Genomic DNA, 55218 nt, shown 5'->3' on the forward strand with positions numbered 1-55218 from the left:
GCCGGACGCGAACGGCCGCGCGTGCCAGCCGGCGCAGCGGGCGGACGATCGTGCGCGCCAGAAACAGCGACAGTAGGACCGATGCGATCACGACCATCGCGATGACGATCGCGAGGCGGAAGCGCTCGGCTCGCACCGTGCGTGTGATGTCGCGCGCGTTGAGCGTCATCAGCATCACCTCGGGCGTCTCCAGATCGACGACGCGGGTGGCACTGAGCAGCGGGGTGCGTTCGGGGGCATAGCGGAATCGCGCCTGCGCTTCGCCGCTGCGCAATGTCGCTTCGGCCTCGGGCCAGGCAGCGAGCGTGTCGTGCGCCGGTTCGGTATATTCGGGGTAGCTCGGCGCGCCGACGATCCAGTCGATGCCGCGGTCCATCGCGCGCGCCGCATCGCGCTGCCACGCCTGCAAATCGGGATCGCGCAGCGTATAGGTCGGCGGCCCATGATCGAAACTGTCGGACAGCTTGCGGCCATCGGCAGCATAGAAGCGCAGCCGCGATTCGGTTGTGCGCGTAAATTCGCCGATCAGCCGCGCACGCTGGTCGGGGCGCGCCGCCTCGAGCGCGCTGTCGAGCAGGCCGAGCTGGTCCTGCATTTCGGAAATGCGCGTATCGACGAGACGGGTGCGATAGGTATCGAGATAGAAGAATCCGCCCGCCAGCAGCGCGATCGCTAGGATGTTGACGGCCAGGATGCGCGTCGTGAGCGACCAGCGCGCCGACCAGACGAGCGGCGCTTCTTCCTGTTCGGCAATCGACGCGTCAGCCATCATCGGAGAAGCGATACCCCGCGCCATAGAGCGTCTCGATCGCGTCGAAGTCCGAATCGACCTCGCGGAACTTGCGGCGCAGGCGCTTGATGTGGCTGTCGATGGTGCGATCGTCGATATAGACATCATCCTGATAGGCCGCGTCGAGAAGCTGGTTGCGGCTGCGCACGATGCCCGGGCGGCTGGCGAGCGTCTCCAGAATCAGGAATTCGGTGACGGTCAGCGTCACATCCTTGCCGCCCCAGCTCACCTTGTGCCGGGCCGGGTCCATCGCGAGCCGGCCCCGCACGATCGGTTCGGCCGCAGGCTCGTCGTCCGCCGCCGCCGCATTGCGGTTGAGGTCGACGCGGCGCAGGATCGCGCGGATGCGGGCGATCAGCAGCCGCTGCGAAAAGGGTTTGGAGATATAGTCGTCGGCACCCATCGCGAGCCCCAGCGCCTCGTCGATCTCGTCGTCCTTGCTGGTCAGGAAGATCACCGGAAGCTGGCTTTTCTCGCGCAGGCGGCGCAGGAGCTCGAGCCCGTCCATGCGCGGCATCTTGACGTCGAAGACGGCCAGATCGGGCGGATTGTCGATGAGCGGCTTCAGCGCGGCTTCGCCGTCCGAATAGACGCGCGTGACGAAGCCTTCGGCCTGAAGCGCGATCGACAAGGATTGCAGGATGTTGCGGTCGTCGTCGACCAGCGCGATGGTTGCCGTCATGCTCTTTCCATTGGGCGGACCCGGCGCCGGACTAGCCGATCTGCCGGCCAGCGACAACTGCGCACGTCCCGCCCACGATTCACCTTTTAATCTTTTGACCTCGGCCTCGGCTATCGCTAACGCGGCCGGGATTTCGGAATCGGCGTGACGTCGGCACCCCATGTTCATGCGGGCCCATCGCTTTCGCATGGCATGTCCTGCATACCTATGCAAAGGTGCGCGCGGCGCAGAGGAAAGGCGAAGCAAATGACCAAGGTTGTGATCGGCACCGACACCGTCGAAACCAAAGCGAATGTGGCCGAAAACTGGGGCACCGCGCAGCTCGTCGAGGATGCCGTACGCAATGGCGAGGGCCTGCTCGCCAAGGACGGCCCGCTCGTCGTCGCAACCGGCAAGCACACCGGGCGCAGCGCCAAGGACAAGTTCATCGTCCAGGACGCCGAAACGGCAGACACCATTTGGTGGGGCAAGACCAATGTGCCGATGACGCCCGATCATTTCGCTGCCCTCAAGGCCGATTTCTTTGCCCATCTCGCGTCGCGCGACCGCGTCTATCGCCAGCAGCTGTTCGGCGGCTCGCAGCCCGAATATCGCGTCGGGGTGCAGGTCATCACCGAATTCGCCTGGCACAGCCAGTTTATCCGCACGCTGCTCTGCCGTCCGACGGCCGAGGAGTTGGCGTCCTTCGCGACCGAATACACTATCATCGACCTGCCGAGCTTCCGCGCCGATCCGGCGAAGCATGGTTCGCGCACTGAAACGGTGATCGCGGTCAATTTCTCCGAAAAGCTGATCCTGATCGGCGGCACGCAATATGCCGGCGAGATGAAAAAGTCGGTGTTCGGCATCCTCAACTATCTCCTCCCGGTGCAGGGTGTGATGCCGATGCATTGCTCGGCGAACATCGGCGCCGACGGCGATACGGCGGTTTTCTTCGGCCTGTCGGGCACCGGCAAGACGACGCTGTCGGCCGACGCCTCGCGCACGCTGATCGGCGACGATGAACATGGCTGGTCGGACACCGCGGTCTTCAACTTCGAAGGCGGCTGCTACGCCAAGATGATCCGCCTGTCGGCGGAGGCCGAACCCGAAATCTACGCGACGACGAAGCGTTTCGGCACGGTGCTCGAAAATGTGGTGATCGACCCCGCGACGCGCGAACTCGACCTCGACGACAACAGCCTCGCCGAAAACAGCCGCGGCTCCTATCCGATCGACTTCATCCCGAATGCGTCGGAAAAGAATATGGGCCCGGTGCCCAAGAATATCATCATGCTCACCGCAGATGCCTATGGCGTGCTGCCGCCGATCGCGAAGCTTACCCCCGATCAGGCGATGTATCACTTCCTGTCGGGCTATACCGCGCGCGTTGCGGGCACCGAAATCGGCGTGACCGAGCCCGAGGCGACCTTCTCGACCTGCTTCGGCGCGCCCTTCATGCCGCGTCATCCGTCGGTCTACGGCAATCTCCTCAAGGAGCGCATCGCCAAGGGCGGCGTCGAATGCTGGCTCGTCAACACCGGCTGGACCGGCGGCATGGCGACGATGGACGGGATCAGCCGCATGCCGATCAAGGCGACCCGCGCACTGCTCAACGCGGCGCTCGACGGCAGCCTGAACAATGCGGAATTCCGCAAGGATCCGAATTTCGGCTTCATGGTTCCGGTTGCGGTGCCCGGCGTCGATTCGGGCCTGCTCGATCCGCGCGAAGCCTGGGCCGACAAGGCGGCTTATGACCGCACGGCGCAAACGCTGGTGCAGCAATTCATCGACAATTTCGCGCAATTTGCGGACCATGTCGACGAGGGCGTCCGTAACGCCGCACCGCAGGCCGCCGTCGCGGCCTGATTGACCCGGAAACTTCCGGGTGCTCATTCACCCGGAAGGACTGGACCCATGGCCACCGACTTTACCCCGCGCCTGTTCGAGCGCGATGCCGATATTCGCGCGATCGGTGCAGGCCTGCTCGCCTGCACCCTGCCGCGCGAGGCGTGGACGCACGAGGCGCATCTGGCGGCGTGCCTCTGGTTGCTGAGCGAGCGCCCCGACATCGACGTCGATGCCGAAATTGCGCCGATCATCCGCCGCTTCAACGAAAGCGTGGGCGGCGTGAACGACGACACGCAGGGCTATCACGACAGCATCACCCGCGCCTATGTCGCGGGGGTGCGGCTGTTCCTCGCTGAAACGGCGGAGACGGGCCTGACCAGCCGCGTCAATGCGTTGCTGCGATCGCCCATGGGCGCGCGCGACTGGCCGCTGCGCTTCTACAGCCGCGACCTGCTCTTTTCGGTGCCGGCGCGGCGCGGGTTCGTCCCGCCGGACCTCGCGCCGCTGCCTGCGCCGTGATAGCGTCGGTTCCGACTCGAAGCGAAGGAGCGCAGCCATGAGCATCTTGGACAATATTCTCGGACAGATTTCCGGAAACGACACGGTGGCCAACCTTGCCGCCAAGGTCGGTCTGTCGCCCGAGCATGTCGAATCGGCGATTGCCGCGCTCGCCAAGCATCACCCGATGCAGGGTGACACCGCCGAAGGCGCTGCCGCGACCACCGGCCTGCCGCTCGACAAGTTGCAGGAGATCATCGGCCAGATCGGCGGCGAAGGCTCGCTCGGTCGTTTTGCGCAGATGGTCCAGCAGGACGGCGGCGCGGGCATTCTCGGTGCGCTCGACCGCGACGGCGACGGCAACCCGCTCAACGACCTGGGCGGCATCGCGGGCTCGCTGTTCGGGAAGAACTAGGCAAACCCGTCAGGCCCGCCTACCGTCGGCCATAGCGTCAGCGAAGGATCGCCTTGCCTTTTTCCGGGCACTATCCCTTCGTTTCCGCGATATATTCGTCGACATTTTTCGCGAGAACGTCGAGCGGCACATTGCCGCCGAGTACGACGGTGTCGTCGAAATCGCGCAGGTCATATTTTGCACCGAGCGCGGTCTGCGCGCGTCCGCGCTGGCGGACGATCTCGCTGTGGCCGACCTTGTAGCCGCAGGCCTGCCCGACCCAGCTGCAATAACGATCGACTTCGCTCGCGACCTCCAGCGGGTTCGATCCGTTGCGTTCGACGAAGAAGCGCACGCCCTCTTCGCGCGTCCAGCGCTTTGCGTGAATCCCGGTATCGACGACGAGGCGGCAGGCGCGAAACGCGATCGACTGGAGGTAGCCGAGCCGCCCGACCTCGAAATCGTCGTAAAGCCCCAACTCGTCGGCAAGCTGCTCGGCATAAAGCGCCCAGCCCTCGGAATAGGCGTTGAAGGCGAGCATCGAACGGATCAGCGGCATCTTGTTGGCATATTCGCCCTGCCAGGCATGGCCCGGGATCGCCTCGTGCATCGCAAGGTCGGGGAGCGAATATTTGCTGTGCAGATCGGTCGTGCGCAGGTTGATCCAGAAACGGCCGGGGATTGATCCGTCGATCGATCCGGCACCGCCATAGGCCGCAGGCGCGCCGGGTTCTTCGGCGAGCGGCAGCCGCTTCACCTCGACATTGCCCTTCATCATTGTACGGAAGGCGCGCGGCAACTGGGCGCGAATCTTGTTCAGCCAGCTCTGGATATAGGCGACGATCTCGGCCCGGCCCTGATCATTGTCGGGGAATTTGAAGCGCGGGTCTTTCGCCAGCGCGTTCATCCGGTCGCCGACGGACCCTTGCGTATAGCCGAGCTTCTGAAGGATCGGGTCCATCCGGCCGTGCAACTCTTCGAGCTGTTCCAGACCCATTTTGTGAACCTCGTCGGGGGTCATCCGCGTCGTGGTCGATGCGCGCAGTGCCCAGGCATAGAATTCGTCGCCGTGCGGCCGTGCCCACATGCCCGCGTCCATCGTCGCCTTCGGCCGCTGCGCCTTGAGTTCGGCAAACTGGCGTTCGAGCGCCGGCACCACCGTCTCGCGGGTGATCGCCTCGGCGCGCGGGCCCCAGTTGCCGGCAATATTCTGTTCGCGCGTCCGTGAGGCGAGGCTTTCGACCAGCCCGCCGCCTTCGCGAGCGTCGGCAAGGCTCGCTTCCATCTGCTTGACCGCCTTGTCGATCAGAAAGGCCGGGGCGATGAGGCCTTGGGCGGCGGCGGCCTTGAGCCGTTCGGTTTCGCCGTCGAGTGCGGCGGGATAGGCGGCGAGGCGCGCAAGATAGGCCTCGGCGTCGGCGCTCGTCTTGACCGGATGATCGCTGTCGAGAAATTTCGGCACGTCGAGATAGGCGCCGACATTCTGGATGACGACATAGGGCGTGTTGCGCCAGCCGCCCACCGCGACATCGCCATAGGGCTGCGCAAAGCCGGCGAGCGCGACGTCATAGGCGCTGTCGACGACCGCAAGGCTGGTTCGCGTCGCATGGTCGAGCCCCGCCGTGTCGAAGGCACGGACGCGCGCCAGATCGGCCTTCAGCGTCGCCGCCAGTGCCTGCTGCCCCGCCGCCGACCGATCGCCGAGCTGCGCCCGCATCGCGGCGCGCGCGCCGGTATCGATGCCGAGCGAGGTCGCGCCCTCGGGCGAATGGGCAAGCAGATTGTCGGCGATCGAGGTCAGCAGCGCGTCGGCGCCCGCCGCGCCGTCGCCGCTGGTCGCGGGCGCGAAGGCGCGGGCCGGCGCGGTCAAGGCCAGCCCCGCGACTCCGGCACCGAGGGTGGCGATCGTCTGACGGCGGCTGACGGGCGTGGCAAAGGCTTCGGGCATTCGGCGGCTCCCCTAGATATTATCGTTTCTGAGGAAATCATTTGGAGCCGCTGCTGGCGCGGGTCAATCGAAAGGGGCCGGAAACGCACCCCGTGCGCCCGGCCCCGGTCGAAAATTATCGGCGCTTTGTCAGTCGGTCAGGTCGGCTGGAACCTTGCCGCCGTTCGCCGCAAGTTCGCGCATCACGGCCTTGTGCAACCAGATATTCATTTCGGCGCTGCCGTTGAGTTCGCCGGTATAGCCCAGTTCCTGCGCCAGCTCCTTGCGATTGGCGAGGCTCGAATCGATGTCGAGCAGCTTCATCAGGTCGACGATCGAAGTGCGCCAGTTGAGCGGCTGTGCCACTTTGGCGGCTTCGGTGGCGAGGATCGCCTCGACATCGACTTCGCTGATCGGGGCAGTGGGCGCCGCGGCCGCGGCCGGGCCAGCGGGTACCTCGGCGGGGGCTGCCGGTGTCGCTGGAGCGGGGGTAGCGACTTCGGCCTTCTTTCCGAAGATCGCGTCTTTTATCTTGCTGAAAATGCTCATGTTCATGCTCCCACTTTGGTCCGGCGCTTCGGACGAAGCGCGCCAGACTCATTTATGCGGCGGGTGGATGACAGGAGAATGAACCGCTCCCCCTCGGTGCCCGCGCTGCTATACCAACCCCCATCGGCTGAGTTCGATCCCGCGCCGCGGTGGGAGAATTTGCATGAATCTCACCGACATTCTGCAGCCGGTCGGCGGCATCAAATGGCGATGGTACGCGTGCTGGGGCTAGCGCCGGAACGCCGGGGTCAGAGCCCGGACGGCCCTGACCCGACGTTGCCTGTCGCCTCAGCTATAGGGCGGAGCGTCCTCGAACTCCCCGAACGCCGGATAGTCGTTGGCGACGCTGGCGGTGAAGTTGGGCGCGCGCTTTTCGAGGAAGCTGGTCACGCCTTCGGCCGCGTCGGGGCTGCGTCCGCGGGCGAAGATCACGCGGCTGTCCCAGCGGTGGGCGCTCATCGGGTGCGGGGCGCCGAGCATCCGCCACATCATGTGCCGCGTCAGCGCGACCGATACCGGAGCGCTGTCGCCGGTCAGCTCGCGCGCCTTGGCGATCGCAGCGTCGACCAGCTCGCCTTGCGTATGGACCGACTGGACCAGCCCCTTTTCATGCGCTTCGGCGGCGGGGATCAGCCGGCCCGAATAGCACCAGTCGAGCGCGGTCTGGATGCCGACCAGCCGCGGCAGGAACCAGCTCGATGCCGCTTCGGGGACGATCCCGCGGCGCGCGAAGACGAAGCCGTAGCGGGCGTTGTCGCTCGCCAGCCGGGCATCCATCGACAGCGTCATCGTCGCGCCGATGCCGACCGCGGCGCCATTGATGGCGCCGAGGACGGGCTTTTTCGCCTCGAAGATGCGCATCGACACGCGGCCGCCGCCATCGCGGATCAGCGGGTGCGACCAGTTGATCGTGCCGTCTTCGCCGATCGGGCTGGCCGGCGTGCCGTCGGGCAGCAGCGCCTGCTTGTCGGCGCGCTTGTCATAATCGAAGGTCGCGGCGCCCGCGCCCAGATCGGCGCCCGCGCAATAGGCCTTTTCGCCATGACCGGTGAAGATCACCGCGCGAACGCCATCGTCGGCATCGCATTCGTCGAGCGCGGTAATGATTTCCTGCATCATCTCGCCGGTGAAGGCGTTCATGCGGTCGGGGCGATTGAGGGTCAGCAGTGCGATGCCTTCGTGGCGGTCGAGGCGAATCTGGTCGAAGCTCATCTTCTCTCTCCTTGGCTTTGGTAGCAGCGTTGCAAGCGACGGCGTCGAGTGCAAGCACTTTACGTAAACGTAAAGAAAGATCCTCCCTGTCGCGCAGCGATGGGGAGGGGGACCATCCGCAGGATGGTGGAGGGGCAGCGGCGTTGCAAAAAGGCCCCTCCGTCAGCGGCTGCGCCGCTGCCACCTCCCCATCGCTGCGCGACAGGAAGGGTCGCTTTCAACCCGGGGATGACGCGCCCTCGCTTTGTCGCTATAGGCGCCCCGACCGCCCCGGCGTCGCGCTCACATTTGAGTCGCTTTGCCGGGGCCATTCATTTGGTTCCGACAGAAAGTTGACCGCCATGGCCCGTCGCCGCCAGATCTACGAAGGCAAAGCGAAGATCCTCTACGAAGGCCCCGAACCGGGCACGCTGATCCAGTATTTCAAGGATGATGCGACCGCGTTCAACGCGCAGAAGCGCGGCACGATCAACGGCAAGGGCGTGCTCAACAACCGGATTTCGGAGCATGTCTTCACGCTGCTCGGCAATATCGGCGTGCCGACGCACTTCATCCGCCGCCTCAACATGCGCGAACAGCTGATCCGTCAGGTCGAGATCGTGCCGATCGAGGTGATCGTGCGCAATGTCGCGGCGGGCACGCTGTCGAAGCGCCTCGGGCTGGAGGAAGGCACGCCGCTGCCGCGCACGCTGATCGAATATTGCTACAAGGACGATGCGCTTGGCGATCCGCTGGTTGCCGAAGAACATATCGCCTGCTTCAACTGGTGCAGCCAGGACGAACTGCACGACATTCAGGACATGGCAATCCGCATCAATGATTTCATGAGCGGCATGTTCGCGGCGGTCGGCATCCGCCTCGTCGACTTCAAGCTCGAATTCGGACGGCTCTACGACGGCGATTACAGCCGCATCATCCTGGCCGACGAAATCAGCCCCGACGGCTGCCGCCTGTGGGACATGAACACCAATGAAAAGCTCGACAAGGATCGCTTCCGCCGCGACCTCGGCGGCGAAGTCGAAGCCTATCAGGAAGTTGCGCGGCGCCTTGGCCTGATGCCCGAAGGCGGCGACAATGCGGTGCTCGACCTCGAAACGCACCGCAAGAAGAAGGGCAGCTAAGGCCGCCCCGATCCCGCAAGCGCCTGAGCGTTTACAGCGGCGTCATAGCGAGAAGCCGAAGTCGACGCGGCAATCCACAGCTCGCGTAAACCGCCCTGCATTGCTGCCCCCGGCCTTGCCGGGCTCGCAATGACGAAGTTTTGTCGCTGGCGCTGCCTCAGATATTGATGCTCGTCGGAATCAGGCTGGGCTGCAGATAGGGATAGGGCTGCCGCCGCTGCGCGTTGCGCGCGGCGATCGTGCTTTCGACATTGGCCAGCGCCCCCTTGAACCACGCGAGCGGCCCCTCGGGCGCGGTGACGCGCGGGTCCTGGAACCAGGGCGGGTAGGGGAAGCTGTTGCTGCGATAGTCGCCGAGCGGGCGGTAATGCACCGAACCCAGGAGTTCGAGCACGTTGAGCTGTTCGAGCGCCAGCGCCATCGGTGGCATCATCGCGAGCCAGCCCGGCTTGTCCTGTCCGCGCTCGCGGTCGGGTGCCGCCTGCCACGCCGCACCGGTGACGGCGGGCGCAAAGGCCATGATGTCCTTTTGCGGGAAATTCACCGCGGCATGCTGCGCGCTCGCGGTGAACATCACCATCGTGCAGACATCGGCAAGCTGGTCGCGCGTTGCGATCGGGCCGAAGCCGCTGATCCGCGCTTCGCCGGCCAGGCTGTCGGCCCAGGCGGCGAGTTCGGTGTCGCCGACAACCGCGTTATCGTCGGTATAATAGAGCCAGACATATTGGCGCGCCCATTCGCGGATCGCATTCCACACCAGCAGCGCGTCGTCGCGATAAGGATAGTCGGCGAGCGTCGATCCGGTCCCGACGCCGCGTGCGGCCAGATCGGCTGGCAGCATCTTGCCGTAAAAGTCGAAGGCCAGTCGGTCGTCGGCCGCCGCGGCCTGGCTCGATGCGATGGTGCCTGCGAAAATATGGTCGATCGGCCCGTTCGCGGCGATCAGCGAGGTCGCGGCCTGATCGTTGATGAACAGCGTCCCTTCGAAATGCGGAGCGAGCAGCGCCCATAGCGGATGCGCCTGGGCCAGATGGCGGTGCGTGGCGACCGCGAAAGCCTCGATCACCAGATGAGTGCGCGCCAGATGCGTGAAGAGTTCGTGATAATTGCCGTCGGCGACCTGAACGACCAGCTTCGCCATCTCCCAGCCCCATTGCGCATCGGCGGCGGCCGAGGGCGTGAAGATCGGATGCAGCGCGGGATCCTGCCCGCACTGGATCGCGACCGGAACGAGTGCCGATCCGCCCGGCGGCACCGCGAACAGCGCAATCGGCTGCCAGACATATTTGGCAAGGCTGCCGTAGGTGCCCGGCGTCAGCACTGCGAGTTCGGCATAGTCGAGCAGGAACAGCCGGCGCTCGGCAAGCGCGGCGTCCAGCGTGTCGCCATTGACCACCGCGGCATAGCGCGCGGGGCTGAGCGGGAAATTGGTCGGGAGCGCGTCGCCCGCCGCGGCGATCAGCATATTGTTCGGTCCCTGAACGCGCAGCCGCGCGAAACAGGCATCGTCCTGAAAATCATAGGCGACACCGGGAACGGGCAGCGTCCGGAACAGGGCGCGATAAGCGTCGAGGCTGCGCGGCGCGCTGCTGCCGAGGCCCGCCACTTCGGCCGCGCTGACCTTGATCAGCGCTTCGATCCGCTGGCGATGCGCCTCCAGCTTCGCAAGCTGCGTGTCGGCCTCGACCGCGGCCACGACATGTTCGACCTCGTCGACGAAATGGCCGAGGAGCGACGTGCCATCCTTCATCGCATGGCCCGCCGCGATGCGCGCGGTCGACAGCTCGATCGCGTCGCATTCGGCCAGCGCGGCTTCATAGGTGCTGCGCGGCGTATCGAGTTCGCCCTTGTCGACGCCGTCCAGCTTCACCGCGAGTGCATTGCGCACGATCGCCAGCCCGACGCCGATCAGGATCGCGAACCAGGCGATCGTCGGCATATCCTGTTTGGGCACATCGGTCGCGAGCGGAACGCCGGGAAGCGACGGCTCGTCGGTCGTCCACATATAGACCTGCCGCGTCGCAGCGAGTTGCGCGGCGCGCGCGGCCTGCTCCGCCGGCGTGTCCTGCTGCGGCAGACTGGGTGCGGCGGGCGGAAGGATTGCGCGGTCGATCTGGCTGGGGGCGGTGAAATCGGGCGAAGGGAAGGACATGCGAAAGCTCCTGCGACATGAACGCGGCGCGAGGGATCGCAGAACATGGTTAATTTTTGGCATGCCGCAGGGAGGGGGCGGCCCGGTTAGGGCGATGAAAAACAATCCTTCCTTTGTTTAACGCATGCTTTACTCCCGCTTGATACCCAGCCGGAATGACGGGGGTTATAGCATGGATGCGGCGGCGCTTTTTTCCGCCATTGCCGGACGCGATCCGGGACGATGTCGCGATTCTGCGCGCCAATCGTATCGAGACGCTGACCCCGATGCTTTTTCTGATGCTCGCGGCGACGACGCCGACCGCCATCTATGGCGGCATGCCGAGCGTCCATCCGATCATCCGGATCGGCTTTCCGGTCGTTCTGGCGGCGGTGTGCCTGCTTGGCTTCGCTGCGCAGATGCATTATCGTGGCCGGCGCATGAGCCCGCGGCGCGCGCGGCGGGTGATCGTCGAGGCAGCGTGGGTGTCGGGCACGATGGGCGCGATGTGCAGCAGCTGGACGGTGGTCAACTGGCTCGCCGCGCCGCCCGAAAATCACAGCTATTATGCGATGATCATGGCGATGGGGTCGCTGGCGACCGCCTATTGCCTGTCATCGACGCGCTTTGCAGCGCTGCTCAATCTGGGCATCGGGATGGTGCCGATCGCCTATCTGATGCTGACCTCCGGCCACGCGCCCGAGATTGCGGCGGGCACCAGCCTGGTCGTCGCGACGATGTTCCTGGTGCGCATGATCCTTCAGCAGCATGGCCAGCTTGTCGACCTTCTGGAATTGCAGCGGCAGATGCGCGATCTTGCGCATAGCGACGCGCTGACCGGGCTACCCAACCGGCGTGCGTTCGACCTGCGGCTGGAAGAAGAAATCGCGCGCGCGGCGGATGGCGAGATATTCGCGATCGCGCTGCTCGATCTCGACGGCTTCAAGCCGGTGAACGACCGGCACGGCCATGCCGCCGGCGATCAACTGCTGTGCGAAGTCGCGGCGCGGCTGCGCCGGGCGTGCGGCGATCATGCGCTGGTCGCGCGGCAGGGCGGTGACGAATTCGCCATTCTGGTGCCGCGCCGTTCACCGCTGCTTGCCACCGCGCTTGCCGATCATCTGCTCGCCGCGCTCGTCGCGCCCTACCGCATCGGCGGCCAGCCATTGCGCGTCGGCGCGAGCGTCGGCGTCGCCAACTGGCCCGGCGACGGTGGCAGCGCGCGCCGGCTTTTCGACACCGCCGACCGCGCCCTCTATGCAGCAAAGGCGGCTGGTCGACCCGACATGTCGCCGGTCGAAAGCATCGGCATCGCAAGCTGATGCGGGCTTGACCGCCCCATATGGGGCGGTCAGACCGGCCGCCATGAAGCGGACCATTTTCTGGCGCGTCTCGACCGCGCTCTCGCCCCTTGCCCTTATCGCCGTCAGCATATCGCCGGTTCTCGCGAAACCCGCCGCCGCCCCCGCCGCAGCGCAGGTCGTTCCGGTCAATCCGCAGACCGCCGCGGCCAAGGCCTGGAATTTCGCGGCCAGCGATGTGCCCGTCGATTCAAATATCGTCTTCGGGGTTCTTCCCAACGGGATGAAATATGCGCTGTTGAAGAACAGCACCCCGAAGGACAGCGTCGTCCTGCGCATGCGTTTCGACGTCGGCAGCTTTGCCGAAGCCGAGGATCAGCGCGGGCTGGCGCATTTCATCGAGCATATGGCGTTCAACGGCTCGACCCATGTGCCCGAGGGTGAGATGATCAAGCTGCTCGAAAGGAAGGGGCTGGCCTTCGGGGCCGACACCAACGCCTCGACCGGCTTCGACCAGACGGTCTACCAGCTCGATCTGCCCAACGCGTCGGACGATCTGATCGACACCGGGCTGATGTTGATGCGGGAAACCGCGAGCGAATTGACGATCGATCCCGCTGCAGTCGATCGCGAACGCGGGGTCATCCTGTCGGAGCGCCGCGCGCGGGATACCTATCAGCTGCGCAATATCGTCGATCAGCTCGGTTTCCAGATGAAGGGGATGACGGTCGCCGACCGGATGCCGATCGGAACTGAAGAGGTCATCCGCACCGCGCCCGCATCGCGCCTGCGCGACCTGTATGATCGCTATTACCGGCCCGAACGCGCGACGCTGGTGATGGTCGGCGATTTCGATCCAGCCGCGGTCGAAGCGAAGATCAAGGCGCGCTTCGCCGACTGGCAGGGCCGCGGCCCGGCCGGTGCTGATCCCGACATCGGGACGCTCGATTTCAAGCGCCCTGTCGCCGCCGAATCCTTCGTCGATCCGGCGATCCAGGATTCGGTGACGATCGCCAGCTTCAAACCCTGGGTGCAGCAAGCCGACACCAAGGCGAAGCGCGCGCGCAAGCTAGCCGAAGATATCGGCGAAGCGATCCTGAGCCGCCGGCTAGCCAAGATTGCGCTCGACGAGAATTCTCCGATCCTCGCGGGCTATTTCAGTGAAGCCGACGGGTGGAAGGTCTTCGATCAGGTTACGGTCGGGGCGATCGCCAAGGAAGGGGCGTGGACGGAGGCACTCGGCCTGATCGAGCGCGAGCTGCGCCGCGCCGTCCAGTTCGGCTTCACCCAGGCCGAGGTCAACGAACAGATCGCCAATCGGCGCACCGCGCTCAAGAATGCCGTCGCCGGCGTGACGACCCGGCGGAGCGACGCGCTCGCCGATGTGCTGGTCGACGCGTCCGACGGCGATTATGTCGTCGTGCGTCCCGAAACCTCGCAGGCGCTGTTCGATGCCGTCGCGCCGCAGCTGTCGGCCGATGCGGTGAGTGCGGCCTTCCGCAATCGGATGGAGGGCTTCAGCCCGCCGCTCGCGCGCGTCACTGCCAAGACGCCCGTCGAGGGCGGCGACAAGGCGATCCTTGCCGCGCTCGACACGGCGCGCGCGGTCGCGGTGACGCCCCCGGCGCAGGCACGGAGCGCGGCCTTTGCCTATGACAATTTCGGCACGCCCGGCACGGTCGTCAGCGATTATCGCATCGACGACCTCGGCATCCGGCGCATCCGCTTCGCCAACAATGTGATGCTCAACATCAAGAAGACCGATTTCCAGAAGGACAAGGTCTATCTGTCGGTGCGCGTCGACGGGGGGACGCTGCTCGCGACGCGCGACGACCCGACCAAGGTCGCGCTTGCGGGATCGATCAGCCTCGGCGGGCTCGAGGCGCATAGCCTCGACGATCTGCGCACCATTTTTGCGGGCAAGACGGTCAGCCCCAGCTTCGGCGTCGATACCGATGCCTTTGGGGGCAAAGCGGTCACCTCGCCCGACGATTTCGCGGCGCAGGCCGAACTGATGGCGGCTTATCTGACGCACCCCGGCTACCGCGCCGACGGGCTCGCGCTGATCCGTCGCTATCTGCCGCAGCAATATGCCGCCAACGATGCGACGCCGGGCGCGGTGATGGCGCGCGACAGCGGCGGCATCCTTGCCAACGGTGACCCGCGCGAGGAAACGCCGCCGCTTGCGACGATGATGGCACTCGACTGGAGCAAATTGAAAGCGGCGGTCGCCGACAGTTTCGATCATGGCGCGATCGAGATCGGCGTCGTCGGCGATATCGACGAACAGGCGGCGATTGATGCGATCGCGGCAACCTTCGGCGCTCTGCCCGAACGCCGCGCGGCGTTCGATCCGCACAGCGACGCGCGCAAGCGCGACTATCCGGTCGACCACAGCGAGCGCACGCTGATCCACAAGGGGCCGGCCGACCAGGCCGAACTGCGCGTCTATTGGCCCGCGCGCGACGACAGCGACCTGACCGAGGCGATGCGCCTCAACCTGCTGTCGCGCGTGATGCAGCTCATGCTCACCGACGAACTGCGCGAAAAGCTGGGCGAAACCTACAGCCCGTCGGCGGGAGCCAGCCTGTCGGACGAATATCCGGGCTATGGCTGGCTCGTCGCCGCAAGCAATGTCGACTACAAGGATTTGGCGACGACGCGCGCCGCGATCTTCGCGATCGCCAAGGAATTGCGCGACAAACCCGTCGATGCCGACACGCTCGACCGCGCGCGCAAGCCGCTGGTCGAGGCGATGACCAAGGCGCGGCGCGAAAATGCCTATTGGCTGGCCTATGTCGCCGAGGCGACGAGCCGCGCCGACCGGCTCGACCGCAGCCGCAACGGCATCGCGGCAGTCGAGGCTGCGACGCCGGCCGAGCTTGAAGCGCTCGCCAAGCGCTATCTTGTCGACGACAAGGCGCTGGTGATCCGGGCGATCAGCGACAAGGCCGGAAAATAGCGGGACGCGCGGCCGGCCCGACGGGGCGGCCGCGGCCCGGTTCTATTTCTTGAGCCCGATTTCGCGGAGCCGTTCCTGCAGATATTCGTCGGCGGTGATCGGCGTCGGATACAGGTTCGGATGCTCGGCATCGATGCAATTATCCAGCGTCACGATCGGATAGTCCGAACGGAAGTGCAGGAAGAAGGGCATCGAATAGCGCGCAACGCTGGCGCGGCCGGAGTCGGGATTGCGCACGCGGTGCGTGGTCGAGGGCAGGCGGTTGTTGGTCAGCCGTTGCAACATGTCGCCGACATTGACCGCCATGGCGCCCGCAGGCGGCGATACCGGAAGCCAACTCCCATCCTTGTCGAGGATTTCGAGGCCCGCTTCTTCGGCACCGAGCAGCAGGGTAATCGTATTGATATCTTCGTGCGCCTCGGCGCGGATGCCCTTCGCCGGGCCTTCGACGGGCGGGTAATGCAGCAGGCGCATCACGCTGTTGCCGTCCTTCACCGTGTCGTCGAAGAAATCGGGTGCGAGGCCAAGGTAGCGCGCGATCCCGGAGAGCAGCTTGCCGCCGATGCGGTCGAATTCGGCGAACAGCCGGTCATAGGTTTCGCGAAAGCCCGCGACTTCGGCCGGCCAGACATTGTTCGGCTGTTGCGCGGCGAGCGGGTGGCCGGCGGGGAGGTCGCGGCCCACGTGCCAGAATTCCTTGAGGTCGACTTCCTTCGCACCCTTCGCGATTTCGGTGCCGAAGGGGGTGTAGCCGCGCGCGCCGCCGCCGCCCGCGATATGATAGGCCCGCTTCACCGCCTCGGGCAGCGCGAAAAATTCCTTCGCCTTCGCCCAGGCATCGTCGATCAGCGCCGGGTCGATGCCGTGGTCGGTAATCATCGCGAACCCGAAGCGTTCGAACGATCCGCCGAAATCCTGGGCGAAGCGATCGTCGGGCAGCGACATGGAAATAACGGGAACGGCTGCGGTCATAAGGGGTGTGTCCATTTGTTGGTGCTGTGGCGCGCCATGCCGGTCCCGCCGGGGCGCGTCTTTGACATGAATCAGGATTTAGGCGGGTCGGCGCGGTTGCGAAAGAGGAAAAGGATGCTTTCGCGTCGGCGCGCGCTGGGCTAGGCCCGCGCCATGGGCAAGCAATATTGGCTGATGAAATCCGAACCCGACGTCTATGGCTGGGACGACCTGGTCAAGGACGGCACGGGGATGTGGGACGGCGTGCGCAACCACAGCGCCAAGCTGAACATGATGGCGATGAAGGTCGGCGACGAGGCGCTGTTCTATCACAGCAATATCGGCAAGGAATGCGTGGGGATCATGCGCATTACCGAGGAAAGCGCGCCCGATCCGACCGCCGAGGAAGGATCGCCGTGGGTCATCGTGCGCGTCGCGCCCGTGCGCCCGCTCGCGCATCCGGTGACGCTGGCGGCGATCAAGGCCGACCCCAAGCTTGCCGACATGGACCTTATCCGCCTGTCGCGCCTGTCGGTCGGGCGCGTGACGCCCGACGAGTGGAAGCATATATTGGAAAAGTCGGAGAAGCCGGAAGCTTAGCGCAGTTTCGACTGCATGTGCGCCGCCACCGAGGGGTGGAGCGGGTAGACGAATTCGCAGCCGAAGCTGTTGCCGTCGGCGCGCCGGATCACCGCTTCGAGCGGCTGCAGGCCCGGCAGGTTGACCCATATCTGCTTGCCGATCTGCGGCCGCGAAAAGGTGATCATGCGAAAGCCCGTCGACGACAGGTCGAACAGTTCGACGTCGAATGGGTTGAAGCCCGCTTCGCGATAGCGCGCGCGCCCGCGGACGGTGGCGCGTTCGGCGCGGCGCGCTTGCGGCGAAAGCTCTTCGGTGTCGGTCGTGCAGGCGTTGGCCACTGTATTCAATCCCACTGGTCGGATTATCGATTCGCATTTTTAGCGCCGCGCTGGTGAACGCAAAGTCGACGGAATTGGTGAAAATCGCCTATACCATGGGGTCTTCGGCCAGCGTCATCTCCTGCCCCGGAAAGGGACGGACGAGGCTGGCCGCGTCGCGCCAGTCGGCGGTCAGCCAGCGCGCATAATCGCCGGGGCGGAGGATGACCGGCATCGCTTGCGCGCCGTGATGGCTAAGCAGGCGGTTCGGTTCGACGGTCAGGATCGCGAAGCTCGGCCAATCCTCGCCCTGGCGATGGATGCCGGCAAAGGCGAAGACCGGCTGGTCGGCGGGCGCGGCCCACAGCTGTTGCCGCGCGCCGGCCGTCCCCGACCACAGGGCGAAACGGGTCGCGGGGATCAGGCAGCGCAGTTCGGGATGACGCAGCGTGCCGATCCAGAAGGGGCTCGAAAGGTTGCGCACCGTCGTCACCGGCTGGTCGCCGCGCGGCGGCGGCGGGACGCCCCACAGCTTGGGGCGCAGCCACGGGCGGCTCTGCGCGCTTCCGTCGCCGACGACCACCGGCGCCGGGCGTCCGGGGGTGACATAGCCGCGGGCCCAGGGATCGCGCCCTGAATCGGCACCGATCGCCTGCGCGGCGATTTCGGCGGTCACGTCGAGGCGATAGAGGTGCATGCGCGCCCGGCCCTAGTCGGTCGATCGCACGCGTCCGCGCATCGATTTGACCGCGCTGCGCGCCTTTTTGCCGTCGACGCGGCGCGCCCTGGCCGCCTTGCTCGGCTTTGTCTTGATCCGCTTTTCAGGCCGAACCAGCGCCGCATCGACGAGCTCGTTCAGCCGCGCGCGCGCATCGGCGCGGTTGGCTTCCTGGGTGCGATAGCTGCGCGCGAGAATCACGAGTTCTCCCGCCGCCGTCATCCGGCTTCCCGCGAGCGTCTTGAGCCGGCGGTAGGCGTCGGGCGGGAGGCCGAGAGCGAACACATCGACGCGAAGCTGGCACGCGGTCGCGACCTTGTTGACATTCTGGCCGCCCGGCCCGGTGCCGGCTAGGAATTTTTCCGAAATCGCGGCTTCGGGAATGTCAGCCACGGGTCGGGGCGGCGCCTTCGGGTGGCGAAAAGCCGAGCGCGGCGAAGCGCGCGGGGAAGGGGGCTTCGGCAATTATTGACGGCTTGACGTCACGTTTTACCACCAACCGCTCGGCGTGGAGCAGGGTGCGGTCCTTGCCGCGGCCGTTGCCGTACACGGGATCGCCGGCGATCGGCAGACCCAGCCCCTCGAGCGCATGGACGCGAAGCTGATGGGTGCGGCCGGTTTCGGGACGGAAACGCAGCAGCGCCCGCCCGTCGACGACGGCAAGCTTTTCCCAGTGCGATACCGATGGCTTGCCATTCGGATCGACAACCATGCGCCAGCCGGTCTCCGCGGTCGACGTCTTCGCGAGGGGCAGGTCGATGGTGCCGCCATCGCCATCAGGCACGCCGTCGATGATCGCGAGATATTGTTTTTCGACCTCGCGCCCCTCGAAAGCGCGGGTGAAACGGCCGTGCGCCTTGGGATTGCGCGCGAGCAGCAGGCAACCCGAGGTGTCACGGTCGAGCCGGTGAACGGCGAGCGGCCAGCGCTTGAAGCCAAAGCGCAGGCCGTCGAGATGGTTTTCGAGGCTGAGGCTGCCGTCGCGCGGCGGATCGACGGGCAGGCCTTCGGGCTTGTCGACGACAAGCGCCTCGCCATCGAGGAAGAGAATATGGTCGGAAAGAAGCATCTCCCGCCTATAGGCGGGCCGCCCCTTCGCCGAAAGCGTAAACGTCCATCGCCAGCAGGCCATAGGTCGTGCTGGCATGGAGCCGTGCGGCGTGCAGGCCGTCCGCTGCCGTACCCGCACCCATCGCGACGAACAAGGGCAGGATATGATCCATCGTCGGATGGTTGTCGCGGCCATGCGGCGCGCGTTCTACAGCGTGCAGCACCTCGTCGACGGCGTCCGCCGCCATATGTCCGGCCACCCAGTCGGTGAAGCCGGTGACCCATGCGGGCGCGGGTGCGTCGATCGGCAGGCGCGCCGAAAAAAGTGCGCGAAGATTGTGCGTGATGCTGCCCGAACCGATCAGCAATACGCCCTCATCGCGAAGCGGCGCGAGTGCACGGCGCAGCGCATAATGCCATTCGGGCGGCGCATGCGAGGCGATCGAAAGCTGGACCACCGGAATATCGGCCTTGGGATAGACCAGCGACAGGGGCACCCAGGCCCCATGATCGAGCCCGCGGTCGGGATCGGCGGCGACGGCGAGGCGATGAGCGGCGAGCAGGTCCACGACCCGCTGCGCAAGCGCCGGATCGCCCGGTGCGGGATAGCGCATGTCGAACAGCGCTTGGGGGAAATTGCCGAAATCATGGATCGTCGGCGGCGCGGGCGAGGCGGTGACCGTCGCCTGGCCGCCCTCGAACCGTGCATCGTGATGCGCCGAGACGACCAGGATCGCGCGCGGACGCGGCAAGCGGGCGCCCAGCCCGGCGAGGAAGTCCCGCGCCGGGCTGGGCTCGAGCGCCATCATCGGCGAGCCGTGGGAGAGGAAGAGGCTCGGCAGACGGCGCATCGGGGTCAGGCCGCGAGCTTCGCCGCGGTTTTCGCGACGCGTTCGCCCAGATAGCGGGCACCGCCGAGATCGGCTTCGCTCGGCTGGCGCGATCCGTCGCCATCGGCGAGCGTCGTCGCACCATAGGGGGCACCGCCCTTGACTTCATCGACGCCCATCTGCCCGGCATAACCATAGTCCAGTCCGACGATCGTCATGCCGAAGTGGAGGAGGTTGGTCAGGATGCTGAACAGCGTGGTTTCCTGTCCGCCATGCTGCGACGCGGTCGAGGTGAAGGCCGCGCCGACCTTGCCGGTAAGCAGACCCTGCGCCCAGACGCCGCCGGCGGTGTCCCAGAAGCTCGCCATCTGGCTGGCCATGCGGCCGAAGCGGGTCGGCGAACCGACGACGATCGCGTCATAGTCGGCAAGCTGCTTGGGATCACCGAGCAGCGGATGCGCGGTGTCGGTCTTGAAGCCGGCGGCCTTCACCACCGCCTCGGGCGCGGTTTCGGCGACGCGGCGAATATCGACCTCGGCGCCCGCGGCGCGCGCGCCTTCGGCGACGGCGTCGGCCATCTGCTCGATATGTCCATAGCTCGAATAATAGAGCACCAAAATCTTTGCCATCTTCGGTTTCCTTTCAGTCGGGAGGGGAAGGGGTGGGCCGCCGCCGCAAGGGAGGGGGATGGCAGGCGGCGGCCCGAGGGGGTGGGATCAGAGGCTGTCGACCAGCACCAGTTCGGCATCGTCGAGCGCTTCGACCTCGATCGTTCCGACATCGCGGATCGCGATGCCGTCGCGCGGATCGGCATCCTGTCCGTTGATGCAGATTCGGCCCTTGGCGGCGACCAGATAGGCGTTGCGGCCAGCGCCCAGATCATAGGCGACGCGGCTACCCGCGGTCACGGTCGCGGCCGCGACCCGGGCATCGGCGCGGATCGGCAGCGCGTCGTCGTCACCCTCGATCCCGCTGGCCAACGTCACGAAGCGTCCCGAACGGTCGGCCTGCGGAAATTCGCGCTGGCCCCAGCCGGGATTGCCGCCATCGCGATCGGGGATGATCCAGATCTGGAACAGCGTGGTTTCCTCGTCCTCGAGGTTGAATTCGCTGTGCGTCACCCCGGTGCCGGCGCTCATCACCTGGACATCGCCGGCCGCGGTGCGGCCGCTGTTGCCCATGCTGTCGCGGTGGCTGATCGCACCGGTGCGGACATAGGTGATGATTTCCATATCGCGGTGCGGGTGCGGCGGGAAGCCGGCCTGCGCCGCGATGGCATCGTCGTTCCAGACGCGCAGCGCACCCCAGCCCATGCGGTCGGGATCGTGATAGCCGGCGAAGGAAAAATGGTGGCGGGCGTCGAGCCAGCCGTGATTGGCGTGGCCCAGCGTGTCGAACTTGCGAATGTCGATCATCGGGCATCTCCTTTCTGGCCGCCATCCCGGACATCGGGGGCGGCGTGTTGAGGCCAAGATAGGCGATGCATTTGTTTCTGAAATAGCGTAGATCGAAACCTATCGTTTCCAATTGGAGGATGTTGTGGCGCTTCCCGATTATGAAGGCTGGGCCTGCTTCGTGGCGGTGGCCGACAGCGGCGGATTCACCGCCGCGGCGAGCGCGCTCGGCCTGTCGAAGGCCAGCGTGTCGAAGGCGGTCAGCCGGCTCGAAGCATCGCTCGGGATCACTTTGCTCCATCGCAGTTCGCGGTCGGTGACCGTGTCGACGGCGGGCGCCGGGCTGCTCGAAGAGGCGCGGGCAATGGTCGCCGCCGCGACCGCCGCGACCGAGGCGGCGCATGGCGACCGCTTCGACCTCGCAGGGCCGATCCGACTCGCGGCGCCGATGAGTTTCGGGATCAAGGTGCTCGGCGCGCCGCTCGCGGCCTTCATGGCCGAGCATCCGGCGGTCGAGATCGAACTGACGCTCAGCGATGCGCGCCACGATCTGATCGCCGAAGGTTTCGATCTCGCGCTGCGCGTCGCCAGCCTCGACGACAGCAGCCTGCTCGCGCGCACCATCGTGCCGATCCCGACGTCGGTGATCGCCAGCCCGGCCTATCTCGAGCGCCACGGCACGCCGCGCCACCCGCTCGAACTCGCGGGGCATCGGCTCGCTGGGTACGGCCACCGCGAAAAGGCGCGGCCGCTGCGCTTCCACCGCGAAGGCGAGGAAGCGACGATCGTTCCGGCAGGCCCGCTGTTCACGAACAATGGCGATGTGATCGTGCCGATGCTGGTCGCGGGGGGCGGCATCGCGGTGCTGCCGCACTTCATCATCGACGCCGAACTGCGCGCCGGCAGGCTCGTTCCGATCCTGACCGACTGGTCGCTGCCGCAGGCCTATCTGCACCTGTTGTCGCCACCGTCGCGCCTCCGCCCGGCGCGGGTACGGGCCTTGTCCGACTATCTCGCCGATACGCTGAAACGCAGCTGCGCGGGTCGCGACTCGTGGATTTCTGCGGGTTAAATCAAAATTAACCTTTTCCCTTCACAAGTTTCATGGTTAATGTTCCGCCAGCCCTGCAACGGGGGCGTTGGTGGCACTGCGAGGGAGCCGCGGACGGGTTGCGGGTCCATCGTGGGAAACAGTCAAGGGGTGCCTAATGCGCGTACTGCTGATCGAGGACGAGCCGACGACCGCGAAGGCGATCGACACGATGCTCACGACCGAAGGCTTCAACGTCTATACCACCGATCTGGGTGAGGAAGGCTTGGACCTTGGCAAACTCTATGATTACGACATCATTCTGCTCGACCTGAATCTGCCCGACATGCACGGCTATGACGTGCTGAAAAAGCTCCGTACCGCAAAGGTGCAGACGCCGGTGCTGATCCTTTCGGGCATTTCGGAAATGGATTCCAAGGTGCGCTCGTTCGGCTTCGGCGCCGACGATTATGTCACCAAGCCCTTTCATCGCGACGAGCTGGTCGCGCGCATCCACGCCGTCGTCCGCCGCTCGAAGGGCCATAGCCAGAGCGTCATCAAGACGGGCAAGCTGGCGGTCAATCTCGACACCAAGACGGTCGAAGTCGATGGCGTCCGCGTCCATCTGACCGGCAAGGAATATCAGATGCTGGAGCTGCTTTCGCTCCGCAAAGGCACGACGCTGACCAAGGAAATGTTCCTGAACCACCTTTATGGCGGCATGGACGAGCCCGAATTGAAGATTATCGACGTCTTCATCTGCAAGCTGCGCAAGAAGCTCGCGCTCGCGTGCGGCGGCGAAAATTATATCGAGACGGTCTGGGGTCGCGGCTATGTGCTGCGCGATATCGACGAAGAAGGGAATGAAGTGCGCCGGGTCGCCTGACGCGCTTTACCGACGAAAATCAATCAACGGGGGACCCGGCGCGGAGCGATCTGCGCCGGTTTTCCTTTGTGGCGCGGCGATGCGCGGGTCAGATCTTCGGTTTGCCGTAATGACCCGGCAGCGACGAAACCTGCCGCAGTCCCGGGCGCCAGGTCGACATCTGCGTCGGCGCCATGATCTGGAATTCGGCCTTGCTGTCGGCGGCGACGAGCTGATCGGCGTGCGCCGCGCGCAGCCGTGCCGGCTCGATCGTCCGTTCGGTCTGCAGGCCGAAGCGTTTGTCGCTGACCCAGCGGACCACGCCCTCCATCGGCTGATGACCCGGAAGATAGACGGTCAGCCGCTCGCCAACCTGCAGCACATGCGGCGACTGCCCGCCAACGCCGGTTTCGGAAATATTGCGCAGGGTCACATCGAAGCGCCCGAGGCGGTCGCACGCAAGCGACGCCTTCACCAGTCGCGACTGGCGCGGTTGGCGCTTTTCGGCTGAAGCCGTTGAGGCGGTATCGGCCTCGAAATTCGGCATGGGCGACCCAATAAGCTTCTGCCGCCTGTCACCCACGTCAGGCGGTTATTGTGGTCCCATCTCCGCGCATAACGAAAGAAGGTAAATTTTCGTATAGCGTCTTTTCGGATTTCGCGACTTTTGCGACGGACCGAGTGCGGGCGCCACCGATATGCTTCGGACACGAAGCATCTGAATTGACGCGGGAATATTCTGGCGACCTGCCGAGCGTGGGCCGGGCCGCTCGCCTCCGGCCCACCGCCGCGTTAACCGCGCCCGGCAACGCTCTTGTGCAAGGCGGCCCGCCGCACGCCGAGGCGCGGGCGGGCCGGGAGAAGGGGCTCCGCGTTACCGCAGACCCGAATAATCGACGTCGACGACGCGGCCATACCGCACGTCGCAGCTGAACTTGCCGCGATCATAGGAACCGCCGCGGCCCCAGCGTCCGCGCCAGCCTTCGTTGACGACGACGCGGCCCTTGACGCGATAGCCGTCGCGCTTGCGATCGATGCTCGTGACCTGCGTCACGTCGGTGCGGCCATACCGGCTGGTGCCGCGCTCGACGGCACGGACGCACTGGCCGACCGCTGCGCGACTGTTGCCATAGCGGCCATAATCATAACCATAGCCGTATCGCGGATCATTGTACCGGTCGCGATAGCGACGATCGTTGCGGTCATAGCGGTCGTAACGATCGTTATCGGCCGACAGGATGGCGGCGAGGCCGCCGAGGACGACGGCGCCGGCGATGATTTCGCCCGCACCGATCCCGTCGCGGTCGCGGTGATCGTACCGGTCGCGCGCGAGCGCGGGGGTGGCGCTCAACATCGCGCCGGCGGTGGCCGCCCCGATTGCGGCCTTGGTCCAGTTCATGGGCTTCTTCGCCATGGTTCGGTCTCCTATTCAGCAGGCGGCACCCGTGCGGCCTGCGATGCCCCTTGATAGCGAAGGCGCCGTGACGCGGTGCTGAACCCGGCGCTTATCTGCGGTTCAGCCTTGGTTCGGCGTGGGTTCAGCTTGACGGAGGCGGGCAGAGAAAAGCCCTCCGCCATCGCTGGCGAAGGGCCGAAAATCCAATGGCAATGGGGTCAGTTGATGCTGACGTCGACCACGCGCCCGCCGCGATAGCTGCACCCGAAACTGTGCAGCTCGCCGCCCGGGCGCGATATGTTTCCGGTGACGTACCAGCCGTCGCCGCCGTTCGCGGGCCGCGTGTCGGTGATGCTTTCGACGCGGGCATCGTCGCCCATTTCGCCCTCGGCCGCCCAGCCGCAGGCATCGGCCGCGCGCTGCTCGATCTCTCCGCCGCGAGAGGCGTCGCCGGTGCCATATCCGTCCGGACCGCGATCGTCGCGGCGCTGATAATCGGGGGCGTCCTGCGCGCGATCGTCGCGATAGGGCGGGTCGTAACGAAAGTCGCGGTTGCGCGTCTCGCGACTTTGCTTGCTCGCCGCGCTGGCAACCGCCGCGATCGTGCCCAGGATCAGGATACCGCCGATGATCTCGCCGGCGCCGATCCCGTCGTCGTGGCGATTGTGCCAGCCGCCGTGGCGTCCGCGTGCTTCGGCGGGGGTCGCGCTGAGCCCGACCGTCGTAACCAGAACCGCCGCCGCTGCGGTGAAGCCGGTCATCTTGCGCATTTCAGTCACTCCAGAACGCGGACAGGGGCGTCCGCCGTCGCCCGATGATCTAGGCGCACCATGCTTTCACGCCGCTGAACCGTGGCGAAAGGGCGGCGAAAGGAAAGGCCCGCCGTTCCTCGACGGATCGGCGGGCCTCACTAAGCCAAGTCTGGCGACCAGACCAGTTCAGGGCACGTCAGCAGACGCAGCGCGGCTTGGCTTTGGGTTTCGGTTTCCGCTTGGCCACATAGCGTTTCCGCACCGGCACATTTTCATAATAGGTCTTGGTCGTGGTCACGACGCGTTCGGTGACGACCGGCGGGCCGTTGATGATCGTCGTGACGACGACGCCCGGCGTGTAATAGCCATAACCGTAGCCGTAACTATAGGCATAGCCGCCCGGATAGCCGGGATGGCCGGGATAATAGCCGCCATGGGCACCGCCGCGCCGCGCCCACCATTCGTCGCACTTTTTCTTGTCCGCCTCGCTGCCGACCGCTGCGCCGGCGAGCGCCCCGACGCCGCCGCCGATCAGCGTGCCGGCGGTACGGTCGCCATGACCGGCAACGCGATTGCCGACGACACCGCCGACGATCCCGCCCACGACCGCACCGGTCGCCGCGCCGCCATGGCCGCAACGACGGCCCATTTCCATGTCCTCGCGCGGATCGAAACCGCCTTGATAATAGGGCGGCGGCGGATAGTCGGCGCCGGTGCGCCCCTCGACGCTGCCTTCATAGCTGCCCTCGTAACGGCGGCCGTCGCGATCTTCGTAGGTGCCGTTCCACGTACCCGTCCAGCGGCCTTCGGACTGGTAGCCGTCGATGTGGCGATATTCGACTTCGCTCGGCATCCGGTCGGGATAGCCGGTGTAGACGCGCACATCGGGCGCGGAAGGCGCCTCATAGTCGAGCCGCGGGGCCGCTTCGTCGGTGGTCGTGACGACGGTGGTCTGGGTCTTGGTGACCTCGGCGCTGGTCGCATGGCCGGCCAGCAGCAACGATGCGGCGGCAGCCCCCAACAACAAAACGGTGCGCATGCTAAACTCCCTGTTCCAGCGGAATCGCCCGTGGGGGCAATGGCTTGGTTAACAGTCTGTTAGCAAAATCGGCGCTTTTCCGCGAATCCGTTAACCGTGCGGATCGCGTCCCATTTTGACGCAGCTTTAACCCGCGAGCGCGGCGGCGATGCGGACGATCAGCGCTTCGGCGCCCGCCTGATCGTCGGCCGTGAAGCGCGCGGGCGAGGGGCTGTCGAGGTCGAGCACGCCGATCAGGCGGCCTTCGGCGACGATCGGCACCACCAGCTCGCTGCGGCTGGCCGCATCGCAGGCGATATGCCCGGGAAAGGCGTGGACATCCTCGACCCGCTGCGTCTTGCGCAGCCGCGCCGCGGCGCCGCACACCCCCTTGTCGAGCGGGATGCGGATGCACGCCGCCTTGCCCTGGAACGGGCCGAGCACCAGTTCGGTGCCGTCGAAGCGGTAGAAGCCCGCCCAATTGAGATCGGGAACAGCCTGCCAGATCAGCGCCGCGACATTGGCCATATTGGCGATCGCATCGGGCTCACCCGCGACGAGACCGGCGGCGGCGTCGGCCGCCTCCGCCCACAGCGCGGCAGGATCGGTGGCGGTGAAGGAGAGGGCGTAGGACAAGGCGATGGCTTTCGGCTGGTGGGCGGCGGCGAACGCTATCGTCCGCCGCCGCCGCGCGATCATTCAACGTCGAGGCCGGTCCATTTGGCAGCGAAGGCATATTTGTCCGCCGCCTCGGCGATGATCTTGTCTGTCGGCTTGCCCGAGCCATGGCCGGCGCGCGTCTCGATGCGGATCAGGTGCGGCTTGGAGCCGATATCCTCGTGCTGCAGCTCGGCGGTATATTTGAAGCTGTGACCCGGTACGACGCGATCGTCGGTGTCGGCGGTCGTCACCAGGATCGCCGGATAGGTGCGGCCGCCCTTGATATTATGATAGGGCGAATAGCTCAGCAGATTGCGGAAATCGGCCTCTTTCGACGGATAGCCATAATCGTCGGTCCAGTAGCGGCCCGCGGTGAAGCGATCGAAGCGCAGCATGTCCATCACGCCCACAGCGGGCAGCGCGGCCGCGAACAGGTCGGGGCGCTGGTTGGTGACGGCGCCGACCAGCAGGCCGCCGTTCGACCCGCCCTCGATCGCCAGTTCGCCCTGGCCGGTGATTTCTTCGGCAATCAGATATTCGCCGGCCGCGATGAAATCGTCGAAGACATTCTGCTTGTTGGCGAGCCGACCGGCGTCGTGCCACGCCTTGCCATATTCGCCGCCGCCGCGCAGGTTCGCGATCGCGACGACCCCGCCCTTGTCGGCCCAGGCGAGCCGCGTGGGCGAAAAGCCGGGGGTCAGCGACACGTTGAAACCGCCATAGCCATAGAGCAAAGTCGGCGATCCCTTCGACCGGTCGAGCCCCTTTTTCATCACCAGAAACATCGGCACCTTGGTGCCGTCCTTCGACGTGTAGAAACGCTGTTCGACCGTGAAATCCTTGGGATCGAAGGTCAGTTTCGGCGCCTCGAAAATCTCACTCTTCCCGCTTACCGTATCAAGGCGATAGATGGTCGTGGGCTGCGCAAAGCTGGAGAAGGCGTAGAAGGTTTCAGGATCACCGGGCTTGCCGCCGAAACCGCTCGCGGTGCCGATCTCGCCGAGATTGATGTTCGCCACCGGCTTGCCGTCGAGCGCGACCATCCGGGCCTCCGACTTGGCATCGCCGAGGTAGGACAGGATGATGCGGTCGCCGACGCGCGACGCGCCGACCAGCGTCCCCTCCTGTTCGCCGACGATCTGGGTGAGCGCCGCGGGCTTGCGAATGTCGAGCGAAACAAGGCGCTGACGCGGCGCATCCTTGTTGGTGAGGAAGGTGAAGCGCGTGCCCTGGTTGGTCACATATTCCCAATTGTTCGCATAATCGTCGACCAGCGTGATCGCCTTGCCGCCCTTCACCGGATGCAGTGTCAGGCCGAAGCGTTCGTCGGTCCCTTTGGACGAAACGACGAGGACATATTGGCCATCATCGGTGACGAGCGCGCCGTGATTGAGTTCGGGCTGGTCGGGCGTCGCATGGATCAGCACGTCGGCGCTCTGCGGCGTGCCGAGCTTGTGGAAATAGACCGCGTGATTTTCGTTGAGCGACTGAAAGGCCTCGCCTTCCTTGGGTTCGGGGAAGCGCGAATAGTAAAAGCCGCTGCCGTCCTTCGCCCAATCGAGCGACGAGAATTTGACCCAGCGGATCTCGTCGGCGGTATCCTTGCCCGTCGCGACGTCCATCACGCGCACGATACGCCAGTCGGTGCCGCCATCCTGCACGGAATAGAGCAGATATTTGCCGTCTTCAGACGGCGTCCATTCGGCGAGCGCGGTCGCGCCGTCCCTGGCCCATGCATTGGGATCGATCAGCACGCGGCCTTCGCCGGTCAGGCCCTCGCGCACCGTCAGCACCGATTGCGGCTGCAACCCGTCGTTGCGCGTGTAGAAATAGCGCGACCCCGCCTTGCGCGGCAGGCCGAAGCGTTCGTAATTGTAAAGCTCGGTCATTCGCGCCTTGAACGCATCGCGGCCGGGCAGCGTCGCCAGATAGGCGTCGGTCACCTTGTTTTGCTCGGCGACCCAGGCTGCGACCTTCGGATTGACGCGAACATCGTCTTCCAGCCAGCGATAGGGGTCGGCGACATCGACGCCGAATTGCGGTTCGACGGTGTCGCCGCGCTCGGTCGCCGGATAGGCCAGCGCGGGCGCAGACGCCGCCGCCGCGGCATCTTCGGCCGCCTGTGCCGCCGCTGGCGTCATGAACAGGGCGACCAGCGCGAGCGGCGCGCGAAATTTGCTACGGGGCATGGCAAGGCGATCCTCATTGTTCGGGTAATAATCGTGCGCGCCACTGTAAGCATCGCTTTTTGACGGGCAAGGGGATTTGCAAGGAAGATCGCGGCGCGGCCATGACACCAGCATTCGGGGCGTAAAGGCGCCCGCGCGTCTCTTCTGCTGCCCGTTCCGACCCTAGGCCAGGCGGCCGAGCCACCGCTCGAGAACGTCGGCACTGTCCTGACCGACAGTGAGCGGGGCGGGGCGCCGCACGCTGCCCGGCGTGTCCGACAATTTGGGGAAGACACCCTGCATCGTCACCTCGCCCAATTCGGCGTCGGGAACGGTGACGAGCGCCTCGCGCGCCGCGAAATGGGGGTCGGCGAGCATATCCTCGGCATCATAGACGCGGCCGGCGGGGACGCTCGCCTCGATCATCTTCGCCTCCAGTTCGGCGATCGTCATCGTGCGCGTCCATTCGCCGATCAGCGCATCGAGTTCCTCCTGCCGCGCACCGCGCGCGCGGTGGGTCGCATAGCGCTCGTCGCTCGCAAGTTCGGGGCGGCCCATCGCCGCGGCAAGCCGCGCGAAAACGGCGTCCTGATTGGCGCCGATCAGATATTCGCCGTCCTTGCAGGGATAGACGTTCGACGGCGCGATGCCGGGCAGGGTCGACCCGGTGCGCCGCCGCTTGGTGCCGCTCGCCGAATAATCGGCGACGGTCGATTCCATCACCTGCAACACCGCCTCGTAAAGCGCCGAGTCGACGATCTGGCCCTCGCCGGTCTTGTTGCGGTGATGCAGCGCCGCGAGCGCGCCGAGGCAGCCATAGGTCGCGGCCAGGGTGTCGCCGATCGACACGCCCATGCGCGCGGGCGGCAGGTCGGGATAGCCGACGATACCACGCCAGCCGCCCATCGCTTCGCCGATGCCGCCGAATCCGGCGCGCGCCGAATAGGGGCCGGTCTGGCCATAGCCCGATACGCGCACGACGATCAGGCCCGGATTGGTCTTGCGCAGCTCTGCGGGGTCGAGGTTCCATTTTTCGAGCGTGCCGGGGCGAAAATTCTCGATCAATATGTCGGCTTTGGCGATGAGGTCGCGGGCGAGCTGCTGGCCTTCCGCACTGCGTAGGTCGACGGCGACCGAATATTTGTTGCGCGCGATGACGCGCCACCAGCTCGGCCGGTCGCCCTGGCCCCAATGGCGCATCTGGTCGCCCGTTTCGGGCGGCTCCAGCTTGACGATTTCGGCGCCCATGTCGCCGAGAAGCTGGCCGCAGAACGGGCCCGCGATCAATTGGCCCATTTCGACCACCCGAAGGCCGTCCAGCGCTCCCCCGCCGCTGTTGCTGTCTGTCATGTCGTTCCTTTCGCGGCTCCGATCCTCTAAGTCGCCCTAGCCGGCGACCCGTCGAACGCAGCCCATGGACTCTTTATACTTAGGATACTATGTAATTTTCAACCCCGCTTTAACAGCATTTGAACCGAGGCGCGAAAATGGCCATCAAAACCCGCATCGAAATGGTCGAAGTCGGACCGCGCGACGGGCTGCAGAATGAGAAGACCGTCGTTTCGACGGCCGACAAGGCCGAGCTGATCCGCCGCGCCATCGCCTATGGCGCGCGGCGGATAGAGGTGACGAGCTTCGTCAATCCCAGCCGCGTTCCGCAGCTGGCCGATGCCGAGCAGCTGGTCGCGATGCTGCCCGATCGCGACGATGTTATCTATATCGGGCTGGTGCTGAACCGTCGCGGCGCCAAGCGTGCGCTGGCGACGGGGCGGATCGACGAGCTGGGCGCGGTCTGCGTCACCAGCGACGCCTTCGGCATCCGCAACCAGGGGCAAAGCTCCGACGAATCGCTCGCGGCGGCGATCGAAATAGTCGAGCTCGCCCATGCCGCGGGACGGAGCGCACAGATCACCATCGCCACCGCCTTCGGCTGTCCTTTTGCGGGCGAGATTCCGATGGGGCGCGTCATCGACATGGCAAAGCGCGTCGCCGATGCGCAGCCGCGCGAGATTGCGCTCGCCGACACCATCGGCGTCGCGGTGCCTGCACAGGTCGCCGAAACGGTCGCGCGCGTGCGCGAAGCGGTTGGGCCGCTGCCGGTGCGCGTGCATTTTCACAACACGCGCGGGTCGGGGCTTGCCAATGTCTGGGCGGCGGTCGCCGCAGGGGCGACGATCGTCGATGCCTCGCTCGGCGGGCTCGGCGGCTGTCCCTTCGCGCCGGGCGCGGCGGGCAATGTGGCGACCGAGGATGTCGTCTATATGCTCGAACGCAGCGGCATCGCGACCGGTCTCGCGCTCTTGGACCTCGTCGAGGCGGCGGCATGGTTCACCGGGGTGATGGGGCGTCCGCTGCCCGCGATGGTCAGCAAGGCGCCCGCCTTTCCGGCGTCCTGAGCGCTCAGCGGGGATGGTCGGCGTCGAAATGGCGTTCGAGCAGTTTCATGCGATCGACGATCGAGAAGAAGAAGGCGGTCGACCAGCCGATCAGGATGATGCCGCTCGCCCCCTCGATCGCGCCCAGGATGCGGAGACCGGGCGGCAGGACGATATCGCCATATCCGATCGTCACATAGGTCGAGGTTGAAAAGTAGAGCGCATGCTCGAAATCGGCGAAGGCGCCGAGCCACTGGAACACCCCCGCCCATATCCATATCTCGACCGAGTGCAGTGCGAACAGACCGAAAGCGGCGACCAGAATCGCGGCACCGTTCAGCAGGACGATCAGGATACGGCGCTCGGCGCGGCGATAGCGGCGCAGGACCGCGAGCAGGATCGCCAGCCCCACAAGGTGCACGATGACCGTCGTCCCGACGACGAGCGTGGCGAGCATGAGCTGATGGATAAGCGTCATGCGCCTATTCACCCAGATTGCCTTCCGCGCGCAAGCGGCTTTGACCCTAGCGCACGGCCCGCGCGAGCAACCCCGTAATCGAAGGGGTGATTGCGACGCGCGCGATCGTGATGCGATTGTGCGCGAAGCCCGCGCCCATGAAGATGCGCTCCAGCGCCGCCTCGTCATAAAGCCGGTGCAAGCCGACGCGTGTGAAAGACCAGTCGCGCATCGTGTCGCGGTGCGTGACATAGGCGACCGCGCGGCCACCGGGCCGCAATATCCGGTGGAGAGGCGCAAGGTCGCGGCCGTCGGGATCGCAGAAATAAAGCATGTTAAGCAGCAGCGCGGCGTCGAACAAGGTCGGCGGAAAGGGCATCGCGGCAAGCTCGGCGCAGCGTATATCGGCGCCCTCTCCCAGCCGGGTCGCGGCCATCGCGGCCATGACGGGCGACGGGTCTATCCCCGCAGCGTCCACGTCGGCGCGGCGCCGCACCGCCGCAAGCGCGGCGCCGGTCCCGCACCCGATGTCGATGACGCGTTCGCCCGCGCGCGGCGCCAGCAGGTCGATCGCGAGCCGCGTCGGCCGGCGGTTCGCCAGATCCATTGCCCGGCCGAGCAGCCGCCCTGCGATACCGCGCGGGCGCGCGAGCTGTCCCGCGAAGGCGGCGGCCATGCGGGCTGCCATGTCAGCGCGTCTTGGCGAGCAGCGCCTGCACCTCGCGGCGGCGTCCGGCATCCCACACGGGCCGCGTGCCATCGTGCGGCGCGCGCAAAGCCTTTTGCAGAAAGGCGCGGGCGCCAGCCTTGTCGCCCTGATCGAGCAGGAAGTCGCCGTAGAAATAATTGGCGTCGAGCCCGCCCGGATCCTGCGCGAGCGCTTCCTTCAGCAGCTTGCGCGCCTTGTCGGTGTCGCCGAAGCCGATCGGCGATCCCGGCACCTTGTAATAGAGGACGCCCAGGCTCATCGCCGCGCCGCCCTTGGCGGCATGCGGATCGAGCGCATAGGCGCGGGCGATGATGTCGCGCGCGCGCGTCGCAAGGCCCAGCTTGTGAAAGATGTTGGCGCGGTTCGCCTGCTCGCTGGTGACGATGCCCTGCCACAGTAAAGGTTCGGCGCGGCCGGGATAGCGGGCGACCAGCACGGCGGCCTGCTTGGCGAGCGCGTCGAGTGCCTTGGTCTGGGTGCTCGATCCGTGCACCTCGTATACGATGTGCGCCCAGCCGTCGTTGATCGACTTCACATCTTCGGCGGCACCAGCCATCACCACGGCCGGCACGGCCGCGAGCACCATCGCCGCGACCGCCGCGGCGCGCGTCATCTGCAGTTTCATCGGGCTACTCCTTTGTCGTGCTTCACGAAAATTCTGCGCGGGCGCGCCGGATCTGCGGCGCGAGGCCGGTGTCGATCAGCCGCGGCGAAATGGCATTGAGCGCGGCATAGACGCGCTCCATCGCGCCGATGCTGAGCGTGGGGTGCCGGGCAAGGATCGCGGCGACGATCCGCTGCGCGACCCATTCGGGGGCATCGGCCTTCATTCCGGTAATTTCGAGGAAGCGGTTGACCTCGGCATTGTTGAAGGCGGTGCGCGCGGCGCGCGGATTGACGTGCGTCACGCTGACGCCGCTGCCGCCCAATTCGCGCCGCAATCCCTGGCTGAACGCGGCGAGCCCGGCCTTGCTGCTCGAATAGGCGGCGAACCAGGGGTAGGGGATAGCGCCAAGCACGGATCCGATATTGACAATCTGCCCGCTCCCGCGCTGCCGCATGGGCGCCGCGACCGCCCGGGCGAGCACCGCGGGAACGAGCAGATTGATCCGGTAACACAGCGCCAGCGCCTCGACGGGCTGGCTTTCGTGCAGGCCGAATCGCATGACCCCGGCGATGTTGATCAATATATCGGGGGTGTCGCCCGCCAGCCGTTCGGCCAGCGCGGCGAGCGCATCGTCGTCGGAAAGATCGGTGACGATGCTGTCGTGGCACGCGGTGCTTTCGCTGCGGTCGATACCGATCGTATGGGCACCAGCCTGCGCAAGCAGAATGGCGACGGGGGCGCCGAGGCCGCCAGCGGCGCCGGTGATGGCGACTCGCTGTCCGTCAAGCCGCCGCACGCGCCGGTTCCATTTCGATGCTCGCGAAAACCCCGCCGAAAAGCGCGAACATCTCGCGCGCCATCCCCAGGATCGCCGCGCGGTCGGCGGGATCGTCGAGTCCGTTCACGAGCTCTGCGAAAAAGGCCATATGATCCTGATCGAGCGCCCCGTGCGAGGTCAGATAGGTGAAGGCCTGCGGCGGCAGTCCCAGATTCTTCGCGACCGCCGAGGCGCCGCGCGTCGCCAGCGCTACGCTGACGCTTTCAAGGACATAGACCATGCCGAAAAAGGCCATGGCATTGCCCGTCGCAATCCGGCGATAGGCGTGATCGACCATTGCGGCCGTTGCGGGCGCAGGTGCGCTGGCGCGCACCGCCGCGGCGTCGCCGCCGGCAACCGCGATGTCGGACAATATCCATTCTTCGTGGCCGGTTTCCTCGGCGATATAATCGTCGAGCGCGGCCACGATCGCAGGGCGTCCGCCGAGCCGCGCGCGCGCCGCCTGCATCAGCGGGACGGTGTGGCTGACATGGTGATAGGCTTGCGCCAGATAGGCGAGGTACACGTCGCGCGTGATCGTGCCCGTCAGTCCCGCCTGCAATTGCGGAATGGTCAGGAAGCGCAGGCGCTCGCGCACCGTTTGCGCCTCGAGTTCGGTGAAAAAGTCGGGCGTGCCGTCCAGATAGGCGGCGGCAATCGCGGCGCGGCGCAGGCGGCCGTTGCCGGTGAGCTGCCCGTTCATCGGTGTGAAGTGCGCGGCTTCGCGCCAGCTGCCGACGCGGGCATAGGCCGGCAGCAGGGCATTGGCGGCGGCGACCGCGGCATCCAGATCGGCGTCGGCATGGGCCGGCACGATCAGCGCTTCGGGCGCCGGTCGGCCGTCGCCCCACACCATTGCCTGCGCGATCGCCGGTTGCCGAGTGAGCGCAGCCTCGACCCATTCGGGCGAGATATTGCGGCCGAAACTGGTGATGATCAGGTTCGACTTTCGCCCGTCGATGTGCAGCCGTCCCGCGGCGTCGATCGTGCCGATGTCGCCGGTGTGGAGCGGCGCATACGGTGCCGCGCCGCCGACCGCGCCGAGGCAGATCGGGCCATCGAGCACGATCTCGCCATCGTCGGCGACACGCGCCTGCATATGCGAAAGCGGCCGCCCGACCGACGTCGGATCGTCATCGCCCGCGTCCTGCAGGGACACGACCGATGCGCATTCGGTCAGGCCATAGCCTTGCCGGACGGGCAGGCCGAGCCGGCGGGCGCGCTCCACCAAGGGGACAGGGGTGCGCGCACCGCCGACCGCGACCAGCGTCAACAGCGGCAGGCGGATATCCGCCGCCTCCATGACGCGAACGATGCCATCGAGATATTCGGGAACCAGGATCAGCGAGGTGATGCGCTGTTCGGCAATCAGGCGGACCGCTTTGGCGAAATCGGGGCGAAAGGGGTCGGCCATCCCGACCTCTGCCTGCGGCGGACAGACATAGGTGCCGCCCGCGATCAGCGTCGGGAAAAAGCCCGCCACCGTTTCCAGCAGGATGCCCGGCGGCAACAGCGCGAGATGCCGTCCGGCGTGCTCGGCCCCGACCGCGGCGACGATCGCGTGGGCGACGGTGAGCATATGGTCGGCCGAAAGGCAGATGCCCTTGGGCGTGCCAGTCGATCCCGAGGTGAAGCTGATCCGCGCCGTCCCACCGGGGAGGGGCACAGGCGCGGGCTGGCGGGGCTTGCCCGACCCGGCGGAACGGATCGTCGGATCGGGAGCGGCCCCGCACAAGCCGGTGGCGTGGCGCGACTGGTCGGCGGTGAAGAAGCCGGGAAGCGACAGCACCGGAATGGCGGCGGCGAGGAGCGCGAGTTCCAGTTCGGCGCTTTCGCGGCCATGGTCGCGCTGCAACGCGATCGGGACGCCCGGTTGCAGTCGCGGCGCGAGGTCGGCGATACGCGCCGTGACGCGATCGCGCAGTGCGCCATAGGGCAGCGGCTGGCCGTCGAGCGCATCGATGGCGACGGCATCGGGGCGCGCGGCCGCCTGGGCGGTCAGAATGTCGAATATGGTCATGTCAGGCCGCCTGCCGCCCGGCGCGGCGTTCGAGGAAGCTGTTGATGGCGGCTTGCCCGCCGGCGATGATGCCGGCGCAGACCCACGGATCCTGATCGTAATAGCGTCCCCACGCCGATGCCGCCGATCCCAGCCGCTCACCGCGGGCAGGGGTGATGGCGGCGATCGGGATGCCGATGCGGCGAAACATGGCGCGCAGCGGGGCGGTCAGCGTCGCGACCGCGACATCGCCCAGCGCGGCGAGATCGTTCGCCGCCGCGCCCCAAAGCGCGATCATCGCCAGCGGATTGACGGCTGCCAGATTGCCGATCTCGACGATCTGGCGGCGCGCAACGGGTCTGCCCAGTGCGATTGCCGCCAGCTCTTCGACGGGCGCATCGAGATAGGCTTCCAGAAATAGTGGCGCATCGGCGGCGCGCGCATAGCCGAGCGCGGCGGTCGATCCGTCGCTACCAGGACGATGAATATAGTCGGAAAAGCCGGGGGACAGTTCGGCAGCGAAGCAATCGCGATACCGTTGGCGGATCATTCCGAAGTCGTCGCCTGGCGTCATGCCAATCTCCCTATGTTACAGGGATGAGACGCCGCGATGACACGCACCCCGCAAAGGAATGCGAAAATTTTCCGGTGGGGCGCCCCGAAACGGCGGCAAACCGGAGGTGCCCGCGTTCAGCGAACCTGCCGCTTTTCCAGCTTTCGCGCCAGCGTGCGGCGGTGCATGCCGAGGCGGCGGGCGGCTTCGGAAATATTGAACCCGGTTTCGACGAGCGTCTGGTGGATATGCTCCCATTCGACGGTCTTGATCGACGATTGGCGTCCGTCGAGGGGCGCGTCGACATTGCCTTCGGCGCGGCCGAAGGCGGCTTCGATATCGTCGGTGTTCGACGGCTTGGCGAGATAATAGGAGGCGCCGAGCTTGATCGCCTCGACCGCGGTGGCGATGCTGGCGAATCCCGTCAGGACGACGATGCGCATCGCCGGGTCGAAGGCGCTCAGCGTCTGGACGCAGCCCAAACCCGATGCGGCGCCGAGCTTCAGGTCGACCACCGCGAAATCGGGATGGAATCCGGCCAGCAGCTCATCCAGCCCCTCCGGCCCATGCGCCACCCGCACATCATAGTCGCGCCGTTCGAACGATCGCTTCAGCGTCCGCGCAAAGGCTTCGTCGTCTTCGACGATCAGCAGGCGCCGTTCGCTCATCCCCGTCTCCCTTCGCCCCGCGCGATCGCCGCGATCGGCAGCGTGATCCGCACCACCGCACCCCCTGCATCGCGGTTGTCGGCGCTGACCAGACCGCCCAGCTTGCGTACGACATTGACCAGCAGGAACAGGCCCAGCCCGCCGCCGGGGCGGCCCTTGGTCGACCGATAGGGCTGACCGATCGTCTCGAGCATCGCGGGGTCGAAACCGGGGCCGCGGTCGGCGATCTCGATCACCAGCATCTCGCCGTCGCGCAGTGCGGTGAGGCCGATCCAGTCGGGGGAGACTTCGGCCGCATTGTCGATGACATTGTCGATCACCTGACGCAGCGCGGGGTCGGAGACGATATCGACATCGGGACCGATCCGGTCGCTGAAATCGAGCGTACCCGGGAGGCGCCCGGCGCGCCAGTCGTCGACGATGTCGGTGACGAAACGGCGCGCAGTCGTTAGCTGCGGTGCGATTCCGCGCGCTTCACCCGCCGACATCAGGATGCCGCTGACGATCGATTTGCAGCGGCCGACCGCCGCGTCCATATCGGCCAGATCCTCCTGCAATTCGGTGTCGTCCGCCAACCGCGGCGCTGCGCGCCAGTCGCCGATCAGCACCGACAGCGTCGACAGCGGCGTCCCGAGTTCGTGCGCGGCGCCCGAGGCGAGCAGGCCCATGCGAACGATATGATCCTCCTCCGCCGCACGTTGGCTGGCGGTCGCCAGCGCCGCATCGCGCTCGCGCAGGTTGCGGCTCATCCGCGTGACGAAGGCGACGAGCAGCACCGCGATCAACAGGAAGCAGACGAGGCTGCCCTTGAGATAGAGCGCCAGCGGATCGGCGGCATAGGGCTGCGGCAGGACGAGCGGCGTCGGATCGATGCGCAGCGCGACCATCGCAACGATCGCGCCCGCCACCACGGCCCAGGACGAACGCGGCGTGAGCAGGATCGCGCCCATCACCACCTGAAGCAGAAACAGCGAGGCGAAGGGGTTGGTGAGGCCGCCGCTATGGTGAAGCTGCCACCCCAGCGCCGCGACGTCGAACAGCAGCACCGCCGTCAGTTCGCGGTTGGCGACCGAATGGCCGCCGCGCAGCCGCGCGAGGCTGGCGAGATTGATCGAGATGAGGACGATGATCGCGCCCAGCAGCGGCGCAAGCGGCAGTTTGATGCCCATCAGTCCGTTGACGACCTCGATCGTCGCGAGCTGGCCGCCGACCGCGATCCAGCGCAGCTGGATCAGCAGCGACATGTTCCGCTGGCCGGCGTCGGCCGCCGGAAGCGCGATCGGTGGGGCCGTGGCTTCGCTCATTCGTCCGGCATATTGGACGCATCGGCGCTCGAACGCCACAGCCGGCAGGCAAAAAACAGTGCGAGCAGCATCAGCGCGAACCAGGTCAGCGCATAGACCAGGTGATTGTCGGGGAATTTGACGACGGTCAGCCCGCCGACGGGCAGGCCGCCGGGGTTCGGCGCCGCGTCGGCATCGACGAAATAGGGCGCGGTGCGGCCCAGGCCGCGCGCCGCAGCGATCGCGGCGACGTCGCGCGAATACCAGCGGTTCGCGGCGGGATCATTCGCGCGCAGGAAGCCGCCGCCGGGCTCGGTCATGCGCAGCAGCCCGGTCACAGTCGTCGGTCCGGCGGTATTGCCCGCGGCGCGCGTTGCCGGATCGCGGCGCTCGCGCGGCACGAAGCCGCGATTGACGAGCAGCGTGAAGCCGGGCGTTTCGAGCGGCGTCATCACCCAATAGCCGGCGCCGCGATCGGTGACCGCCTGAACCAGCGTTTCGCGGTCGTGACGGAAGCGACCGGTTGCGGTGACGCGGCGATAGGCGTCGTGCGCCGCGTCGATGCCGCGCCATGCGGGCGGTGGTGGCGCGGGAACGGGGGCGGCGTGGATGCGCGCATCGACCGCCGCGACCAGCGCATGTTTCCACTCGCGCCGTTCGAGCTGCCAGACGCCGAGCGCCGCGAGCAGCGCCGCCACGACCAGCGCCGCCGCGGCAAAGGCCGCGCGGCGCGGCCCGGTCACGGCAACTGGCTCATGTCGTGCGGCATCGGCATCATATTGGTGTTGAGGTGGTGCATCACCCATAGCGACCCCGCCAGCATGATCACGACGACGATGATCGTGAACAGCAGCGAGGTCATCGACCAGCCGCCCTCCGCCTTCGGCGTCATGTGCAGGAAATACACCATGTGGACGACGATCTGAACCACCGCGAAGCCCATGATGATCGCCGCGATCACACCGGCCGACAGCGGCATCGTCATCACCATCCAGAAGGGGATGGCGGTCAGGATCACCGACAGGACGAAACCGATCGCATAATCGCGCATCGACGCGTGCGGCATCTCGATCTCGTGATGCGCGTGGTCGGCGGCGTGGTTGTCGTGGTTCGCGCTCATCGCAGCATTCCCATCAGATAGACGATCGTGAAGACGCCGATCCACACGACGTCGAGAAAGTGCCAGAACATCGACAGGCACATGACGCGGCGCTTGTTCGCGGCGATCAGTCCATGCTTGCCGAGCTGGATCATCAGGGTCACCAGCCAGATGATGCCGAAGGTCACGTGCAGGCCGTGGGTGCCGACCAGCGTGAAGAAGGCCGACAGAAAGGCGCTGCGCTGCGGCGTCGCGCCAAGTTCGATCAGATGGTGGAATTCGTAAAGCTCGATGCTCAGGAAGGCGAGGCCGAACAGGCCGGTGATCGCCAGCCAGAGCTGGGTTCCCTTCACCTTGCCCTGCTGCATCTGCAGCACGGCGAAGCCATAGGTGATCGACGAAAAGAGCAGCATCGCGGTGTTGAGCGCGATCAGCTTCAGGTCGAACAGATCCTTGGGCGCCGGTCCCGCGGCATAATTGCCGCCGAGCACCGCGTAGCAGGCGAACAGGATCGCGAAGATGAGGCAGTCGCTCATCAGATAGATCCAGAAGCCCAGCATCGTGCTGTGCCCTTCGGGATGGGGATGCTCGTCGAGTTCGTAGAAGGCGGGCGCTTCGCCCGCGGCGGGGAGGGTGGTGCTGCTCATCGATCAGGCTCCGGCCGCCGCAAGCTGGCGGGTGCGCGCATCCTCGACCTCGGCCACTGTCGCGGCGGGGATATGGAAGTCGCGCTTGTAGTTGAAGGTGTGGGTGATCGCACCGCCGACCAGGCCGACGAAGCCTAGCGCGGCGAGCCACCAGATATGCCAGACAAGCGCGAAACCCATCACCAGGCTGATCCCCGCAAGGATAATCCCGGCGCCGGTGTTGCTCGGCATATGGATGTCGCGGAAGCCGCCGACCGGTCGCTCGGCACCGCGCGTCTTCATGTCGTGCCATGCGTCGAGCGAGTGGATCACCGGCGTGAAAGCGAAATTATAGTCGGGCGGCGGCGAACTGGTGGCCCATTCGAGCGTCCGGCCACCCCACGGATCGCCGCTTTCGTCACGCAGTTCGTCGCGCTTCCAGATGCTGACCGCAAACTGGACAAGCATGGCGGCGATCCCCGCCGCGATGACGGCGGCGCCGATGGCGGCGATCACGAACCAGATTTGCAGGCTGGGATCGTCGAACACGCGCATCCGGCGGGTCACCCCCATCAGGCCGAGTATATAGAGCGGCATGAAGGCAAGCCAGAAGCCGACGACCCAGCACCAGAAGCTGATCTTGCCCCAGAAGACGTTAAGCTTGAAGCCGAAGGCCTTGGGCCACCAATAGTTGATCGCCGCGAACAGGCCGAACAGGACGCCGCCGATGATGACATTGTGGAAATGCGCGATCAGGAACAGCGAGTTGTGCAGCACGAAGTCGGCGGGCGGAACCGCGAGCAGCACGCCGGTCATCCCGCCGACCACGAAGGTCAGCATGAAGGCCACCGTCCACATCATCGGCAGGTCGAAACGGATGCGGCCGCGGTACATGGTGAACAGCCAGTTGAAGAGCTTGGCGCCCGTCGGGATGGAGATCACCATCGTCGTGATCCCGAAGAAGCTGTTGACGCTCGCGCCCGATCCCATGGTGAAGAAATGGTGCAGCCAGACGAGGTAGCTCAGGATCGTGATGACGATCGTCGCATAGACCATCGAGGTATAGCCGAAGAGCTTCTTGCCCGAAAAGGTCGAGGTCACTTCGCTGAACACGCCGAATAGCGGCAGGATCAGGATATAGACTTCGGGGTGCCCCCAGATCCAGATCAGGTTCACATACATCATCGGCGATCCGCCGAAGTCGTTGGTGAAGAAGTTGGTGCCGAGATAGCGGTCGAGCGTCAGCAGCGCGAGCACCGCGGTCAGCACGGGAAAGGACGCGACGATCAGGATGTTCGCGCACAGGCTGGTCCAGGTGAAGACCGGCATCTTCATCAGGCCCATGCCGGGCGCACGCAGCTTCAGGATGGTGACGATCAGGTTGATCCCCGACAACGTGGTGCCGACCCCCGCGATCTGCAGCGCCCAGATATAATAATCGACCCCGACATTGGGGCTGTAGGCGATGCCCGACAGCGGCGGATAGGCCAGCCAGCCCGTCTGCGCGAATTCGCCGACGAACAGCGAGATCATGACGAGCACGGCGCCCGCGGTCGTCATCCAGAAGCTGAAATTGTTGAGGAAGGGAAAGCTGACGTCGCGCGCGCCGATCTGCAGCGGGACGATATAGTTCATCAGGCCGGTGATGAAGGGCATCGCCACGAAGAAGATCATGATCACCCCGTGCGCGGTGAAGATCTGGTCATAATGGTGCGCGTTCAGATAGCCTTCGGACCCGCCGAACGCCATCGCCTGCTGCAACCGCATCATGATCGCGTCGGCAAAGCCGCGCAGGAACATGATCAGCCCCAGGATCATGTACATGATCCCGATGCGCTTATGATCGACCGTGGTGAACCACTCCTTCCACAAATAGCCCCAGAGGCGATATTTGGTGATCAGGCCGAGCACTGCGATCCCGCCGATCACCACCGCGGCGAACGTGAAGATCAGGATCGGTTCGTGGATCGGAATCGCGTCGAGCGACAGGCGGCCGAGGAAGGGGCCGGTTTCGGGGGCGGGGTGCGGGGTCATGGCGATCTCGGCGACAAAAATCAGGAAAGCGGGCGGGGCGAGGCGGCGTTGAGCGCTGTCTGCGCGGGCGCGGCGCGCTTGCCGGGGCTGGGCAGGCCGGCGCCGGTCAGCGGCGCCTGGCTCGCCGGGGCGGCGTCGGGGGTGTCGGCCTTCGCCATCAGCGGCGAACTGCACAGCGCGGCGACATAGCGCTTGCCCCAATATCCGGGCTCGGAGCCGCGCGCGGCGAACTTGTCATAGGCAAGGCTGCGGACATTGTGGATGCCCGCAATGCCGGCACCGCCCGCGGCGTCGATCGACATCATGTCGTGCATGCACATCTTGCCGGGTTCGACGCACATGTTGACCACGGCGTCGAAAAGCTGCGGTTCGACCGCCGCAAAGCGCTGAACCGGCGCCCTTTCGCTGGGCTTTTCGAGCGCGAGATAGGCGTTGCGGTCGAGCGTCTTGCCCTCGGCCTTTGTGGCGGCGACCCAGGCGGCGAAACCAGCATCGTCGAGGCTCTTTACCGCGAAGCGCATGTTCGAAAAGCCGGCGCCCGAATAATTGGCCGAAAAGCCCGTGAAATCGCCGGTCTGGTTGAAGACGCCGTGGAGCTTCGTCTCCATGCCCGGCATCGCATAAATCTGGCCGGCAAGCGCGGGGATGTAAAAGCTGTTCATCACCGACGATGCCGAAATGCGGAACCGCACCGGATGATGCGCGGGCAGCGCCAGCTCGTTTACCGTCGCAATGCCCTGGTCGGGGTAGATGAACAGCCATTTCCAGTCGAGCGCGACGACCTGCACGTCGATCGGCTGCGTCGCCGCTGCGACCGGCTGGCCCGGCGCGGTGCGCGCCAACGGGCGATAGGGGTCGAGCAAATGGGTCGCGACCCATGTCACCGCCCCCAGACAGATGATGATGAGCAGCGGCGCGGCCCAGATCACCAGCTCAAGCTGCGTCGAATGGTCCCAGTCGGGCTTGTAGGTCGCGGCCTTGTTCGCGGCGCGATAGCGCCAGGCGAAAAAGATCGTCAGCGCCATCACCGGCACGATGATGAGCAGCATCAGCACGGTCGAAACCAGGATCAGATTGCCCTGCTGCTGGGCGACGTCGCCCGCAGGATCGAGCACGACCATGTTGCAACCGGCGAGCAGCGGAAACGCCGCGAGCAGCGGCAACAACCGGAATCGGGTGGACGGACGGGAGAGCTTTTCTGGCATGGCGGCGCGCCTAGGCCCGCTTTGCTGCACCGCACATAGGACATTTTGTCCAATCCCTTGATCGTGATCAATGACGCAGGGGCATTTTCATGAAGGGGCGCCGCGCCCTATAACCCGACTCGCGCCATCCCTCCGTGCATGCCCGCCGCGCATGCCGGCGGCGGCGCCCGATGCAGGACCGCCTACCCATGTCTGCCGATACCGCGCCCACCACCACCCAGGCCGAACGGGACGCCCGCGCGCTTCACGACGACGGCCATCCGATCGCGCCGGGAGAGATCGCCATCGGCGTGGTCATCGGGCGCACGTCGGAATTTTTCGACTTCTTCGTCTATGCGATCGCATCGGTGCTGGTGTTCCCGAAGCTGATTTTTCCGCAGCTCGATCCGCTGCAGGGGACGCTCTGGTCCTTCGCGATCTTCGCGCTCGCCTTCGTCGCGCGTCCCGTCGGCACGGTGATCTTCACCGCGATCGACCGCGCCTATGGCCGCGGCGCAAAGCTGACGACCGCGCTGTTCCTGCTCGGCGGATCGACCGCGGCGATCGCCTTCCTGCCCGGCTATGAATCGATCGGTATAGGCGCCGCGCTGCTCCTCGCGCTGTTCCGCATGGGCCAGGGCGTGGCGCTCGGCGGGTCGTGGGATGGGCTTGCCTCGCTGCTCGCGATCAATGCGCCCGCGGGCAAGCGGGGCTGGTATGCGATGATCCCGCAGCTCGGCGCGCCGCTCGGCCTGATCGTCGCCAGCCTGCTCTTCATGTTCCTCATCTCGGCGCTGCCCGCGCAGGATTTCCTCGACTGGGGCTGGCGCTATCCCTTCTTCGTCGCCTTCGCGATCAATGTCGTCGCGCTCTTCGCCCGGCTGCGCATCGTCGTCACGCCCGAATATGCCGCGTTGTTCGAGGACAAGTCGCTCGAACCCGCGCCGCTCACCGAAACGGTGCGGTCGGAATGGAAAGTCATCCTGACCGGCGCCTTCGCGCCGCTCGCCAGCTTTGCGCTCTTCCACATGGTCACGGTTTTCCCGCTGTCGTGGGTGTTCCTGTTTACCGAGGAAACACCGGCGCGCTTCCTGATGATTGAAGCGGTGGCGGCGTTCGTCGGCGTGCTCGCGATCATCGCGTCGGGCCGGCTCGCCGACAGCTTCGGCCGCCGCACCGTGCTTGGCGCGACCGCCGCCGCCATCGCCGCGTTCAGCGGCTTCGCGCCGCAACTCCTCGACGCGGGCGAAGCGGGCGAGGCGGTGTTCATGATTCTGGGCTTCGCGCTGCTCGGCCTGTCGTTCGGCCAGTCGTCGGGCGCGCTCTCGTCCGAATTCCTTCCTCGGCACCGCTACACCGGATCGGCCTTCACCTCCGACCTTGCCTGGCTGTTCGGCGCGGGCTTCGCGCCGATGGTCGCGCTCTGGCTGTCGAGCAGCTTCGGCCTGATCGCCGCGGGCGGCTATTTGTTGTCGGGCGCGGTCGGCACGCTCGTCGCCCTGTGGCTCAACCGCGAACTGGCGCGCACCATCGGCTGACCGACCTGAGACAATTTGTCCGGCCGCGGCGGCGCGCGCGGCCGGTGACAAGCGCCGCGCGCCAGCGTAAAGGGGACGAATGACGGGGGTACGCGCCTGGATTGCACGCCATCGCGGGCTGGCCATGTGGCTGGTCGCGCTGGCGTTGCTGTCGAAGGCGCTGGTTCCCGCGGGCTATATGCCCGGCCATGATGCATCGCGGACGATCGACGTCGTCCTCTGCTCTGATCCCGGCGGCCAGCCGCTCGCGCAGCAGATCGTGATTCCCTTCGAAAAGGGCGGCGAAGATGTGCCCGCCAAGCATGGCGGCAAGGGCGAATGCGCCTTTACCGCGCTCGCGCATGGCGCCGTCGCCGCCGCCGATCCGGCGCTTTTGCTTGCTGCGATCGCGTTTCTGTTCGCGCTCGGCTTCGCGCCGCTTCCGGTGCCGCCGCTGCGCCGTCTTTCCGGTCTCCGCCCGCCCCTGCGCGGCCCTCCGGCGCACGCCTGACACGCTGAACCCGCTGTGTCGGACAGCCGCGCGCCTTGATCGCGTGGTCCTGCCGGAGATTGTCCATGTACGAAATAATGCGCCGTCCTGAGGGGCGGCATGCGGACGATGAAGCGTCCGCGTTCGATGCGCCCGATGGCATCCGCCTGCGCATGCGCGAGAACCGGTCGCGCCTGACGCAGCACGGGCGCGAGACCTTTACCGTTCTGATCCTGCTGTTCATGGCGATGGCGATCCTGCCCGCGCTGCAGGGGCGCTGGCTGGTGCCGCTGTTCGCGTTGTCGACTATGGCGGCGCTGATGCTGGCGCTCGAATGGCACCAGCGCAATCCGCCGCCCGAGGAATGGCTCGAACTGTCGGATGGCCGGTTCCTCTGGCGCGGGCGCAGCAGGGCGGCCATCGACCTGCCGTCCTATTGGCTTCGCTTCGAGCTGGAGCGGCGCGGGCCGACCGACTGCCGACTCGTCTTCCACCACCGAATGCAGCGCTTCGAGGTCGGGCATTGCCTGAACCTCGACGAGCGGCGCGAGATCGCCCCGATCCTCGCCCGTGCGCTCGCGGCAAGCAACCACATGAGGTAGGACATGGCCCCATCTCCGCCTCGCCGCATTGCCGCCTTGCGCCGGTTTCGCCGCCGCTGCTGGGCGGCCGTCGGTCTGTGCCTGCTGATGCAGGTCGGATCGGCGGCCGCTCAAAATTGGGCCGCCGCGCATCCCGCGCCGACATTATTTTTCCAACAGGAGATCGTTCGATGAAATCTTCAATCCGCATCATGTTCGCGGCAACGGCGCTGGTCGCCGCGCCGCCGCTGCTCGCGCACGGCGTCACCGCCGGCGCGCTCGCCATCGGCCACCCCTGGTCGCGCGAAACCGCGCCGGGGCAAAAGGCCGGCGGCGGCTTTCTGACCATAACGAACAAGGGTAAATCGGAGGACCGGCTCCTCTCGGTGACTTCGCCCGCCGCCGCCGACGTCCAGATCCACATGATGAAGGTCGAGGACGGGGTGATGCGGATGCGCCAGGTCACCGGCGGCCTCGCCATCCCGGCGGGTGGCACGCTCGAACTCAAGCCCGGCGGCTATCACATCATGTTCATGGGGCTCAAAAAGCCGTTCAAGCAGGGCGACATGATCCCCGCGACGCTGGTCTTCGCGCGGCAGGGGAAGGTCGCGGTGCGCTTCAAGGTGCAACCGATCGCATCGACCGCACCGATGGAGGGCGGTCATGGCGGACATTGAGGGCGGCACCCCGCCGATGGTCGTCGTTCGCCGCATCCTGTGGGTGCTCGTCGCGGTCGCCGCGGTCTTCGGCGTCATATTGGCGGTTGGCGGCGGGGACGGCAGCAAGAGCACGTCGGCCGCCTCCGCCGGCGCCGCGATCGGCGGCCCGTTCACGCTCACCGCGGCCGATGGCTCGACGCTCACCGACCGGACGCTGAAGGGCCGGCCCTTCGCGATCTTCTTCGGTTTCACCCGCTGCCCCGACGTCTGCCCGACCAGCCTCGCGCGCATGGCGCAGCTTCGCGAGCAGCTCGATCCCGACGGGATGAAGTTCGATATCGTCTTCGTATCGGTCGATCCGCAGCACGATCGACCCGCCGACATCGGCAGCTATGTCGCGCTGTTCAAGACGCCGATCATCGGGGCGACCGGAACCGATGCCCAGCTTGCCCAAATCCAGAAGGAATATGGCGTCTATGTCCGCAAGGTACCGATCGAGGGCGGCGACTATACGGTCGATCACACCGCCGCCATCTATCTGATGGACAAGGACGGCCGCTTCGTCACCACCATCGACTATCACGAGAATGACAAGACGGCGCTCGAAAAGCTGAAGCGCATCATTGCCTGATCCTGGGTTCGGCGGGCCGCGTCCTTGCGGCGCGGCCCGTCAGACCGCGGCGAAGGAATCGCGCTGCTGCGCCACCTCGACCCGGTCGCGGCCCATCGCCTTCGCGCGCAGCAAGGCGGCGTCGGCGGTGCGGACCAGCCGGTCGGGCGGGCAGTGCAGCGGGGTGATCGCAACGCCGATCGAAACCGTAACCGGCCCCATATTCCCGGCCTCCGATCCCAGCGCCAGCGCGGCGACGCGGGTACGGATTTCCTCGGCGCGCTCGGCCGCCGCTTCGACCGACAGGCCGGGGAGCAGCAGCATGAACTCCTCGCCGCCATAACGGAACGCCAGACCGGCATCGCGCGTCACGCCCGCCAGCACCTTGCCGACTTCGCGCAGCACCATGTCGCCCGCGTCGTGGCCGTGGACGTCGTTGAAGCGCTTGAAATGATCGACGTCGATCATCAGGCAGCCCAGATCCTGTCCCAGCCGTTCGGCTTGCGCGATCTGGATGCCGAGCAGCTGGTCGAGCTGACGGCGGTTCGACAGGCCGGTCAGCGGGTCGGCGAGCGCCATTTCGCGCAGCGTTTCGCGCAATTGCAGATTGGCGATCGCCAGCCCGATATTCTCCGCCAGCATATCGAGATAGATTTCGGGGCCGGACAGCGCGCCGGGGTTGCCCGCCGGCGCTTCGAAATAAAGGAGGCCCAGCGTCTCGCGCTGCGCGGTAAGCGGCAGGCACAGCGTGTCGACGGGCGCCGCGGCATCGCTGCGGTCGACATGGTCGCATGGCACATCGACATTGTCGCCCGCGGGACGGTGCGGCAGCCCGCGGCGCAGCGCCCAGCAGGCGAGCGCCGAAAATTCGGCGCGCGAATGGCCGGGGTTTTGCCAGCCGCACGCCTCGACTACCATGTTGCGCTGGCGGTCGAGCAGATAGAGGCGCCCGGCAAGCCCCGGCGTGATTTCGGGGACGAAGCGCTGCACGACGTCTTTCAGGTCGTCCATCGTGTCGCAACCCTGCAACCGCTGCGTCATCCGCGACAACAGGTCGCGCATCGCGCGGTCGGCGTCGCGTTCGCTTTCCAGCCTTTGCCGTTCCAACCCGTTTTCGCGGAAAATGCGGATCGCCTGCGCCATGTCGCCGATCTCGTCGACCTGGTCGAAGGCGGGCGGCTCGGCGGCGAAGTCCTGCGCCGCCAGCCGGTTGACCACGTCGCTCAGCTTGACGACCGGGCGCAATACCCTTTGCTTGAAGACGAAATAGAGCACGCACAGCACCAGCAACGCGGTCAGCGCCAGTGTGATTTCGGAAATGCCCTTCCACAGCCGCGCCACCTCGGTCGCGGAATTGACCTGCGACTGGACCCGCGCATCTAGCCGGTCGCGAAAGCGCTTGAGTTCGAGTTCGGCGCGGTCGAGCTGGCGTTCATATTCGGCGCCGAACAGCAGTTGCCGTGCTTTCGCTTCGTCGCCGCCTTCGTGCGCGGCGACCGCCGCGCGCTGTTCGTCGTGAAGCAGATCGGCCAGCCGCACCGCATCGGCCAGCGCTTCGATCTCGCCGGTCGATGCCCCGGCGTCGCCGATATGCGAAATGCGCTCCTCGACAGATTTGAGCGCCGCCTCTTCGGAACGATAGCCGACAAGATAGGTCGGATCGCCGGTGTTCACATATTGTCGCGCCCGGTCGCTCAGCAGGAAGGCATCTTCCTCCAGCGTCGCGGTCGCCTGATCGAGCCGGTATCGCTGCTCGACCGCCGCCCGTTCGCGGTCGGTCGCGTTCGAGGCCAGCAGCATCGTCGCGCTCGACGCGATCGTCAGCACGACCGTCGCGGCATAGGCCCAGTTGGTGATTGTCGCCAAACGCATGCTGCCCCCCTAATAGGATCGCTTCCATTGTGAAATGTTAATGCGATGATCGGGTGAGCCCGCGCTTGCACAGGCGCGCCGTGCGTGTCACGGGGCGCGCAGCGCGAGCAGCGATCCGGGAGATGGGCGGACCATGAACTTCGACGTGTTGATAGTTGGCGGGGGCCACGGGGGCGCGCAGGCGGCAATCATGCTGCGGACGCAGAAGTTTGCCGGGAGCATTGCGATCGTGGGGGAAGAGGCGGAGCTTCCCTATGAGCGGCCGCCCTTGTCGAAGGAATATTTCGCGGGCGAGAAAGAGTTCGAGCGCATCCAGCTGCGCCCCGCCAAATATTGGGACCAGCGCGACGTGACGATGCTGCTCGGCAAGCGCGTCGTGGCGGTCGATCCGGCCGCGCACCGCGTCACCACCGACGGCGGCGAGACCATCGGCTATGGCAAGCTCGTCTGGGCAACCGGCGGCCATCCGCGGATGCTGCCGATCCCCGGCGGCGACCTGCCGGGGGTGCAGGGGGTGCGCACGCGCGCCGATGCCGACGCGATGAAGGCGGCGGCGGAGACCGCGCAGCAGATCGTGGTGATCGGCGGCGGCTATATCGGGCTCGAGGCGGCGGCGGTGCTGACCAAGGCGGGCAAGAAGGTCGTGCTGCTGGAGGCCTTGGACCGCGTGCTTGCGCGGGTCGCGGGCGAGGATCTGTCGCGCTTCTTCGAGAAGGAGCACCGCGATCATGGCGTCGACCTGCGGCTCGGCGCCCAGGTCGCGGCGATCGAGGGCGACACGCATGTCACCGGCGTGCGGCTGGCGGACGGTGCGGTCATTCCTGCCGATCTCGTCATCGTCGGCATCGGCATCGTGCCCGCGGTCGAACCGCTGCTCGCGGCGGGGGCCGAGGGCGGCAACGGCGTGCTGGTCGATCCGCTGTGCCGGACGAGCCTGCCCGACATCTATGCGATCGGCGACTGCGCGGCGCATGCGAACGACTTTGCCGAAGGCGCGGTGATCCGGCTCGAATCGGTTCAGAATGCCAATGATCAGGCGAATGTCGTGGCAAAGGGCATCTGCGGCGCCGAAGCGCCCTATCATGCGATCCCCTGGTTCTGGTCGAACCAATATGACCTCAAGCTGCAGACCGCCGGGCTGTCGACGGGCCACGACCGGGCGGTGCTGCGCGGCGATCCCGCCAGCCGCAGCTTCTCGGTTGTCTACCTGAAAGCCGGCAAGGTCATCGCGCTCGACTGCGTCAATGCGACCAAGGATTATGTCCAGGGCCGCATGCTCGTCACCGCCGGCACCGCCGCAACCCCCGAGCAGCTCGCCGATAGCGAAACGCCCCTCAAGGAATTGCTCACCGCCTGACGCTCAGACGATGGGCGGTGGGGCGTCTGCGGGGTCGCCGAGCGCGCGTTTGAGCCCGCCTCTGACGCTGCGGAGCAATTTTCGCAGCGCAATGATGACGAGGACAGCGGCGATCAGCAGCAATAGGGTAATGACGATGGCGACCGCGGGAAAGGCGATTACCAGCGCGAGAAGTCCCGTCGTCGCGACGTCTTCGCCGGTTGATACCGCGGCATTGCTATAGGGTTCGGGGCTGATGTTGACCACCGCGCGGGTCGTTGCCTTGGCGCTGTGACTGATGAGCGCACCGCCGCCGCCGAGGATGAAAGCGATCACCTGCCACGCCGGATCGGCGCTGTCGACGAGCGCGAGCGTCAGCAACGCGCCGCCGAGCGGGCGGACAATACCGTGTACGCTGTCCCAGATGCTGTCGACCCACGCGATCTTGTCGGCCAGAAACTCGGCGAGCGTACCGACTGCGGCGACGCCCATAACCCAGGGGTTCGCCAATATCTGCAGCGCCTGCAAATGTTCGGGCAGCGGCAGCCAGCCGAAATGCATCGCGACGCCGGTCGCCAGGATCGTGAGGTAGAGGCGCCAGCCCGACAACAGGCTGATGCTGCCCGCGACCCCCAATATTTCGGCCAATCCCATTGCCTTGCCTCCGGCCGCGCCAAGATGCGGCATCTTGCACCCTCTTGAATGCCGCGGCAATGGGGCCGTCGTCGCTGGCGGCAATGGCAGATGACAAGCGCGCAAAGCCTAGTTATCGAATTTTCATGACCGATCCCGCGCCACCGCAATCGCCCAAGCTACCCGACGGGGCCATCCCGGCCGCCACGCTCGTCATCATGCGGCCCTCCGGCAACGATGATCCCGACGAGATATTGATGGTCAAACGCGCGAGCAACATGGCGTTCGCGGCGGGGGCGGTGGTCTTTCCCGGCGGTCGCGTCGATCCCGACGATCATCTGGTCGCCGAGCGTTACGGCTTTGGCGAGGATCCGGCCGAAGGCGCGGCGCGGGTCGCTGCGTTGCGCGAAACGCTTGAGGAAACGGGGCTTGGCGTCGGGCTGCCCAACCTTGCCGAACCCGACCTTGCCGATGTTCGCCGCGCGCTTCTGGGCGGCACGTTGCTGTCGGACATATTGGCCGCGCATGGGGCGCCGATCCAGCTCGGCGGGCTGGTGCCCTTTGCGCGCTGGTGCCCCAATTTCAAGGAAGCGCGAACCTTCGACACACGCTTCTATGCCGTTGCGGCGCCGCCGCACGGGCACGAACTGACGGTCGAGGAGGCCGAGCATAGCCACATATTCTGGTCCAGCGCCCGCGATACGCTGACGCTCGCCGATCGCGGCGAGGTGTCGGTCATCTTTCCCACGCGCCGCAACCTCGAACGAATCGCGCAGGCCGACGATTTTGCGGGCTTCGCGCGCCACGCGGAAAATTATCCGGTCGAACTGGTAACGCCGTGGATAGAGGAGCGGGACGGCACCCCGCATCTGTGCATTCCGGGTCATCTGGGCTATCCCGTGACGAGCGAAGCGTTCGAGCAAGTCAGGCGGGGTTAGAATCGCGACCAGCTGCGCAACTTTTGCAATATTTAGCAATTTCCTAACTAGTACCGAAATAGGGAAATGGTGATTGCAATCGACGGCAATTACGCTTAAACCGATCGGGCAGGTCCATGGCGGGGAAGCCATTTCGCGGTGTGGATCGAGACGATATATCCAGTGGACGGAGAATAAGATGAACCTGCTTAAGAAGGCTGCGATCTCCCTCGCGGCGACCTCGATGCTTGCGGCGCCGATCGCCGCTTCGGCTCAGTCGTTCGACTCGGCACGCGCCAATTCGGAACTCAACGGTGAAAGCAAGCTGGAAGGCTCCGGCTGGATCATCGCTGTTGTCGCTCTCGCGGCTATCATCGGCGGTATCATCATCGCTTCGGATAACAACGAAGACAGCCCGACCAGCCCGTAACAGGCTCCGGGTCAAACCGATACCAAAGGGCTCCGGGCTTTGCTCGGAGCCCTTTGTGATTCTGCAGGCTGTCTTCTGCGCGGTGACAGCGCCCGGCCTAGAGCCCCCGGCCTAGAGCCCCTGGCCTAGAGCCCCTGGCCTAAATCTCTATATTCCGCACCGAGCGCGATCGGGCGAGGGGGATGGCGTCGCGAGCCCGTTTCCACGCCTGCGCATCGATTGCCACGAAGCCGATATCATAGCCCGCGGCGCCGTCATCCTTTTGCAAGCTCACGTCCATCAGCACCGTCCCCCAGGGATCGACGGCGAGGCTGTGGCCAAAGGTCGCGCGCCCGTCGGCGTGCGTTCCCGCTTGCGCCGCCGCAATGACGTGGCAGGCGGTTTCGATTGCCCGGGCGCGGAGCAGCGGGTGCCAATGCGCTTCGCCGGTCGGCACGGTAAAGGCGGCCGGGATCGCGATCAGTTCGGCGCCACCGTCCACAAGGGCGCGATAGAGCTCGGGAAAGCGTAGATCATAACAGATCGAAAGGCCCAGCCGGCCAAGCGGCGTATCGACGAGGACAATCGCGTCACCGCCCGCATAGGCGGCCGACTCGGTCCAGTTCTCGCCCGTCGGAAGGGTCACGTCGAACATGTGGATCTTGTCGTAGCGTGCGCGGATCTCGCCCTTGTCGTCGATTACATGGCTGCGGTTGACGCGGCGCTCGCTGCCGTCGGCGAGCAGGGGCATCGATCCGCTGTGGAGCCAGATATGGTGGCGCCGCGCCATGTCCGCGAGCGTCGCGGGCCACGGGCTGTCGGCCTCGCGCTGCATATGCGCAGCCGATCTTTGCCGGTCGCGGTCGAGCAGCAGCGACATCTCCGGGAAAAAGGCCATCGCTGCGCCTTGGGCTGCGGCGTCAGCCAGCGCGCGGTCGATCGCCTGCAGATTGGCGCCGGGATCGATTCCGCTGGTCATTTGAACGATGGCGGCAACCGGGGCGTGCGGTGGGCGTTGCATGGGTTCTGGCTAGGCGCCTCCTTCGCGAAGGACAAGCTGTGACAGTTCAGTGGCCAGCAAGGTTCGAAAGCGATAAATAGCCGCGATGTCCGTCTCTCCCCCGTCGACTGCGCGTCGATCGCTCTCCCTTTTCCTGCTTCCGGCCTGCGCCAGCGCGCTGGCGCTGCTGATCGCGCCGCTCGCTACGGCGCAAACGACTCCGGCACCGGCGGCCGCATCGACGCTCGCGGGGCAAGCAAGCGACTGGCTTTATGAAGGCAGCGATATTCCGCGCGACGAGGGATGGCGCTTCGGGGTTCTCCCCAATGGCTTGCGCTACGCGGTTCGCAACAATGGCGTGCCACCGGGTCAGGTGTCGATCCGGGTGCGGATGGATGTCGGGTCGATGTTCGAATCGAACAGCGAACGCGGCTTTGCGCATCTGCTCGAACATCTGACATTTCGCGGCTCGTTGCATATTCCCGACGGAGAGACGAAGCGCATCTGGCAGCGTTTCGGTGTCACCTTCGGGAGCGATTCAAATGCGCAAACAACGCCGACGCAGACCGTCTATCAGCTCGATCTGCCCAGCGTCACGCCGACGACGCTCGACGAAAGCATGAAGTTGCTCTCGGGCATGGTGCGCGAACCGCGGATCACCGATGCCGCGGTGACGGCCGAGCGCGGCGTCGTGCTGTCCGAACTGCGCGAACAGGACGGGCCGCAAAAGCGTATCGCCGACGCGACGAGCGGGCATCTGTTCGCCGGGCAATTGCTCGGCGAACGGTCGCCGATCGGGACGACCGCGGCGCTCGGTGCCGCCAGCGCGAAAAGCGTTCAGGCGTTTCACGATCGCTGGTATCGTCCCGACCGCGCCGTCGTCGTGATGGTCGGCGATGGCGACCCCGCACAGTTCGCCGCGCTGATCGGCAAATATTTCGGGGACTGGAAGGAGTCCGGACCGAACCCGGCGCAGCCCGATTTTGGCAAGCCCGATCCGTCGCAACCGGTCGCGAAGGAAATCGTCGAGGCAAACCAGCCGCTCGCGCTGACGCTCGCGATGATCCGGCCGTGGAAAAAGCGCATCGACACCGTCGAAAACACGCGGCGGCTTTATCTCGAATATCTCGCGCAGGCGCTCGTCAATCGCCGATTGGAAAATCGCGCGCGGAGCGGCGGCAGCTATCTGGTTGCCACCGTCAGCCAGGATTATGTCAGCCGCAGTGCCGATGTCACCTCGGCCGAAATCGTGCCGCTCGGCGACTGGAAGGCCGCGCTTGCCGACGTGCGCGGGGTTATCGCCGATGCCGTCCAGACCCCGCCGTCGCAGGCCGACATCGACCGCGAAGCGAACGAGATCGAGGCTTTTCTGCGCAAGGAACTGGAAAATGCGCCCAACGAGCCAGGATCGCGCCTCGCCGACGACATGGTCCGCGCGGTCGATATCGGCGAAACGGTGACGAGCCCCAAGGGGCAGGTCGATATGTTCGCCGCGATCCGCGCGTCGGCGACGCCGCAGGTGATGCTCGACATCAGCCGGGCGATTTTCGCGGCGCCCGTCACGCGGCTCGTGCTGACGACGCCGACGCCGATCGAAGGCGGCGACAAGGCGTTGCTGGCCGCGCTTGCCGCGCCCGTCACCGCGCGCGACGATC

At 66.1% G+C, this 55218-nt stretch carries 56 protein-coding genes (2 of these 56 only partly in view); 19 read left to right on the forward strand and 37 right to left on the reverse strand.

Translation table 11 applies throughout. The features are described from left to right. Together P1IM2_RS12170 and P1IM2_RS12175 are read right to left on the reverse strand one after the other, a co-directional pair. A protein-coding gene (locus P1IM2_RS12170; RefSeq protein ID WP_409372276.1) for an ATP-binding protein crosses the window boundary here: on the reverse strand, positions 1-772 show its beginning. The gene continues 821 nt to the left of window position 1, outside the view; 772 of the gene's 1593 nt are visible here — the first part of the coding sequence; its start codon is at positions 770-772; the stop codon falls past the left edge of the window. Continuing rightward, positions 762-1472, reverse strand: a complete 711-nt coding sequence (locus tag P1IM2_RS12175; RefSeq protein ID WP_062900631.1) for a response regulator transcription factor — start codon at positions 1470-1472, stop codon at positions 762-764. Before P1IM2_RS12175 ends, P1IM2_RS12170 begins: the two co-directional genes overlap by 11 nt. Positions 1473-1718: 246 nt before the next feature. Here P1IM2_RS12175 and P1IM2_RS12180 point away from each other — a divergent pair, with 246 nt between their 5' ends. From P1IM2_RS12180 to P1IM2_RS12190, 3 genes are read left to right on the forward strand one after another with little or no spacing between them, the layout of a single operon-like run. Beyond that, complete coding sequence (locus P1IM2_RS12180; RefSeq protein ID WP_062900630.1) at positions 1719-3320, forward strand: phosphoenolpyruvate carboxykinase; 1602 nt, start codon at positions 1719-1721, stop codon at positions 3318-3320. 48 nt (positions 3321-3368) lie between these two features. Then, complete coding sequence (locus tag P1IM2_RS12185) at positions 3369-3821, forward strand: hypothetical protein (protein ID WP_062900629.1); 453 nt, start codon at positions 3369-3371, stop codon at positions 3819-3821. A gap of 37 nt (positions 3822-3858) precedes the next feature. Further along, positions 3859-4215 carry a hypothetical protein gene (locus P1IM2_RS12190; RefSeq protein WP_186402623.1) on the forward strand — a complete coding sequence of 119 codons (357 nt, stop codon included), beginning with the start codon at positions 3859-3861 and terminating at the stop codon, positions 4213-4215. 70 nt (positions 4216-4285) lie between these two features. Here P1IM2_RS12190 and P1IM2_RS12195 read toward each other — a convergent pair whose 3' ends face one another. The 3 genes from P1IM2_RS12195 to P1IM2_RS12205 form a co-directional block, all read right to left on the reverse strand. Then, complete coding sequence (locus P1IM2_RS12195) at positions 4286-6142, reverse strand: DUF885 family protein (protein WP_186402624.1); 1857 nt, start codon at positions 6140-6142, stop codon at positions 4286-4288. 129 nt (positions 6143-6271) lie between these two features. Then, positions 6272-6670, reverse strand: a complete 399-nt coding sequence (locus tag P1IM2_RS12200; RefSeq protein WP_186402625.1) for a DUF3597 domain-containing protein — start codon at positions 6668-6670, stop codon at positions 6272-6274. Positions 6671-6958: 288 nt separating this feature from the next. Further along, positions 6959-7882, reverse strand: a complete 924-nt coding sequence (locus P1IM2_RS12205; RefSeq protein ID WP_186402626.1) for a crotonase/enoyl-CoA hydratase family protein — start codon at positions 7880-7882, stop codon at positions 6959-6961. A gap of 341 nt (positions 7883-8223) precedes the next feature. Between P1IM2_RS12205 and purC the strand changes: the two genes are divergently transcribed. Further along, positions 8224-9003 carry a phosphoribosylaminoimidazolesuccinocarboxamide synthase gene (gene purC, locus P1IM2_RS12210; protein ID WP_003040316.1) on the forward strand — a complete coding sequence of 260 codons (780 nt, stop codon included), beginning with the start codon at positions 8224-8226 and terminating at the stop codon, positions 9001-9003. A 157-nt stretch (positions 9004-9160) separates the two neighbouring features. On the opposite strand, the gene P1IM2_RS12215 is transcribed toward purC, so the two are convergent. Then, positions 9161-11155, reverse strand: coding sequence for a lipoxygenase family protein (locus P1IM2_RS12215; protein WP_186402627.1), 1995 nt, complete (start codon positions 11153-11155; stop codon positions 9161-9163). 155 nt (positions 11156-11310) lie between these two features. On the opposite strand from P1IM2_RS12215, the gene P1IM2_RS12220 reads away from it, so the two are divergent. Together P1IM2_RS12220 and P1IM2_RS12225 are read left to right on the forward strand one after the other, a co-directional pair. Next, a complete protein-coding gene (locus P1IM2_RS12220; protein WP_260834059.1) occupies positions 11311-12456 on the forward strand; it encodes a diguanylate cyclase in 1146 nt (381 codons plus the stop codon). A 43-nt stretch (positions 12457-12499) separates the two neighbouring features. Further along, positions 12500-15397: a pitrilysin family protein gene (locus P1IM2_RS12225; RefSeq protein ID WP_186402628.1), complete on the forward strand. Its 2898-nt coding sequence runs from the start codon at positions 12500-12502 to the stop codon at positions 15395-15397. Positions 15398-15439: 42 nt separating this feature from the next. Here the strand turns inward: P1IM2_RS12225 and P1IM2_RS12230 are convergent, their stop codons facing one another. Then, positions 15440-16369, reverse strand: coding sequence for an isopenicillin N synthase family dioxygenase (locus tag P1IM2_RS12230; protein WP_186402629.1), 930 nt, complete (start codon positions 16367-16369; stop codon positions 15440-15442). 153 nt (positions 16370-16522) lie between these two features. On the opposite strand from P1IM2_RS12230, the gene P1IM2_RS12235 reads away from it, so the two are divergent. Continuing rightward, positions 16523-16948 (forward strand): EVE domain-containing protein, encoded by a 426-nt coding sequence (locus P1IM2_RS12235; protein WP_003040303.1) that lies wholly within the window; start codon positions 16523-16525, stop codon positions 16946-16948. Here the strand turns inward: P1IM2_RS12235 and P1IM2_RS12240 are convergent. The 7 genes from P1IM2_RS12240 to P1IM2_RS12270 all read right to left on the reverse strand — a co-directional run bounded on the left by P1IM2_RS12240 (position 16945) and on the right by P1IM2_RS12270 (position 21260). Next, entirely contained in the window at positions 16945-17268 is a 324-nt protein-coding gene (locus P1IM2_RS12240) for a PilZ domain-containing protein (protein ID WP_062900621.1), read from the reverse strand. The two genes, P1IM2_RS12235 and P1IM2_RS12240, sit on opposite strands and share 4 nt — an antisense overlap. Before the next feature lie 88 nt (positions 17269-17356). Continuing rightward, entirely contained in the window at positions 17357-17944 is a 588-nt protein-coding gene (locus P1IM2_RS12245) for an SOS response-associated peptidase family protein (RefSeq protein ID WP_062900620.1), read from the reverse strand. A 12-nt stretch (positions 17945-17956) separates the two neighbouring features. Continuing rightward, positions 17957-18358 carry an alternative ribosome rescue aminoacyl-tRNA hydrolase ArfB gene (gene arfB / locus P1IM2_RS12250; protein WP_003040293.1) on the reverse strand — a complete coding sequence of 134 codons (402 nt, stop codon included), beginning with the start codon at positions 18356-18358 and terminating at the stop codon, positions 17957-17959. Next, positions 18351-19034, reverse strand: coding sequence for an RluA family pseudouridine synthase (locus P1IM2_RS12255; protein WP_062900619.1), 684 nt, complete (start codon positions 19032-19034; stop codon positions 18351-18353). The genes arfB and P1IM2_RS12255 overlap by 8 nt, the downstream gene beginning before the upstream one ends. Positions 19035-19041: 7 nt before the next feature. Continuing rightward, the gene (locus tag P1IM2_RS12260) at positions 19042-19866 is read right to left on the reverse strand and encodes a DODA-type extradiol aromatic ring-opening family dioxygenase (protein ID WP_186402630.1); all 825 of its coding nucleotides are present in this window, start codon (positions 19864-19866) and stop codon (positions 19042-19044) included. A 5-nt stretch (positions 19867-19871) separates the two neighbouring features. Then, entirely contained in the window at positions 19872-20474 is a 603-nt protein-coding gene (gene wrbA / locus P1IM2_RS12265; RefSeq protein ID WP_058812593.1) for an NAD(P)H:quinone oxidoreductase, read from the reverse strand. 87 nt (positions 20475-20561) lie between these two features. Beyond that, positions 20562-21260, reverse strand: coding sequence for a pirin family protein (locus P1IM2_RS12270; protein ID WP_186402631.1), 699 nt, complete (start codon positions 21258-21260; stop codon positions 20562-20564). A 124-nt stretch (positions 21261-21384) separates the two neighbouring features. Here P1IM2_RS12270 and P1IM2_RS12275 point away from each other — a divergent pair, with 124 nt between their 5' ends. Continuing rightward, the gene (locus tag P1IM2_RS12275) at positions 21385-22311 is read left to right on the forward strand and encodes a LysR family transcriptional regulator (RefSeq protein WP_062902968.1); all 927 of its coding nucleotides are present in this window, start codon (positions 21385-21387) and stop codon (positions 22309-22311) included. A 136-nt stretch (positions 22312-22447) separates the two neighbouring features. Further along, positions 22448-23155 carry a response regulator transcription factor CtrA gene (gene ctrA, locus P1IM2_RS12280; RefSeq protein WP_003040277.1) on the forward strand — a complete coding sequence of 236 codons (708 nt, stop codon included), beginning with the start codon at positions 22448-22450 and terminating at the stop codon, positions 23153-23155. Between the two features lie 88 nt (positions 23156-23243). Here the strand turns inward: ctrA and P1IM2_RS12285 are convergent, their stop codons facing one another. The 7 genes from P1IM2_RS12285 to P1IM2_RS12315 form a co-directional block, all read right to left on the reverse strand. Further along, positions 23244-23681, reverse strand: coding sequence for a PilZ domain-containing protein (locus P1IM2_RS12285; protein ID WP_062900615.1), 438 nt, complete (start codon positions 23679-23681; stop codon positions 23244-23246). Positions 23682-24008: 327 nt separating this feature from the next. Continuing rightward, the gene (locus P1IM2_RS12290; protein ID WP_062900614.1) at positions 24009-24548 is read right to left on the reverse strand and encodes a hypothetical protein; all 540 of its coding nucleotides are present in this window, start codon (positions 24546-24548) and stop codon (positions 24009-24011) included. Between the two features lie 200 nt (positions 24549-24748). Continuing rightward, positions 24749-25300, reverse strand: a complete 552-nt coding sequence (locus P1IM2_RS12295; RefSeq protein WP_186402632.1) for a hypothetical protein — start codon at positions 25298-25300, stop codon at positions 24749-24751. A gap of 178 nt (positions 25301-25478) precedes the next feature. Then, a complete protein-coding gene (locus P1IM2_RS12300; RefSeq protein ID WP_062900612.1) occupies positions 25479-26321 on the reverse strand; it encodes a glycine zipper domain-containing protein in 843 nt (280 codons plus the stop codon). 126 nt (positions 26322-26447) lie between these two features. Continuing rightward, positions 26448-26999 carry a GAF domain-containing protein gene (locus tag P1IM2_RS12305; protein WP_260834065.1) on the reverse strand — a complete coding sequence of 184 codons (552 nt, stop codon included), beginning with the start codon at positions 26997-26999 and terminating at the stop codon, positions 26448-26450. Continuing rightward, complete coding sequence (locus P1IM2_RS12310; RefSeq protein ID WP_260834066.1) at positions 26996-29149, reverse strand: prolyl oligopeptidase family protein; 2154 nt, start codon at positions 29147-29149, stop codon at positions 26996-26998. The genes P1IM2_RS12305 and P1IM2_RS12310 overlap by 4 nt, the downstream gene beginning before the upstream one ends. A gap of 162 nt (positions 29150-29311) precedes the next feature. Next, the gene (locus P1IM2_RS12315) at positions 29312-30478 is read right to left on the reverse strand and encodes a CaiB/BaiF CoA-transferase family protein (protein WP_186402633.1); all 1167 of its coding nucleotides are present in this window, start codon (positions 30476-30478) and stop codon (positions 29312-29314) included. A gap of 137 nt (positions 30479-30615) precedes the next feature. Between P1IM2_RS12315 and P1IM2_RS12320 the strand changes: the two genes are divergently transcribed. Next, positions 30616-31524, forward strand: a complete 909-nt coding sequence (locus tag P1IM2_RS12320) for a hydroxymethylglutaryl-CoA lyase (protein ID WP_186402634.1) — start codon at positions 30616-30618, stop codon at positions 31522-31524. Between the two features lie 4 nt (positions 31525-31528). Here P1IM2_RS12320 and P1IM2_RS12325 read toward each other — a convergent pair whose 3' ends face one another. The 13 genes from P1IM2_RS12325 to cyoA form a co-directional block, all read right to left on the reverse strand. Next, a complete protein-coding gene (locus P1IM2_RS12325; protein WP_186402635.1) occupies positions 31529-31981 on the reverse strand; it encodes an ion channel in 453 nt (150 codons plus the stop codon). 46 nt (positions 31982-32027) lie between these two features. Next, on the reverse strand, positions 32028-32648 hold the full coding sequence (locus P1IM2_RS12330) for a class I SAM-dependent methyltransferase (RefSeq protein ID WP_260834069.1): 621 nt from the start codon (positions 32646-32648) through the stop codon (positions 32028-32030). Between the two features lies 1 nt (position 32649). Then, entirely contained in the window at positions 32650-33294 is a 645-nt protein-coding gene (locus tag P1IM2_RS12335) for a c-type cytochrome biogenesis protein (protein ID WP_186402636.1), read from the reverse strand. A 22-nt stretch (positions 33295-33316) separates the two neighbouring features. Further along, the gene (locus tag P1IM2_RS12340; protein ID WP_062900608.1) at positions 33317-34072 is read right to left on the reverse strand and encodes an SDR family NAD(P)-dependent oxidoreductase; all 756 of its coding nucleotides are present in this window, start codon (positions 34070-34072) and stop codon (positions 33317-33319) included. Then, positions 34059-36113 carry an AMP-binding protein gene (locus P1IM2_RS12345; RefSeq protein WP_186402637.1) on the reverse strand — a complete coding sequence of 685 codons (2055 nt, stop codon included), beginning with the start codon at positions 36111-36113 and terminating at the stop codon, positions 34059-34061. The genes P1IM2_RS12340 and P1IM2_RS12345 overlap by 14 nt, the downstream gene beginning before the upstream one ends. Position 36114: 1 nt before the next feature. Continuing rightward, a complete protein-coding gene (locus P1IM2_RS12350) occupies positions 36115-36666 on the reverse strand; it encodes a thermostable hemolysin (RefSeq protein WP_186402638.1) in 552 nt (183 codons plus the stop codon). A gap of 116 nt (positions 36667-36782) precedes the next feature. Next, the gene (locus P1IM2_RS12355) at positions 36783-37313 is read right to left on the reverse strand and encodes a response regulator transcription factor (RefSeq protein WP_186402639.1); all 531 of its coding nucleotides are present in this window, start codon (positions 37311-37313) and stop codon (positions 36783-36785) included. Next, positions 37310-38617, reverse strand: a complete 1308-nt coding sequence (locus P1IM2_RS12360; RefSeq protein ID WP_186402640.1) for an ATP-binding protein — start codon at positions 38615-38617, stop codon at positions 37310-37312. The genes P1IM2_RS12355 and P1IM2_RS12360 overlap by 4 nt, the downstream gene beginning before the upstream one ends. Next, complete coding sequence (locus tag P1IM2_RS12365) at positions 38614-39339, reverse strand: SURF1 family protein (protein WP_186402641.1); 726 nt, start codon at positions 39337-39339, stop codon at positions 38614-38616. Before P1IM2_RS12365 ends, P1IM2_RS12360 begins: the two co-directional genes overlap by 4 nt. Next, the gene (gene cyoD / locus P1IM2_RS12370; protein ID WP_186402642.1) at positions 39336-39716 is read right to left on the reverse strand and encodes a cytochrome o ubiquinol oxidase subunit IV; all 381 of its coding nucleotides are present in this window, start codon (positions 39714-39716) and stop codon (positions 39336-39338) included. Before cyoD ends, P1IM2_RS12365 begins: the two co-directional genes overlap by 4 nt. Next, a complete protein-coding gene (gene cyoC, locus P1IM2_RS12375; protein WP_058812603.1) occupies positions 39713-40342 on the reverse strand; it encodes a cytochrome o ubiquinol oxidase subunit III in 630 nt (209 codons plus the stop codon). Before cyoC ends, cyoD begins: the two co-directional genes overlap by 4 nt. A gap of 3 nt (positions 40343-40345) precedes the next feature. Continuing rightward, positions 40346-42355 carry a cytochrome o ubiquinol oxidase subunit I gene (gene cyoB / locus P1IM2_RS12380; protein WP_186402643.1) on the reverse strand — a complete coding sequence of 670 codons (2010 nt, stop codon included), beginning with the start codon at positions 42353-42355 and terminating at the stop codon, positions 40346-40348. Positions 42356-42375: 20 nt separating this feature from the next. Continuing rightward, entirely contained in the window at positions 42376-43560 is a 1185-nt protein-coding gene (gene cyoA, locus P1IM2_RS12385; RefSeq protein WP_260834073.1) for a ubiquinol oxidase subunit II, read from the reverse strand. 188 nt (positions 43561-43748) lie between these two features. Between cyoA and P1IM2_RS12390 the strand changes: the two genes are divergently transcribed. The 5 genes from P1IM2_RS12390 to P1IM2_RS12410 all read left to right on the forward strand — a co-directional run bounded on the left by P1IM2_RS12390 (position 43749) and on the right by P1IM2_RS12410 (position 47417). Then, positions 43749-45077 (forward strand): MFS transporter, encoded by a 1329-nt coding sequence (locus tag P1IM2_RS12390; protein ID WP_003040213.1) that lies wholly within the window; start codon positions 43749-43751, stop codon positions 45075-45077. 79 nt (positions 45078-45156) lie between these two features. Then, positions 45157-45567: a DUF2946 family protein gene (locus tag P1IM2_RS12395; protein WP_186402644.1), complete on the forward strand. Its 411-nt coding sequence runs from the start codon at positions 45157-45159 to the stop codon at positions 45565-45567. Between the two features lie 77 nt (positions 45568-45644). Further along, positions 45645-46148, forward strand: a complete 504-nt coding sequence (locus P1IM2_RS12400) for a DUF2244 domain-containing protein (protein WP_186402645.1) — start codon at positions 45645-45647, stop codon at positions 46146-46148. Between the two features lie 170 nt (positions 46149-46318). After that, positions 46319-46804: a copper chaperone PCu(A)C gene (locus P1IM2_RS12405; protein ID WP_186402646.1), complete on the forward strand. Its 486-nt coding sequence runs from the start codon at positions 46319-46321 to the stop codon at positions 46802-46804. Beyond that, positions 46791-47417, forward strand: coding sequence for an SCO family protein (locus P1IM2_RS12410; protein ID WP_186402647.1), 627 nt, complete (start codon positions 46791-46793; stop codon positions 47415-47417). The genes P1IM2_RS12405 and P1IM2_RS12410 overlap by 14 nt, the downstream gene beginning before the upstream one ends. Before the next feature lie 39 nt (positions 47418-47456). Here the strand turns inward: P1IM2_RS12410 and P1IM2_RS12415 are convergent, their stop codons facing one another. After that, positions 47457-49268, reverse strand: coding sequence for a diguanylate cyclase (locus P1IM2_RS12415; RefSeq protein WP_186402648.1), 1812 nt, complete (start codon positions 49266-49268; stop codon positions 47457-47459). A gap of 133 nt (positions 49269-49401) precedes the next feature. Here P1IM2_RS12415 and P1IM2_RS12420 point away from each other — a divergent pair, with 133 nt between their 5' ends. Then, positions 49402-50625, forward strand: coding sequence for an NAD(P)/FAD-dependent oxidoreductase (locus P1IM2_RS12420; protein WP_186402649.1), 1224 nt, complete (start codon positions 49402-49404; stop codon positions 50623-50625). Between the two features lie 3 nt (positions 50626-50628). Here the strand turns inward: P1IM2_RS12420 and P1IM2_RS12425 are convergent, their stop codons facing one another. Further along, on the reverse strand, positions 50629-51291 hold the full coding sequence (locus P1IM2_RS12425; RefSeq protein WP_260834078.1) for a DUF4126 domain-containing protein: 663 nt from the start codon (positions 51289-51291) through the stop codon (positions 50629-50631). Positions 51292-51383: 92 nt separating this feature from the next. On the opposite strand from P1IM2_RS12425, the gene P1IM2_RS12430 reads away from it, so the two are divergent. Together P1IM2_RS12430 and P1IM2_RS12435 are read left to right on the forward strand one after the other, a co-directional pair. After that, positions 51384-52175 (forward strand): NUDIX hydrolase, encoded by a 792-nt coding sequence (locus P1IM2_RS12430; protein ID WP_186402650.1) that lies wholly within the window; start codon positions 51384-51386, stop codon positions 52173-52175. Positions 52176-52353: 178 nt separating this feature from the next. Next, a complete protein-coding gene (locus tag P1IM2_RS12435; protein WP_003040186.1) occupies positions 52354-52584 on the forward strand; it encodes a hypothetical protein in 231 nt (76 codons plus the stop codon). 139 nt (positions 52585-52723) lie between these two features. On the opposite strand, the gene P1IM2_RS12440 is transcribed toward P1IM2_RS12435, so the two are convergent. Further along, positions 52724-53584: a carbon-nitrogen hydrolase family protein gene (locus P1IM2_RS12440; RefSeq protein ID WP_186402651.1), complete on the reverse strand. Its 861-nt coding sequence runs from the start codon at positions 53582-53584 to the stop codon at positions 52724-52726. Between the two features lie 85 nt (positions 53585-53669). Here P1IM2_RS12440 and P1IM2_RS12445 point away from each other — a divergent pair, with 85 nt between their 5' ends. Further along, on the forward strand, positions 53670-55218 hold the 5' portion of the coding sequence (locus tag P1IM2_RS12445; protein ID WP_186402652.1) for a pitrilysin family protein. Its footprint extends 1394 nt past the window's final position; 1549 of the gene's 2943 nt are visible here — the first part of the coding sequence; it begins with the start codon at positions 53670-53672; its stop codon lies beyond the right edge, outside the window.

The organism is Sphingopyxis sp. P1IMeth2 (assembly GCF_900185685.1).
In the GTDB taxonomy this organism is placed as follows: domain Bacteria; phylum Pseudomonadota; class Alphaproteobacteria; order Sphingomonadales; family Sphingomonadaceae; genus Sphingopyxis; species Sphingopyxis terrae_A.

What these genes read in the sequence shown, in the direction of transcription:
- P1IM2_RS12175 (WP_062900631.1), bottom strand. Translation starts at nt 1,472, where the DNA reads ATGACGGCAACCATCGCGCTGGTCGACGACGACCGCAACATCCTGCAA.
- P1IM2_RS12180 (WP_062900630.1), top strand. Translation starts at nt 1,719, where the DNA reads ATGACCAAGGTTGTGATCGGCACCGACACCGTCGAAACCAAAGCGAAT.
- P1IM2_RS12185 (WP_062900629.1), top strand. Translation starts at nt 3,369, where the DNA reads ATGGCCACCGACTTTACCCCGCGCCTGTTCGAGCGCGATGCCGATATT.
- P1IM2_RS12190 (WP_186402623.1), top strand. Translation starts at nt 3,859, where the DNA reads ATGAGCATCTTGGACAATATTCTCGGACAGATTTCCGGAAACGACACG.
- P1IM2_RS12195 (WP_186402624.1), bottom strand. Translation starts at nt 6,142, where the DNA reads ATGCCCGAAGCCTTTGCCACGCCCGTCAGCCGCCGTCAGACGATCGCC.
- P1IM2_RS12200 (WP_186402625.1), bottom strand. Translation starts at nt 6,670, where the DNA reads ATGAGCATTTTCAGCAAGATAAAAGACGCGATCTTCGGAAAGAAGGCC.
- P1IM2_RS12205 (WP_186402626.1), bottom strand. Translation starts at nt 7,882, where the DNA reads ATGAGCTTCGACCAGATTCGCCTCGACCGCCACGAAGGCATCGCACTG.
- purC (WP_003040316.1), top strand. Translation starts at nt 8,224, where the DNA reads ATGGCCCGTCGCCGCCAGATCTACGAAGGCAAAGCGAAGATCCTCTAC.
- P1IM2_RS12215 (WP_186402627.1), bottom strand. Translation starts at nt 11,155, where the DNA reads ATGTCCTTCCCTTCGCCCGATTTCACCGCCCCCAGCCAGATCGACCGC.
- P1IM2_RS12220 (WP_260834059.1), top strand. Translation starts at nt 11,311, where the DNA reads ATGACGGGGGTTATAGCATGGATGCGGCGGCGCTTTTTTCCGCCATTG.
- P1IM2_RS12225 (WP_186402628.1), top strand. Translation starts at nt 12,500, where the DNA reads ATGAAGCGGACCATTTTCTGGCGCGTCTCGACCGCGCTCTCGCCCCTT.
- P1IM2_RS12230 (WP_186402629.1), bottom strand. Translation starts at nt 16,369, where the DNA reads ATGACCGCAGCCGTTCCCGTTATTTCCATGTCGCTGCCCGACGATCGC.
- P1IM2_RS12235 (WP_003040303.1), top strand. Translation starts at nt 16,523, where the DNA reads ATGGGCAAGCAATATTGGCTGATGAAATCCGAACCCGACGTCTATGGC.
- P1IM2_RS12245 (WP_062900620.1), bottom strand. Translation starts at nt 17,944, where the DNA reads ATGCACCTCTATCGCCTCGACGTGACCGCCGAAATCGCCGCGCAGGCG.
- P1IM2_RS12255 (WP_062900619.1), bottom strand. Translation starts at nt 19,034, where the DNA reads ATGCTTCTTTCCGACCATATTCTCTTCCTCGATGGCGAGGCGCTTGTC.
- P1IM2_RS12260 (WP_186402630.1), bottom strand. Translation starts at nt 19,866, where the DNA reads ATGCGCCGTCTGCCGAGCCTCTTCCTCTCCCACGGCTCGCCGATGATG.
- wrbA (WP_058812593.1), bottom strand. Translation starts at nt 20,474, where the DNA reads ATGGCAAAGATTTTGGTGCTCTATTATTCGAGCTATGGACATATCGAG.
- P1IM2_RS12270 (WP_186402631.1), bottom strand. Translation starts at nt 21,260, where the DNA reads ATGATCGACATTCGCAAGTTCGACACGCTGGGCCACGCCAATCACGGC.
- ctrA (WP_003040277.1), top strand. Translation starts at nt 22,448, where the DNA reads ATGCGCGTACTGCTGATCGAGGACGAGCCGACGACCGCGAAGGCGATC.
- P1IM2_RS12285 (WP_062900615.1), bottom strand. Translation starts at nt 23,681, where the DNA reads ATGCCGAATTTCGAGGCCGATACCGCCTCAACGGCTTCAGCCGAAAAG.
- P1IM2_RS12290 (WP_062900614.1), bottom strand. Translation starts at nt 24,548, where the DNA reads ATGGCGAAGAAGCCCATGAACTGGACCAAGGCCGCAATCGGGGCGGCC.
- P1IM2_RS12295 (WP_186402632.1), bottom strand. Translation starts at nt 25,300, where the DNA reads ATGCGCAAGATGACCGGCTTCACCGCAGCGGCGGCGGTTCTGGTTACG.
- P1IM2_RS12300 (WP_062900612.1), bottom strand. Translation starts at nt 26,321, where the DNA reads ATGCGCACCGTTTTGTTGTTGGGGGCTGCCGCCGCATCGTTGCTGCTG.
- P1IM2_RS12305 (WP_260834065.1), bottom strand. Translation starts at nt 26,999, where the DNA reads ATGATCGCGCGGCGGCGGCGGACGATAGCGTTCGCCGCCGCCCACCAG.
- P1IM2_RS12310 (WP_260834066.1), bottom strand. Translation starts at nt 29,149, where the DNA reads ATGCCCCGTAGCAAATTTCGCGCGCCGCTCGCGCTGGTCGCCCTGTTC.
- P1IM2_RS12315 (WP_186402633.1), bottom strand. Translation starts at nt 30,478, where the DNA reads ATGACAGACAGCAACAGCGGCGGGGGAGCGCTGGACGGCCTTCGGGTG.
- P1IM2_RS12320 (WP_186402634.1), top strand. Translation starts at nt 30,616, where the DNA reads ATGGCCATCAAAACCCGCATCGAAATGGTCGAAGTCGGACCGCGCGAC.
- P1IM2_RS12325 (WP_186402635.1), bottom strand. Translation starts at nt 31,981, where the DNA reads ATGACGCTTATCCATCAGCTCATGCTCGCCACGCTCGTCGTCGGGACG.
- P1IM2_RS12330 (WP_260834069.1), bottom strand. Translation starts at nt 32,648, where the DNA reads ATGGCAGCCCGCATGGCCGCCGCCTTCGCGGGACAGCTCGCGCGCCCG.
- P1IM2_RS12335 (WP_186402636.1), bottom strand. Translation starts at nt 33,294, where the DNA reads ATGAAACTGCAGATGACGCGCGCCGCGGCGGTCGCGGCGATGGTGCTC.
- P1IM2_RS12345 (WP_186402637.1), bottom strand. Translation starts at nt 36,113, where the DNA reads ATGACCATATTCGACATTCTGACCGCCCAGGCGGCCGCGCGCCCCGAT.
- P1IM2_RS12350 (WP_186402638.1), bottom strand. Translation starts at nt 36,666, where the DNA reads ATGACGCCAGGCGACGACTTCGGAATGATCCGCCAACGGTATCGCGAT.
- P1IM2_RS12355 (WP_186402639.1), bottom strand. Translation starts at nt 37,313, where the DNA reads ATGAGCGAACGGCGCCTGCTGATCGTCGAAGACGACGAAGCCTTTGCG.
- P1IM2_RS12360 (WP_186402640.1), bottom strand. Translation starts at nt 38,617, where the DNA reads ATGAGCGAAGCCACGGCCCCACCGATCGCGCTTCCGGCGGCCGACGCC.
- cyoD (WP_186402642.1), bottom strand. Translation starts at nt 39,716, where the DNA reads ATGAGCGCGAACCACGACAACCACGCCGCCGACCACGCGCATCACGAG.
- cyoC (WP_058812603.1), bottom strand. Translation starts at nt 40,342, where the DNA reads ATGAGCAGCACCACCCTCCCCGCCGCGGGCGAAGCGCCCGCCTTCTAC.
- cyoB (WP_186402643.1), bottom strand. Translation starts at nt 42,355, where the DNA reads ATGACCCCGCACCCCGCCCCCGAAACCGGCCCCTTCCTCGGCCGCCTG.
- cyoA (WP_260834073.1), bottom strand. Translation starts at nt 43,560, where the DNA reads ATGCCAGAAAAGCTCTCCCGTCCGTCCACCCGATTCCGGTTGTTGCCG.
- P1IM2_RS12390 (WP_003040213.1), top strand. Translation starts at nt 43,749, where the DNA reads ATGTCTGCCGATACCGCGCCCACCACCACCCAGGCCGAACGGGACGCC.
- P1IM2_RS12395 (WP_186402644.1), top strand. Translation starts at nt 45,157, where the DNA reads ATGACGGGGGTACGCGCCTGGATTGCACGCCATCGCGGGCTGGCCATG.
- P1IM2_RS12400 (WP_186402645.1), top strand. Translation starts at nt 45,645, where the DNA reads ATGCGCCGTCCTGAGGGGCGGCATGCGGACGATGAAGCGTCCGCGTTC.
- P1IM2_RS12405 (WP_186402646.1), top strand. Translation starts at nt 46,319, where the DNA reads ATGAAATCTTCAATCCGCATCATGTTCGCGGCAACGGCGCTGGTCGCC.
- P1IM2_RS12410 (WP_186402647.1), top strand. Translation starts at nt 46,791, where the DNA reads ATGGCGGACATTGAGGGCGGCACCCCGCCGATGGTCGTCGTTCGCCGC.
- P1IM2_RS12415 (WP_186402648.1), bottom strand. Translation starts at nt 49,268, where the DNA reads ATGCGTTTGGCGACAATCACCAACTGGGCCTATGCCGCGACGGTCGTG.
- P1IM2_RS12420 (WP_186402649.1), top strand. Translation starts at nt 49,402, where the DNA reads ATGAACTTCGACGTGTTGATAGTTGGCGGGGGCCACGGGGGCGCGCAG.
- P1IM2_RS12425 (WP_260834078.1), bottom strand. Translation starts at nt 51,291, where the DNA reads ATGCCGCATCTTGGCGCGGCCGGAGGCAAGGCAATGGGATTGGCCGAA.
- P1IM2_RS12430 (WP_186402650.1), top strand. Translation starts at nt 51,384, where the DNA reads ATGACCGATCCCGCGCCACCGCAATCGCCCAAGCTACCCGACGGGGCC.
- P1IM2_RS12435 (WP_003040186.1), top strand. Translation starts at nt 52,354, where the DNA reads ATGAACCTGCTTAAGAAGGCTGCGATCTCCCTCGCGGCGACCTCGATG.
- P1IM2_RS12440 (WP_186402651.1), bottom strand. Translation starts at nt 53,584, where the DNA reads ATGCAACGCCCACCGCACGCCCCGGTTGCCGCCATCGTTCAAATGACC.